Origin of the sequence: Spirillospora sp. NPDC049652 (assembly GCF_040675125.1) — a bacterium.
Taxonomy (GTDB): Bacteria; Actinomycetota; Actinomycetes; order Streptosporangiales; family Streptosporangiaceae; genus Spirillospora.
The window spans coordinates 1-46,627 of the sequence record NZ_JBFAOF010000002.1 but is presented as its reverse complement, the minus strand read 5'-3'; the positions used below and the strand labels follow the sequence as shown (position 1 = coordinate 46,627).

The 46,627-nt window shown below is 71.7% G+C and carries 54 protein-coding genes, 1 pseudogene and 2 CRISPR repeat arrays; of the genes and pseudogenes, 41 read left to right on the top strand and 14 right to left on the bottom strand.

Annotated elements, in window-relative coordinates; all coding sequences use genetic code 11:
* Window positions 1–745, top strand: a 745-nt coding sequence (locus tag AB0J52_RS00515) for a UPF0182 family protein (protein WP_500179400.1), incomplete at its 5' end; no start/stop codon positions are given.
* Window positions 746–906: 161 nt separating this feature from the next.
* Here AB0J52_RS00515 and AB0J52_RS00510 read toward each other — a convergent pair.
* On the bottom strand, window positions 907–1,314 hold the full coding sequence (locus AB0J52_RS00510; RefSeq protein WP_500179399.1) for a DUF6069 family protein: 408 nt from the start codon (window positions 1,312–1,314) through the stop codon (window positions 907–909).
* Window positions 1,315–1,445: 131 nt separating this feature from the next.
* Between AB0J52_RS00510 and AB0J52_RS00505 the strand changes: the two genes are divergently transcribed.
* Both AB0J52_RS00505 and AB0J52_RS00500 read left to right on the top strand, forming a co-directional pair.
* Window positions 1,446–2,987, top strand: a complete 1,542-nt coding sequence (locus AB0J52_RS00505) for a histidine kinase (protein ID WP_500179398.1) — start codon at window positions 1,446–1,448, stop codon at window positions 2,985–2,987.
* Window positions 2,975–3,628, top strand: a complete 654-nt coding sequence (locus tag AB0J52_RS00500) for a response regulator (RefSeq protein WP_500179397.1) — start codon at window positions 2,975–2,977, stop codon at window positions 3,626–3,628. The genes AB0J52_RS00505 and AB0J52_RS00500 overlap by 13 nt, the downstream gene beginning before the upstream one ends.
* Window positions 3,629–3,635: 7 nt before the next feature.
* On the opposite strand, the gene AB0J52_RS00495 is transcribed toward AB0J52_RS00500, so the two are convergent.
* A complete protein-coding gene (locus AB0J52_RS00495; RefSeq protein WP_500179396.1) occupies window positions 3,636–4,034 on the bottom strand; it encodes a nuclear transport factor 2 family protein in 399 nt (132 codons plus the stop codon).
* A gap of 214 nt (window positions 4,035–4,248) precedes the next feature.
* Entirely contained in the window at window positions 4,249–5,397 is a 1,149-nt protein-coding gene (locus AB0J52_RS00490) for a serine hydrolase domain-containing protein (RefSeq protein ID WP_500179395.1), read from the bottom strand.
* Between the two features lie 227 nt (window positions 5,398–5,624).
* On the opposite strand from AB0J52_RS00490, the gene AB0J52_RS00485 reads away from it, so the two are divergent.
* A complete protein-coding gene (locus AB0J52_RS00485; RefSeq protein WP_500179394.1) occupies window positions 5,625–6,200 on the top strand; it encodes a hypothetical protein in 576 nt (191 codons plus the stop codon).
* Between the two features lie 179 nt (window positions 6,201–6,379).
* On the opposite strand, the gene AB0J52_RS00480 is transcribed toward AB0J52_RS00485, so the two are convergent.
* Complete coding sequence (locus tag AB0J52_RS00480) at window positions 6,380–7,465, bottom strand: NAD-dependent epimerase/dehydratase family protein (RefSeq protein ID WP_500179393.1); 1,086 nt, start codon at window positions 7,463–7,465, stop codon at window positions 6,380–6,382.
* An 89-nt stretch (window positions 7,466–7,554) separates the two neighbouring features.
* On the opposite strand from AB0J52_RS00480, the gene AB0J52_RS00475 reads away from it, so the two are divergent.
* From AB0J52_RS00475 to AB0J52_RS00465, 3 genes are all read left to right on the top strand, one after another.
* Window positions 7,555–9,021 carry a zinc-dependent metalloprotease gene (locus AB0J52_RS00475; protein WP_500179392.1) on the top strand — a complete coding sequence of 489 codons (1,467 nt, stop codon included), beginning with the start codon at window positions 7,555–7,557 and terminating at the stop codon, window positions 9,019–9,021.
* A complete protein-coding gene (locus AB0J52_RS00470; RefSeq protein WP_500179391.1) occupies window positions 9,018–9,194 on the top strand; it encodes a hypothetical protein in 177 nt (58 codons plus the stop codon). The genes AB0J52_RS00475 and AB0J52_RS00470 overlap by 4 nt, the downstream gene beginning before the upstream one ends.
* A gap of 107 nt (window positions 9,195–9,301) precedes the next feature.
* Window positions 9,302–9,838: an NUDIX hydrolase gene (locus AB0J52_RS00465; RefSeq protein ID WP_500179401.1), complete on the top strand. Its 537-nt coding sequence runs from the start codon at window positions 9,302–9,304 to the stop codon at window positions 9,836–9,838.
* A 68-nt stretch (window positions 9,839–9,906) separates the two neighbouring features.
* Here AB0J52_RS00465 and AB0J52_RS00460 read toward each other — a convergent pair whose 3' ends face one another.
* Together AB0J52_RS00460 and AB0J52_RS00455 are read right to left on the bottom strand one after the other, a co-directional pair.
* Window positions 9,907–10,626 carry a DUF2064 domain-containing protein gene (locus AB0J52_RS00460; RefSeq protein ID WP_500179390.1) on the bottom strand — a complete coding sequence of 240 codons (720 nt, stop codon included), beginning with the start codon at window positions 10,624–10,626 and terminating at the stop codon, window positions 9,907–9,909.
* Entirely contained in the window at window positions 10,623–11,126 is a 504-nt protein-coding gene (locus tag AB0J52_RS00455; protein WP_500179389.1) for a M48 metallopeptidase family protein, read from the bottom strand. Before AB0J52_RS00455 ends, AB0J52_RS00460 begins: the two co-directional genes overlap by 4 nt.
* A gap of 377 nt (window positions 11,127–11,503) precedes the next feature.
* On the opposite strand from AB0J52_RS00455, the gene AB0J52_RS00450 reads away from it, so the two are divergent.
* On the top strand, window positions 11,504–12,295 hold the full coding sequence (locus AB0J52_RS00450) for an SDR family oxidoreductase (RefSeq protein ID WP_500179388.1): 792 nt from the start codon (window positions 11,504–11,506) through the stop codon (window positions 12,293–12,295).
* A 173-nt stretch (window positions 12,296–12,468) separates the two neighbouring features.
* On the opposite strand, the gene AB0J52_RS00445 is transcribed toward AB0J52_RS00450, so the two are convergent.
* Window positions 12,469–13,263, bottom strand: a complete 795-nt coding sequence (locus AB0J52_RS00445) for an enoyl-CoA hydratase/isomerase family protein (RefSeq protein WP_500179387.1) — start codon at window positions 13,261–13,263, stop codon at window positions 12,469–12,471.
* Between the two features lie 176 nt (window positions 13,264–13,439).
* Between AB0J52_RS00445 and AB0J52_RS00440 the strand changes: the two genes are divergently transcribed.
* Window positions 13,440–14,777 carry an ABC1 kinase family protein gene (locus tag AB0J52_RS00440; RefSeq protein ID WP_500179386.1) on the top strand — a complete coding sequence of 446 codons (1,338 nt, stop codon included), beginning with the start codon at window positions 13,440–13,442 and terminating at the stop codon, window positions 14,775–14,777.
* A gap of 230 nt (window positions 14,778–15,007) precedes the next feature.
* Here the strand turns inward: AB0J52_RS00440 and AB0J52_RS00435 are convergent, their stop codons facing one another.
* The 3 genes from AB0J52_RS00435 to AB0J52_RS00425 form a co-directional block, all read right to left on the bottom strand.
* The gene (locus AB0J52_RS00435) at window positions 15,008–15,364 is read right to left on the bottom strand and encodes a hypothetical protein (protein ID WP_500179385.1); all 357 of its coding nucleotides are present in this window, start codon (window positions 15,362–15,364) and stop codon (window positions 15,008–15,010) included.
* A gap of 16 nt (window positions 15,365–15,380) precedes the next feature.
* Window positions 15,381–15,641, bottom strand: coding sequence for a WhiB family transcriptional regulator (locus AB0J52_RS00430; protein ID WP_199486784.1), 261 nt, complete (start codon window positions 15,639–15,641; stop codon window positions 15,381–15,383).
* A gap of 143 nt (window positions 15,642–15,784) precedes the next feature.
* Window positions 15,785–16,174, bottom strand: a complete 390-nt coding sequence (locus AB0J52_RS00425) for a hypothetical protein (RefSeq protein WP_500179384.1) — start codon at window positions 16,172–16,174, stop codon at window positions 15,785–15,787.
* A 315-nt stretch (window positions 16,175–16,489) separates the two neighbouring features.
* On the opposite strand from AB0J52_RS00425, the gene AB0J52_RS00420 reads away from it, so the two are divergent.
* Together AB0J52_RS00420 and AB0J52_RS00415 are read left to right on the top strand one after the other, a co-directional pair.
* Entirely contained in the window at window positions 16,490–17,032 is a 543-nt protein-coding gene (locus AB0J52_RS00420; protein ID WP_500179383.1) for a hypothetical protein, read from the top strand.
* Window positions 17,033–17,183: 151 nt separating this feature from the next.
* Entirely contained in the window at window positions 17,184–17,789 is a 606-nt protein-coding gene (locus AB0J52_RS00415) for a response regulator transcription factor (RefSeq protein WP_500179382.1), read from the top strand.
* Here the strand turns inward: AB0J52_RS00415 and AB0J52_RS00410 are convergent.
* The gene (locus tag AB0J52_RS00410; RefSeq protein WP_500179381.1) at window positions 17,715–19,610 is read right to left on the bottom strand and encodes a sensor histidine kinase; all 1,896 of its coding nucleotides are present in this window, start codon (window positions 19,608–19,610) and stop codon (window positions 17,715–17,717) included. The genes AB0J52_RS00415 and AB0J52_RS00410 overlap by 75 nt on opposite strands.
* A gap of 172 nt (window positions 19,611–19,782) precedes the next feature.
* Here AB0J52_RS00410 and AB0J52_RS00405 point away from each other — a divergent pair, with 172 nt between their 5' ends.
* Window positions 19,783–20,187: a hypothetical protein gene (locus tag AB0J52_RS00405; RefSeq protein ID WP_500179380.1), complete on the top strand. Its 405-nt coding sequence runs from the start codon at window positions 19,783–19,785 to the stop codon at window positions 20,185–20,187.
* Window positions 20,188–20,315: 128 nt separating this feature from the next.
* A complete protein-coding gene (locus AB0J52_RS00400) occupies window positions 20,316–20,954 on the top strand; it encodes a DUF1579 family protein (RefSeq protein ID WP_500179379.1) in 639 nt (212 codons plus the stop codon).
* A gap of 296 nt (window positions 20,955–21,250) precedes the next feature.
* Here AB0J52_RS00400 and AB0J52_RS00395 read toward each other — a convergent pair.
* A pseudogene (locus tag AB0J52_RS00395) lies at window positions 21,251–21,427 on the bottom strand (acyl-CoA thioesterase); the annotation flags it as partial.
* Between the two features lie 149 nt (window positions 21,428–21,576).
* Window positions 21,577–22,215: direct repeats of the CRISPR family, unit length 29 nt; unit sequence CGGACCACCTCCGCTCGCGCGGAGAGAAC.
* A gap of 164 nt (window positions 22,216–22,379) precedes the next feature.
* Here AB0J52_RS00395 and cas3 point away from each other — a divergent pair.
* From cas3 to AB0J52_RS00350, 9 genes are all read left to right on the top strand, one after another.
* Window positions 22,380–25,217 carry a CRISPR-associated helicase Cas3' gene (cas3, locus tag AB0J52_RS00390; protein ID WP_500179378.1) on the top strand — a complete coding sequence of 946 codons (2,838 nt, stop codon included), beginning with the start codon at window positions 22,380–22,382 and terminating at the stop codon, window positions 25,215–25,217.
* Window positions 25,218–25,395: 178 nt separating this feature from the next.
* Window positions 25,396–26,922 carry a type I-E CRISPR-associated protein Cse1/CasA gene (gene casA / locus AB0J52_RS00385; protein ID WP_500179377.1) on the top strand — a complete coding sequence of 509 codons (1,527 nt, stop codon included), beginning with the start codon at window positions 25,396–25,398 and terminating at the stop codon, window positions 26,920–26,922.
* Window positions 26,923–26,953: 31 nt separating this feature from the next.
* Window positions 26,954–27,580 carry a type I-E CRISPR-associated protein Cse2/CasB gene (gene casB, locus AB0J52_RS00380; RefSeq protein WP_500179376.1) on the top strand — a complete coding sequence of 209 codons (627 nt, stop codon included), beginning with the start codon at window positions 26,954–26,956 and terminating at the stop codon, window positions 27,578–27,580.
* On the top strand, window positions 27,580–28,770 hold the full coding sequence (gene cas7e / locus AB0J52_RS00375; protein WP_500179375.1) for a type I-E CRISPR-associated protein Cas7/Cse4/CasC: 1,191 nt from the start codon (window positions 27,580–27,582) through the stop codon (window positions 28,768–28,770). The genes casB and cas7e overlap by 1 nt, the downstream gene beginning before the upstream one ends.
* Window positions 28,767–29,582 (top strand): type I-E CRISPR-associated protein Cas5/CasD, encoded by an 816-nt coding sequence (gene cas5e / locus AB0J52_RS00370; RefSeq protein WP_500179374.1) that lies wholly within the window; start codon window positions 28,767–28,769, stop codon window positions 29,580–29,582. The genes cas7e and cas5e overlap by 4 nt, the downstream gene beginning before the upstream one ends.
* The gene (cas6e, locus tag AB0J52_RS00365) at window positions 29,579–30,223 is read left to right on the top strand and encodes a type I-E CRISPR-associated protein Cas6/Cse3/CasE (RefSeq protein ID WP_500179373.1); all 645 of its coding nucleotides are present in this window, start codon (window positions 29,579–29,581) and stop codon (window positions 30,221–30,223) included. Before cas5e ends, cas6e begins: the two co-directional genes overlap by 4 nt.
* Entirely contained in the window at window positions 30,220–31,191 is a 972-nt protein-coding gene (gene cas1e / locus AB0J52_RS00360; protein WP_500179372.1) for a type I-E CRISPR-associated endonuclease Cas1e, read from the top strand. The genes cas6e and cas1e overlap by 4 nt, the downstream gene beginning before the upstream one ends.
* A 10-nt stretch (window positions 31,192–31,201) precedes the next feature.
* Window positions 31,202–31,507 (top strand): type I-E CRISPR-associated endoribonuclease Cas2e, encoded by a 306-nt coding sequence (gene cas2e, locus AB0J52_RS00355; RefSeq protein ID WP_500179371.1) that lies wholly within the window; start codon window positions 31,202–31,204, stop codon window positions 31,505–31,507.
* Between the two features lie 21 nt (window positions 31,508–31,528).
* Window positions 31,529–32,476: direct repeats of the CRISPR family, unit length 28 nt; unit sequence GTTCTCTCCGCGCAGGCGGAGGTGGTCC.
* Window positions 32,477–32,550: 74 nt separating this feature from the next.
* Window positions 32,551–32,778, top strand: a complete 228-nt coding sequence (locus AB0J52_RS00350) for a hypothetical protein (RefSeq protein ID WP_500179370.1) — start codon at window positions 32,551–32,553, stop codon at window positions 32,776–32,778.
* A 12-nt stretch (window positions 32,779–32,790) separates the two neighbouring features.
* On the opposite strand, the gene AB0J52_RS00345 is transcribed toward AB0J52_RS00350, so the two are convergent.
* The gene (locus AB0J52_RS00345; RefSeq protein WP_500179369.1) at window positions 32,791–33,621 is read right to left on the bottom strand and encodes a protein phosphatase 2C domain-containing protein; all 831 of its coding nucleotides are present in this window, start codon (window positions 33,619–33,621) and stop codon (window positions 32,791–32,793) included.
* On the bottom strand, window positions 33,614–34,453 hold the full coding sequence (locus AB0J52_RS00340) for a sigma-70 family RNA polymerase sigma factor (protein WP_500179368.1): 840 nt from the start codon (window positions 34,451–34,453) through the stop codon (window positions 33,614–33,616). The genes AB0J52_RS00345 and AB0J52_RS00340 overlap by 8 nt, the downstream gene beginning before the upstream one ends.
* 331 nt (window positions 34,454–34,784) lie before the next feature.
* Between AB0J52_RS00340 and AB0J52_RS00335 the strand changes: the two genes are divergently transcribed.
* The 19 genes from AB0J52_RS00335 to AB0J52_RS00245 form a co-directional block, all read left to right on the top strand.
* On the top strand, window positions 34,785–35,315 hold the full coding sequence (locus tag AB0J52_RS00335; RefSeq protein ID WP_500179367.1) for a hypothetical protein: 531 nt from the start codon (window positions 34,785–34,787) through the stop codon (window positions 35,313–35,315).
* A 101-nt stretch (window positions 35,316–35,416) separates the two neighbouring features.
* On the top strand, window positions 35,417–36,196 hold the full coding sequence (locus AB0J52_RS00330; RefSeq protein WP_500179366.1) for a ParB/RepB/Spo0J family partition protein: 780 nt from the start codon (window positions 35,417–35,419) through the stop codon (window positions 36,194–36,196).
* Window positions 36,197–36,306: 110 nt separating this feature from the next.
* Entirely contained in the window at window positions 36,307–36,462 is a 156-nt protein-coding gene (locus tag AB0J52_RS00325) for a hypothetical protein (protein WP_500179365.1), read from the top strand.
* Window positions 36,463–36,650: 188 nt separating this feature from the next.
* Window positions 36,651–37,295 carry a hypothetical protein gene (locus AB0J52_RS00320; protein ID WP_500179364.1) on the top strand — a complete coding sequence of 215 codons (645 nt, stop codon included), beginning with the start codon at window positions 36,651–36,653 and terminating at the stop codon, window positions 37,293–37,295.
* Between the two features lie 11 nt (window positions 37,296–37,306).
* Complete coding sequence (locus tag AB0J52_RS00315; protein WP_500179363.1) at window positions 37,307–37,471, top strand: hypothetical protein; 165 nt, start codon at window positions 37,307–37,309, stop codon at window positions 37,469–37,471.
* A gap of 339 nt (window positions 37,472–37,810) precedes the next feature.
* Window positions 37,811–38,158 (top strand): hypothetical protein, encoded by a 348-nt coding sequence (locus AB0J52_RS00310; RefSeq protein ID WP_500179362.1) that lies wholly within the window; start codon window positions 37,811–37,813, stop codon window positions 38,156–38,158.
* 109 nt (window positions 38,159–38,267) lie between these two features.
* Window positions 38,268–38,630, top strand: coding sequence for a DUF6197 family protein (locus AB0J52_RS00305; protein ID WP_500179361.1), 363 nt, complete (start codon window positions 38,268–38,270; stop codon window positions 38,628–38,630).
* Complete coding sequence (locus AB0J52_RS00300; protein WP_500179360.1) at window positions 38,627–38,860, top strand: hypothetical protein; 234 nt, start codon at window positions 38,627–38,629, stop codon at window positions 38,858–38,860. Before AB0J52_RS00305 ends, AB0J52_RS00300 begins: the two co-directional genes overlap by 4 nt.
* A gap of 252 nt (window positions 38,861–39,112) precedes the next feature.
* The gene (locus AB0J52_RS00295) at window positions 39,113–39,691 is read left to right on the top strand and encodes a hypothetical protein (RefSeq protein ID WP_500179359.1); all 579 of its coding nucleotides are present in this window, start codon (window positions 39,113–39,115) and stop codon (window positions 39,689–39,691) included.
* Between the two features lie 90 nt (window positions 39,692–39,781).
* A complete protein-coding gene (locus tag AB0J52_RS00290; protein ID WP_500179358.1) occupies window positions 39,782–39,973 on the top strand; it encodes a hypothetical protein in 192 nt (63 codons plus the stop codon).
* On the top strand, window positions 39,970–41,166 hold the full coding sequence (gene dnaN / locus AB0J52_RS00285) for a DNA polymerase III subunit beta (RefSeq protein WP_500179357.1): 1,197 nt from the start codon (window positions 39,970–39,972) through the stop codon (window positions 41,164–41,166). The genes AB0J52_RS00290 and dnaN overlap by 4 nt, the downstream gene beginning before the upstream one ends.
* Before the next feature lie 82 nt (window positions 41,167–41,248).
* A complete protein-coding gene (locus AB0J52_RS00280) occupies window positions 41,249–42,820 on the top strand; it encodes a hypothetical protein (protein WP_500179356.1) in 1,572 nt (523 codons plus the stop codon).
* Window positions 42,821–42,942: 122 nt separating this feature from the next.
* Window positions 42,943–43,212 (top strand): hypothetical protein, encoded by a 270-nt coding sequence (locus AB0J52_RS00275; protein ID WP_500179355.1) that lies wholly within the window; start codon window positions 42,943–42,945, stop codon window positions 43,210–43,212.
* Between the two features lie 332 nt (window positions 43,213–43,544).
* A complete protein-coding gene (locus AB0J52_RS00270; RefSeq protein WP_500179354.1) occupies window positions 43,545–44,132 on the top strand; it encodes a hypothetical protein in 588 nt (195 codons plus the stop codon).
* 85 nt (window positions 44,133–44,217) lie between these two features.
* A complete protein-coding gene (locus AB0J52_RS00265) occupies window positions 44,218–44,400 on the top strand; it encodes a hypothetical protein (protein ID WP_500179353.1) in 183 nt (60 codons plus the stop codon).
* Complete coding sequence (locus AB0J52_RS00260; RefSeq protein ID WP_500179352.1) at window positions 44,388–44,702, top strand: hypothetical protein; 315 nt, start codon at window positions 44,388–44,390, stop codon at window positions 44,700–44,702. The genes AB0J52_RS00265 and AB0J52_RS00260 overlap by 13 nt, the downstream gene beginning before the upstream one ends.
* A complete protein-coding gene (locus AB0J52_RS00255) occupies window positions 44,699–45,787 on the top strand; it encodes a hypothetical protein (protein ID WP_500179351.1) in 1,089 nt (362 codons plus the stop codon). The genes AB0J52_RS00260 and AB0J52_RS00255 overlap by 4 nt, the downstream gene beginning before the upstream one ends.
* Window positions 45,788–45,809: 22 nt before the next feature.
* Window positions 45,810–46,160 (top strand): hypothetical protein, encoded by a 351-nt coding sequence (locus AB0J52_RS00250; RefSeq protein ID WP_500179350.1) that lies wholly within the window; start codon window positions 45,810–45,812, stop codon window positions 46,158–46,160.
* 77 nt (window positions 46,161–46,237) lie between these two features.
* Window positions 46,238–46,627: hypothetical protein (locus tag AB0J52_RS00245; protein WP_500179349.1), on the top strand; the 390-nt coding region annotated here is incomplete at its 3' end.

The following is a 46,627-nucleotide window of genomic DNA, read 5'->3' as shown; positions in this document are numbered from 1 at the left end:
GCCTGGGTCGCAGGGGGTCAGCGGGCAGGCGGGGGGTGCCCCAGGCGCCGGGGCCGACGAGTTCGGCCCGCCCCGCTTCTCGCTGACCTCGGTGTACACGCCGCGCGGCCAGCGCTACCTGTCGGCGTTCCTCACCGCGGACTCGACTCCCGGCGATCCCGGTTACGGCAGGCTGCGGCTGCTGGAGATGCCGACCGCCGACCAGCCGGGCCAGCCGCGTCCGCAGGGCCCGGGCCAGGTGCAGCAGGCGTTCGAGAACGACCAGAACATCCGCAACCTGCTGTTCCCGACCCGCAACAGCGGCACCGAGACCAAGCTCGGCAACCTGCTGGCCCTGCCCTTCGCGGGCGGCCTGCTCTACGTCGAGCCGCTGTACTCGCAGACGACGCAGAGCAACCAGTCGCCGTATCCGACCCTGCTGGCCGTCCTGGTCAAGTACGGCGACCGCGTCGACTTCGCCAGCCGTTCCGAGAAGCCCCAGACGGAGACGGACCTGTTCCAGTCGGCGATGAGCAAGCTGTTCGGGCCGGGTAGCGAGCAGTCCCCCGGGCCGGAGCCGGCCCATCCCGGCACCGGCAAACTCTCACCCGAGGCGCAGAAGGCGATCAACGACCTCTCCAAGGCCATCGACGACTACAAGAGCGCCCAGTCGAGGAACGACTACGCGGGCATGGGCGACGCCTGGAACCGCATCCTCCAGGCACGCAACGCCCTGACCACCGCCACCCAGAAGCCGGCCAAGTAACCCGCGCCCGGAGCACGCCCCTCGCCGTCGCCCCCCAGCCACGCGAGTCACTCAGCGCGGCCGCCCCGGTCCGTCCAAGAGGACGTTCAGGCGGTCGCCGGCTGGGAGGCGGCGTGGCGGGGGCACTCAGCGCGGCCGCCCCGGTCCGTCCCCGAGGACGTTCAGGCGGTTGCCGGCTGGGGGGCGGCGTGGCGGGGGCGGAGGCCGACGGTGATCACAATGCCGACGGTCAGGTGCAGAAGGGCGAGGACGAGGGCGGAGGAGGCCCCGACGGCGTTGCTGAACGGCCCGGTCAGGGACGCGGCGAGCACGCCGGGCGCGACGAACGGCCAGACGCGGTGGGCGCGGGGTGTGCGGCGGCGCAGGACGGCCAGGAGTATCCAGCCGGAGAGCCCGGCGAGGACGCTCGCCACGACGATCATCAAGGGGCCGACGGTGCGGGTGGCGTCGCCCGCCCGCACCGTCAGCTCGACTCCGGCCAGGGGCACCGCCACGGCCCAGACGGCGAGGGCGGACGCCGTCGCCGTGGCGATGGTGGGGACGGGCTGCTTGAGCGAGGTGGTGTTCATGGCGGTAAACGTGGCCCGCACGCCCCCGCCCGCACATCGGGCGGCCGGTCGCGCGGCGTCCGTCCTCGGGGCGGGGTGGGTCCGACTTTGGTAGGTGTCGGCCGTTCCGTCCTGGCCGTTAGCTTGGCCCGATGATCGACTCCCCCTCCCCGCGCCCGGCTGTGGCGGCGTCCGTGATCGTCGTGGTGGGCGCCTTGACGGGTGCGTCCGTGTGGTGGGGGTCCGCCGGGGTCCCCCTGTGGCTGGACGTCGGGGCCGCGGTGCTGGGCCTCGGCGCGACGATCGCGCAGCTGTGGTGGCCGGTCTCCGGCGCGCTCGCCGCCACCGTCCTCGCGGCGGTGTCGCCGGCCGCCACCCCGGCGGCCACGACCGGCCTGCTGCTGGCCGCCCAGCGGAACCGGTTCGCCGTCGCGGCCGGGGTGGCGGCGGCGGGATTCGGGGCGCATCTCGTCCGGGGACTGTGGCGACCCACCTCCGGTATCTCCCTCGGCTGGTGGCTGCTGCTGATCTCCGCCACCTACGGCGCGCTGCTCGGCTGGGGCGCGCTGGCCCGGTCCCGGCACGCTCTGCTCCTCTCGCTGCACGACCGGGCCGTCCGGGCGGAGGCCGAGCAGGGACGGCGGGTCGCCGAGGCCCGCATGGCCGAGCGGCGCACGCTCGCCCGCGAGATGCACGACGTCCTGGCCCACCGGTTGTCGCTGGTCGCGACGCATGCGGGCGCGCTGGAGTACCGTCCGGACGCGCCCCCGGAGAAGATCGCCAAAGCCGCCGGGGTCGTCCGCGCCGGGGTGCACCAGGCGCTGGAGGAACTGCGGGACGTGATCGGCCTCCTGCGCGAGGACGACGCCGACGCCGCACCCGGCCCGCAACCCACCCTCGCCGACCTTCCCCGGCTGATCGAGGAAGCGCGGGACGCGGGACAGACCGTGGAGTTCCGCGACGAGATGAGCACGGACGCGAACACCGATGCCGCCGCCCTCTCGGACGCCGCCTTCCCCCCGACCATCGGCCGAGCCGCCTACCGTGTCGTCCAGGAGGGCCTGACGAATGCACGCAAGCACGCCCCCGGCCGACCGGTGACGGTGCTGCTGCAGGGCACTCCAGGCACACGCCTGCTCATCGACATCAGCAACCCGCTACCCGCTGAAGCCGCTCCGACCGCCGAGCCCTCACTCCTCACGAGAGCACGGGCGTCCACTTCTCCGACCGCCCCCGCGCAAATCCCCCACGCCTTGCCCCCATCAAGTACAGCGACCCCCCAAACGTCGCCCCCGTCCCCCACGCCGGACACCTCGCGCCCCTCGGGAACGTCGGCCACCTCCCGCGCTCCCGGAACATTGGCCACGTCGGCCACGTCAGCCACGTCGGGCACCTTGGACGCTTCGGCGTCGGGCGACCCGCGCTCCTCGGACGTTTCCGCCGCATCACACACGCCGCACACGTCTAGGACGTCAGGCGCGTCTACCGTGCCGGACGTCTCGCGCGCGTCGGACACCTCGCGAACGCCGGACGGGCGCACGTCGAGGGCGGGCGGAGCGGAGGGCGGAGTGCCAGGGAGTGGGGTCGGGTTGGTGGGGCTCACTGAGCGGGTGCGGCTTGCGGGTGGGCAGTTGGATCATGTGGCGGGCGAGGGGCGGTTCGTCCTGCGTGCCTGGCTACCATGGCCCGCGTGATCCGGGTGCTGCTGGTCGACGACGATCCTCTGGTGCGGGCGGGGCTGTCCATGATGCTGGACGGGGCGGCGGGCATCACCGTGGTCGGGGAGGCCGCGGACGGCGGGGAGGCCGTCGCCGCGACCGACGCGCACGCGCCGGACGTCGTGCTGATGGACCTGCGCATGCCCGGCGTGGACGGCATCACCGCGACCCGCAGGCTGCGCGCCCGGCCCGTCCCGCCGGAGGTGATCGTCCTGACGACCTTCGACGCGGACGAGGACATCCTGCGCGCGCTGCGGGCCGGGGCCGGCGGTTTCCTGCTCAAGGACACCCCGCCGCCGCAACTGGTGGAGGCGGTGACGCGGGTCGCCGCCGGGGACCCGATCCTCTCGCCGCGCGTGACCCGGCGGCTGATGGAGCGCACCGTCACGCAGACCGGCGCCTACGAGCGCGCCCGCGGGACGCTCGCCGCCCTCACCCCGCGCGAGTCCGAGGTGGCCTTGGCCGTCGGGCGAGGCCGGACGAATGCCGACATCGCCACCGAACTCGCCATGAGCGTGACCACGGTCAAGGCCCACGTGTCGAGCATCCTGACGAAGCTCGACCTGGACAACCGCACCCAGATCGCCCTCCTCGCCCACGACGCGGGCCTGGTCTGAGCCGCCCTCAGCCCGCCTTGAGAAGGTCCCGGGTGGTCTGGTCGACGCGGTGGATCCGGCCGTCCGCCGCGAGGCGGCCGAACATGTAGACCTCCGCGCGGAAATCGCCGCCCTTGGCCATCGCGACGTCCAGCGTGTAGCGGGCGGCGAAGCGGTCTCCCGACAGCACCGCGTCGTGGACGTCCACGGACCCGATGTCGGAGGGCTTGAGACGTTTCCGGAGCCCGCGGACGTGTGCGAGCATCCGCTCTCGCTCGATGACGAGCCCGTCGTTGCAGTACTCGAAGTCGGGGACGAAGTAGCGGGCGAGGATCTCGGCCGGGTCCTGGTCCGGTTCGACCATGTCGCGCGTGTAGGCGACCAGGAACTCCGAGAGGTCCTGTTCCGTGTGGATGCCCGTCTGCATGTCTCCACCCCTGTAGGTGTACGGAATACGCTTACGGCTCATCCAACGTATCCCGCCACCAACCGGTTCCCAAGACTGCCCCGCGCGCGCCCGCGGGACCTGCCCGGGGCGGCGAGGCCGTAGGCGAGCGGGACCGGGCAGTTCGCGAAGCGATGCCGCGCTCACCCAGGCCGGGTCAGGCAGCAAGCCCGGGCGAGCGCAGTGAACACCCCTTCTACTTGCAGAGGGCGGTCTCCAGGGCGGTGCGCATGTCCTTGCTCTGGGCCTTCGTGCCGCCCGGGTCGAGGTTCGCCATGACCGTCGCGCGGTTTCCGCTGGTCGTGGCTCCGCCGGTGGTCTGGTAGCCGAAGATGTCGCCGGAGTGCCCCCAGTAGATGCCGCCGCAGGGCAGCGGACGGCTTTCCAGGCCGAGGCCGTAAGCCCGTCCGTCGTCGGAGCCCGTCGAACGCGTCTTCATCATCTGCCGCAGCTGCGCCGGGGGCAGGAGCCTGCCGCGGACCAGCGCGCCCAGGAAGCGGTTGACGTCGGCGGCGCTGGAGACCATCTCACCGCTGGCGTTCGCGATCGAGGGGTTGAGCTCCGTGAGGTCGGTCAGCGGCGCGGTCGGCCCGGGACGGACGTACCCGCGCGGGTGCGATTTGGTGATCGTCGTGGCGTCCCCCGGCACGACCGTGTCCCGCAGTCCCAGCGGGACGATGACGCGGCGGCGGATCTCGTCGCCGTAGGGATGGCCGGTCACCCGCTCGATGATCATGCCCGCCAGCAGGTAGCCGGTGTTGGAGTAGCGCCAGTCCGTGCCGGGCGCGAAGGTCCGCGGGTGGTCCAGGGCGAGCTTCACCAGGTCGCGGACGTCGTGGTGGGCGCCCGGGTCCCGCAGCACCTCCCCCCGGTCGAGGAAGGAGACGTAGTCCGGCAGGCCGCTGGTGTGCTGGAGCAGCTGCCGGACGGTGATCTGCCGCCCGTCGTTGTCGCTCCCCCGCACGACGCCCGGCAGGTACCGCTCGACCGGTGCGTCAAGGGCGATCCGGTGCTCGGCGACCAACTGCAGGACGACGGTCGCCACGAACGGCTTGGTCATACTGCCGATCCGGAAACCGTCGCCCGCCCGCATGGGCGCGCCGGTCGTCACATCCGCGACACCGCTCGCGAGGGACGTCTTGCCGCGGCGGCCGGTCCGGGCCTCCAGCAGCGCCCCGGGCGCGCCGTCCTCCGTCGTCAACCGCCGCATCACCTCCTGCAGCTCCTCCGGGGACGCGACCGCCGTGCGGGTCTTGGCCGGAGCCGCGAAGGCGGGCGCCTGCGGGACGGCCACCGCGAGGCTTCCCAGGACGGCCATGGCGAGTGCGCGTTCGAACCTGATCACTTCAGCTCCCTTTGTCGAGGAGGCCAACGCTAGAAAGATCACTTCCGGACGCGCTTCACCCTCAGGAGCCAACTTGTCGATCATCCCGGCGGTGGACCCGCCGCCGGGACCGCCACCACCTCCGGCGATGCCTTCTGAGAGGAGATCTCCGCAGATGTCCCATCACTTTCCGTGACGATCAAGAAGCCCTAGGTTGACGCCCGGAACCGGATCACCGAAGGGGCGAGATGAAGCGGATCACCAGGCTGGCCTTGGGCACGTTCTCCGGAACGGCCGTCGCGCTGGCCCCTGCCGGGCCGTCTCCCGCCGCGACCGCGGACACGGCCGCGGACACCCCCGCGGACACCACGGCGGGCACGACCGTGACCTTCAAGCCGGACGGCCGCTCCGCCAAGGCGGCGGGCGAGACCATCACCTGCGTGATCACGACGAGCGCGCCGCGCGTCCCGCGCCCCGCCGAGGCCGGTGCCGGTTCCGGCAAGAGCGCCAAGGCCGCCGCCAAGGCAGGCCGCACGGTCAAGGCCGTGGGACGGGTGAAGTGCGACCACCCCGTCACCGGGATCAGCATCCGGGCCGGGCTGTACAAGGACGGCCTGCGGTACGAGCAGAGCGCGGTGAAGGTGCTCACGCACACGTCGGGCATCGTCCAGAGCGCCGCGCGCCGGTGCGCCTCGCGGGCCACCTACACGAGCGCGGTCATCTCGGAGATCAAGGCCCCTTCGGGCTACAAGCCCCGCCGCGCCAGCGGCACGGCGATCAGCGACCCCGTCCGCATCACCGCCTGCGACCACCGCACCACCTGACCCGCCCCCGGACGCCGGGACGGCTGCACGATCTGGCTCCCGGACACCCGAAAACGACCGTCCGTCGAGCAGCCGAACACTCGTGACCAGGCCGTGCGACCGGCTGGGCCGTCGGGTCTGACCGGCCTGGGCGGTCGCACGCCGGGCCGTCGGGCGCCGGTGGCCTGCGGCCCGGGCGGTCAGACGCGACGGCGGCGGCGGGCGCGGCGGATCGCGGCGGCGGCGCCGATGGCGGCGACGGTGGCTCCGGCGGCGGTGGCCATGGTGGCCTCCTTGCCGCCCACGCGGCGTCCGACGACGGCGTGGCGTCCGGCGCTCTCCTCCATCAGGACGCGCAGGGCCGTCGCGTTGTCGTAGGCGGGCTTCCATCCGGCCGCGCGCAGCCGGGCGGCGTCCACGACCCAGGGGTAGGCGACGAAGTGCAGGTCCGTCGCGGGGGCCGGGGTCATGCCCAGGCGGTGCAGGCGCTGGGCCATGCCGAACGTCACGGCGGCGGGCAGCTCGAAGCCGCGCTTGCCGGTGATCTCGGCCACCTCCTCCATGCCGAGCCAGCCGTCGCAGCCGACCGCGACCGGCCCGGCCAGGTCCTCGACGACGACCGTCTCCAGCGCGGACGCCAGGTCCTCGATGTGGCAGAACTGCCAGGCGGGCTCGCTGCCCTTGACGGTGAGCAGCCGCGGGGCCTCGAAGTGGCGGGTGACGACCGTGTCCACGCCCGGGCCGACGAGCGCGGCCGGACGGACGACCGTGACCGTCAGGCCGGGATGGGACGCGGCGGCGGACCCGGCGAGCTCCTCGATCTCCAGGTAGTCGCCCGCGATGGAGGCGTTGGCCTCGGCGAGCAGCGGCGCGTCCTCGCGCAGCGGGACCTCGTTGTCGGCGAGCGCGCCGTAGACCATCGCGCTCGTGACCAGCACCACCCGCCGCACGCGGGCCGCCGCGGCGGCCGTCACGACGGTCTGCGCGCCCCGCACGTTGTGCGTGCGGCGCTCCCTGGAGTCCAGGTCGGGCGAGCGCTCGATGTCGAGGTTGACGATCACGTCGACGTCCGAGAGCCGGTGGGACAGCAGCGGGTCGCGGATGTCCACCACCCGCCAGGTGACCCCGGGCACGTCGCCGCGGTGGCCGTCCACGGCCACGACCTTGCGGATCTCCTCGCGCTCGGCGAGCCGGGCGGCCAGCAGCCGCCCCGCCCCGGACGCCGCGCCGGTGACGGCGACGACCGGGCTCTTGCTACGCCGAGGGCGAACCTTGCCCGTTGCCACGGGGGCGCCCCCTTCTCTGTGTACGCGACCTCGCCGGGACCGGCTAACGTTGCGGATATGAGCCCATCATGCATGCCGGGGGCAAACCGATGAATGACACTCCGTTCGGCTTCAACCGTCCAGGCGACGGTGACGACGACAAGCCCCGGGACCCGTTCGGCGGTATGGGCGGCGGCATGGGCGACATGCGGCAGTTCGCCGACATGCTGCACCGCTTCGCCGACATGATCGGCACCCAGGGCGCGCCGGGCGCCGGGTCCGACGGCCCGCTGAACTGGGACCTGGCCAAGAACATCGCCCGCCACACGGTGGTCGAGAACGGCGGCGACCCGTCGGTCCTGGACGCCGAGCGCACCAAGATCGTGGAGGCGCTGCGGCTGGCCGACCTGTGGCTGGACGAGGGCACGACGCTGCCCGCCGGGATCCGCACCCCGCAGGCGTGGAGCCGGTCGGAGTGGATCGAGAGCACCCTGCCCGTCTGGGAGAAGGTCTGCGACCCGATCGCGTCCCGGATGGTCGAGTCGATGGGCGGCGCGCTCGGTGGCGGCCTCGGCGAGGACGTCCCGGCCGAGATGCAGGCGATGGCCGGTCCGCTGATCGGGATGGTCCGGCAGATGGCCGGGGCCATGGTCGGCGGCCAGACCGGGCAGGCGCTCGGCGCGCTCGCCAAGGAGGTCACCTCCTCCACCGACGTGGGCCTGCCGCTCGCGCCCGCCGGCGTCGGCGCGCTGCTGCCCGCCGGGGTCACTGCGTTCGGCGAGGGCCTGGAGGTCTCCGCGGACGAGGTCCGGCTGTACCTGGCGCTGCGCGAGGCGGCCCACCAGCGGCTGTTCGCGCACGTCCCGTGGCTGCGCGCGCACCTGCTCGGCGCCGTCGAGGACTACGCGCGCGGCATCACCGTCGACCTGTCCGGCATCGAGCAGGCCGTCTCCGGGCTGGACATGTCCAACCCCGAGGCGCTGCAGGAGGCGCTCGGCGACGGGATCTCCCTGACGCCCGCCGAGACCCCGCAGCAGAAGGCCGCGCTCGCCCGCCTGGAGACCACGCTCGCGCTGGTCGAGGGCTGGGTCGACACGGTCGTCAACCGGGTCGCCGAGGGCCGGCTGCCCGAGGCGGTCAAGCTCGCCGAGGCCGTCCGGCGGCGGCGCGCGACCGGCGGTCCCGCCGAGCGCACCTTCGCCACCCTCGTCGGCCTGGAGCTGCGGCCGCGGCGGCTGCGCGAGGCCGGGGCGCTGTGGCGGACGCTCACCGACGTGCGCGGCGCGGACGGCCGGGACGCGATCTGGGAGCACCCCGACCTGCTGCCCACCGCCGACGACCTCACCGACCCGGACTCCTACGTCCACGGCGGCGCCGAGGGCCTGTCCGACGCCGACCTGACCGCCCTCACCGAGCAGCACTCGACCGAGATCGTCAAGCCGGAGCCGGACGACACCGGCAAGCCCGCGGGCGCCGGTGAGGCGGGCAGTGCCGAGAAGCCCGACGGCGGCGGTGGCGACGAGGACAAGGGCGAAGACGAGGGCAAGGGCAAGGGCGACACGGAGCCGGGCGCATGAGCGCGGCCCGTCCCTCCTCCCACGTCCACTGCTGCTCGCTGGCCCCGTCCCGCGCGGCGGTGATCCGCCGCCGGACGTCCCGCACGGCCCTGTGCTGGCAGCGTCCGAGCGACCAGGAGCGCCGCCGCCACCAGCGCACCGACTCCCGCTACCCGCGGGTGGGGCGCGTGTGACCACTCCCCCACCCCCTCCGGGCGGGCCGTCCGCCGACGGCGCGCCCGGAGCGGCCGGGACCGCCGTCGCGGCGAACGGCGCGGGCTCGCCTTCGCGGCCCGCTCCGCTGCATGCCGACGCCGTCCGCGTCCTCACGGCGTGGACGGCTCCGGACGCCGCGCAGGCGGGCGTCCGCGACGGGTTCCTCGACCACCTGGCCGCCCACCCGGACGGCACCTGGCGCGAATGCGCGCCGGGGCACATCACGGCGAGCACGCTGGTGCTGGACGCCGAGCACTCCCGCGTGCTGCTGACCTTGCACTCGAAGGTCAAGCGGTGGCTGCAGCTCGGCGGGCACTGCGAGCCGGGCGACGCCACGCTCGCGGCGGCCGCGCTGCGCGAGGCCACCGAGGAGTCCGGGATCGCGGACCTGGTCCTGCGGCCGGAGCCGCTGCGGCTCGACCGGCACCTGGTGCGCTGCCACCCCGAGGGGTCGTGGCACCTGGACGTCCAGTACCTGGCGGTCGCGCCGTCCGGCGCGCGGGCCCGGCGCAGCGACGAGTCGGACGACCTCCGCTGGTTCCCGATGGACGACCTGCCGGAGCCGACCGACGACGCCCTGCGCCACCTGGTGGACGCGGCCCGCGCCGCGTCCGCCCCCTGACCCGCCTCCGCCTCCGCAACACCGGCCACCGGCACGTCGGCGGACGGGCACGTCAGCGGACCGGCGCGTCAGTGGACGGGGCGGCCTTCCAGGAGGGCGCGGGTCGATTCCCAGCCCTCCAGGCCCGGATCGAGGAACGCGACGTCCGCGGCGGTGCGCAGCCGGTGCCAGCTCGGGCCCTGCGGGATCTGACCGTGCCGGGGTGCTGCGGCGCGCAGCCGGGCCAGGGCGTCGGGGACGTCCAGGTCCGTGCCGGTCAGGGCGTCCGCGAGCCAGGACGGCAGGGGCAGCCGGGCCGCCAGCGCGACGAGCCCGCCGCCGGCGGACTGGCACGCGGCGGCCGGGGCCTGCCCGAGGGCGCGGAACAGCTTGCCGAGCAGCAGCGGCGGAAGATCGGGGGCGTCCGGGGCGAGCAGCGCGGCCTCGGTCGCGCCGAGCGCGTGCAGCGCGGCGAACGCGCCGGGCAGCGTGGCCTCGCGGACGATCGGTGTCCCGGGCCAGGTCAGCGCCTCGGCGTCCGGCTGGTGGGGCGGATCGAGGACGAGCGCGGCGGTCACCAGTTCCAGGCCCGCGACGACCTCGTAGGTGTCTTCGAGCAGCGCGAGCCGGTACTCGTCGGCGTCCACGCCGGGCGGCGGCTGGGCTGCTCCGCCGGACGATCGGACCGACAGGACGGCGGCGTACCGCACGGACCGCCCGGCCTGCGCGTCCGCAGCGTCCGGAGAAGACGCGGGACCCTGCTGACCAGGGACTTCAGGGGTCGTCGGGGAGTCGGGGCGCTCGTTCAACCGGCCACTCCGTGGCGGAGGTCGTCCTCGTCGGCGGCGTCCGACTCCATGGGGAGGTGCGCCGCCGCGGCGACCCCCTCCAGGTACCCGCGGGCGCGCTCGGCCTTCGGATAGTTGCCGACCAGCTCCCAGAAGTCGGCGCCGTGCCCCGGGACCAGCAGGTGGGCGAGTTCGTGGACCAGGACGTAGTCGACGACCCAGGACGGCATCCCGCGGAGCCGGGTGGAGAGCCGGATGGTGCCGTCCTCGGGGGTGCAGGAGCCCCAGCGGGTGCGCTGGTTGTCCACCCAGCGGACGCTCACGGGGACGGCCCTGCCGCCGAGGTGGCGCCGGGACAGCTCGTGGGCCCGGGCCTCCAGGTCGGCGTCGCTCGGGCGCCGGCGGCGCTCCCGGTCTGCGAGCCGCTGGAGGATGGTCGCGATCCACTGCTCCTCTTCGGCCTTGCTGAGCCGGGACGGCAGCATCACCACGACCTTGTCCCCGTCCCGATATGCGGACACCGTCCGCCGACGTCTGCTGCTCCGGCGGACCTCAACGTTTGGGGGCACGCAAGAACCGTACCCAAAACTTTGCGCCCGCCACAGGGGGGGTTGGCCGTTTTCCCAGCTCAGGACCGATGTTTTCCCCGCGTGCGGGCCGTCCGCCGTCGCCTTCGCGACACCCCGGACGACACGCCGGAAGGAGCTTTCGCTAATACGGTCCGACCGAAACGGGTACCGAGGGTGACGGAAGTTCGCACCGGAGAACGGCCGTGTGACGTTCGCCACGGTCCGTTCCGCATGGTCCGGGACACGGACGCTGTCACATCCGCGGCGGGCGGTCCGTCATCCGGATAGAGGTGGCGCAGCGCCACCGTCCCCTCGGAACGGAGTGAGTGATGACGGCACCGATTCTGGTCACTGGAGGCACCGGGACGCTGGGCTCCCTGCTGGTCCCGCTGCTGCGGGAGGCGGGGCACCCGGTCCGGGTCCTCTCCCGGCACACCCGTCCGGCCGCGGACGGCGTCGAGTTCGTGGCCTGCGACCTGCTCAAGGGCGAGGGCGTCGACGAGGCCGTCGCCGGCGCGGAGACGGTCGTCCACCTGGCGGGCGGCCCGAAGGGCGACGACGTCGCGACCCGCAACCTCGCGGACGCCGCGAAGCGCACGGGCGCGCGGCACCTGGTGTACGTCTCGGTCACCGGGGTCGACGAGGTCCCGGTGGCGTGGCTGCGCACGAAGCTCGCGTCCGAGCGGGCCGTCGCCGATTCGGGCGTGCCGTGGACGACGCTCCGTCCCGCCCAGTTCCACAAGCTGGTCCTCGGCATCGCGGAGAAGATGGCGAAGATGCCGGTCGTCCCGGCCCCGGGCGCCCTCACCTTCCAGCCCGTGGACGAGCGGGACGTCGCCGCCCGGCTGGCCGAGCTCACCCTCGGCGAGCCCGCCGGGCTCGTCCCCGACCTCGCCGGACCGGCCGACCGCCCCCTCCCCGAGCTGCTCGCCGGCTATCTCGCGGCGGCGGGCAAGCGCCGTCCGATGCTGCCCGTCCCGATGCCGGGCAAGATCGGCCGCGCCTACCGCCAGAGACTCAACCTCGCCCGCGAGGGCGCGATCCGGGGCACCCGGACCTGGGAGGACTACCTCGCCGAGCACGTCTCCGCGCGCCCCGAGACCGAGCGGGCCACCCGCTGACCACCCACCCGCCGCCCAGACGCCTGCCGACCACCCACCCGGCGACCGCCGACCCGACGACCGTCCACGCGGTGACCGCTCGCCTGCCGTACATCCGACCACTGACCGCCCGGTTGCGGACCGGCCGGACGGACGGACGTGCGGCGGGACGGCCGGGGCCGCCCGGCGGCCGGTCAGCGGCCGGTGAACTTCGGGGGGCGCTTCTCGCGCTGGGCGGTGAGGCCCTCCAGCATGTCGGCGGTGGTCATCGTGACGGGCTGGGCGAGGGCCTCCCAGCGGAGCGCGGTCGCCATGTCGGGGTGGCCGCCGTTGGCGAGGGCGGTCTTGGTGAGACGGGTGGCGACGGGGGCCTGCGCGGCGACGCGGCCGGCGGCGGCGAGCGCCTCTGCCATGACGTCCTCGCGCGGGACGGCCCGGTTGACCAGGCCGTTCGCCGCGGCCTCGGCGCCGGTGAGGACGCGTCCGGTGAGCAGCATCTCGCGGGCGAGCGGCAGGCCCGCTACCTCGGGCAGCAGCCAGGTCGCGGCCATGCCGGGGTGCAGGCCGAGGGCGGTGAAGGGGGCGAGGAGCTTGGCGTCGGCGGCGGCGTAGCGCAGGTCGCAGGCGAGCGCGAGGCAGAGCCCGGCCCCGACGGCGTGACCGTTGACGGCCGCGATCGTCGGGACCTCCAGGTCCCTGATCATCAGCCAGGTCCGGTAGTAGTCGGTCATCCGGGTGCGCAGCTCGGGCAGCTCGGCCGCGTTGGTGTCGGCCAGCCAGGACAGCACGCCGCCCGAGGTGAACGCGGTTCCCGCGCCGGTCACGACGACGCAGCGCAGGCCGGTGTCGGCGCGCAGCGCGGTGAGCGCGTCCTTCCAGGCCGCGGTCATCTCGTCCGACATCGCGTTGCGCCGGGCCGGGTCGTTCAGGGTGAGGACGGCGACGCCGTCCGGGCGGCGGTCCACCAGCAGGACGTGATCTTCAGCCATGGCCGAAACCGTACCGCCGGGGCTCCGGCGGGCCCCGGCGACCGCGTGCCCGAGGGGTGAGAAAGCGCACACTTACCACGTTCTGGCTGGTAGTCAAGGTGCGGCTGGTTCCGGCCGGCTGCTTTATCACAGATCGTTGTGGCGTGAACGACCCACCGTCCCCGACAATGGACGCCGTGAGCGATCTTCCCCGCCGCGCGGTGACGCGGTCCGCAAAGCTGGCGTCCCTCCCGCTCGGATTCGCCGGGCGCACCGCTCTGGGCGTCGGGAAACGCACGTTCGGCAGGTCCGCCGAGGCGGTGGCCGTGGAGATCCAGCAGCGCACCGCCGAGCAGCTGTTCAAGGTGCTCGGCGAGCTCAAGGGCGGCGCGATGAAGCTCGGCCAGATGCTGTCGATCTTCGAGGCGGCGCTCCCGCCGGAGATCGCCGGCCCCTACCGGGCCACCCTGACCAAGCTGCAGGAGGCCGCTCCGCCGCTGCCCGCCTCGGCCGTCCACAAGGTGCTGGCCGAGGCGCTCGGCGCGGACTGGCGCGACCGGTTCCAGGAGTTCGACGACCGGCCGGCCGCCGCCGCGTCCATCGGGCAGGTGCACCGGGCCGTCTGGGAGGACGGCCGGGACGTCGCCGTCAAGGTCCAGTACCCGGGCGCGGGCAAGGCTCTGATCAGCGACTTCAACCAGCTCGCCCGGCTCGGCCGGCTGTTCGGCGCGCTCATGCCCGGCCTGGACGTCAAGTCGATGCTCGCCGAGCTCAAGGAGCGGGTGGTCGAGGAGCTCGACTACACCATCGAGGCCGAGTCCCAGACGATCATGCGCGAGGGGTTCCCCGCGGACGACCCGGACTTCTACATCCCCGAGGTCGTCGCGCAGGCGGGCGACGTCCTGGTCACCGAGTGGATCGACGGCACCCCGCTGTCGAAGATCATCAGCGAGGGCGACCAGGAGACCCGGGACCACGCGGCGCTGCTGTACTGCCGGTTCCTGCTGTCCGGGCCGAAGCGCTGCGGGCTGCTGCACGGCGACCCGCACCCCGGGAACTTCCGGCTGCTCCCGGACGGCCGCCTCGGCGTCCTCGACTTCGGCGCGGTGGACCGCATCCCCGAGGAGTTCCAGTACCGGATGGGACGGCTGCTCCGGATCGGCACGCTGGACGACATCGACGAGATCGAGGCCGCGCTCCGCGACGAGGACTTCATCCGCGAGGGCGTCGAGATCGACATCGAGGGGCTGGAGGCGTTCCTCGCCCCCATCACCGAGCCGTTCGTCACCGAGACCTTCAAGTTCAACCGCGAGTGGCTGCGCGACATGGCCGCCCGCGTCACCGACCTGCGTCCGACCAACGTCGTCCGGCAGCTGAACCTGCCGCCGGAGTACGTGATCGTCCACCGCGTCCTGTCCGCGGGGACGGGCGTCCTCTGCCAGCTCGAATGCGAGATCCCCGCCCGCGCCGAGTCCCTCCGCTGGGTCTCCGGCTTCGCCGACGAGCAGGAGGACGCGGCCGACCCCGTCGGCTGACGCCGTCCGAGACAGGCGAACGGGGCCGCGCACCGATGAAGTGCGCGGCCCCGTTCTTCGCGTCCGGCCAACGAGAGGGAGAGCCGGACGCGCGGCGGCCGCATCGGGAGGCACGCTGATTCGTCAAACCATCCAAGAAAGAACGAACCGGGCCTGCTACCGAGTCGGCGTGGCTGGTGGGGGCCGCCGTCCCGCGCGGGCGGTCGCGGGCGCGGCGGCCGCTCGTCCGGTCAGTCGAGCGGACGGCGCGGGGACGGGGCGAGCAGCGCCCGGCTCACGCGCGCCGCGCGGAACTGCGCCTCACGCCGAGCCCGGCGCAGCGCCCGCACCCGGGCCGCGCGCAGTTCCACGACATCGGCCGCACGCGGGTCCACGGCATCGACCGCGGCGAGTTCCGCGGCGTCGGCCGCGCGGAGTCCGGCGGCGTCGGCCGCGCGGAGTCCGGCGGCGTCCGCCGCGTCCGCCCCTACCGGTATTCGCGCCCGCGAAAGGTCCTGGCTGAGCAAGTTCATCTGGGTCTCCTGGGGGACGGGGCGGCGCGACGCGACGGTCGCGCCGCCCTGTGCCTCGATGTGAAGGGTCGGCATCGGGGTCATCGCCGGATCACGCGGTCACCTGGTCCGGAAGCGGGTGCTTGCGGGGACGGCCGCGCGGCCGCTTGCGCGGGACGACGACGCCGCGAACGAACAGCTCGCCTCCCCACACGCCCCAGGGCTCCTTGCGCTCGAGCGCTCCGGCGAGGCACTCGCGGCGGAGCGGGCACTCCAGGCAGAGCGCCTTGGCGAGCTCGACGTCGGCGGGTGCCTCGGCGAAGAAGAGCTCCGGGTCGGTCCGGCAGGGCAGAGTCAGGTCCTCGTCGCTCATCGCGAGAGCCCCCTGCATCACGGTCACCCTTGTTCCTCTCGTTGGATCTCAACGGGTTCGTGTCGTCGGGTCTGTCTGGACAAAGAGAAAGGCCGCGGATTCCGGTGTCGGAATCCGCGGCCCGGGGGCTCGCCGGTCTGGTTCTAGACCGGTCGTGGCCTCCGGGGGTACGGACCCGACTCGTCGCCCTCCGGGGAGGTGACGTTCACGTGGGTCGTGGCCGGGGCGGTGCGCTTTGCGCCTTCCGCGAGTTCCGCCATGGCGGCTGCGAAGACACTGCGCCCCTGCTCATCACGGGACACCTGCTGCATCAGACCGCGCAGTCGCACGCCGTCCCCGAACAGGCCGAAGCCGTCGAGGTCGGTCAGGAACCGCTCGGTCTTCCGCTGGACGCCGCCGCCGTATTTCGCCGCGTCACCGAGAATCCCGGTGCGGGCGGACATGGCGGAGGGGCCGGCATAGGCGGCCGAGAACGCCGGGCAGGCGGCAATCCCGCTCTGCCACGCGTTCTGCATCGAGATCGTGTTGCTCACCGGACCGCACACCACCTTCCTGGCTCTCGTGCCGACCGCCGGACCAAGATCCAGTCGTTCGACTTCTGAATGTTCGTCACGAGCGTACGGCGCTCCGCGGGAAATCAGCAAGATATTTTTGACCTGCGGTTTTGTGGCCCGTCTCACCGGAACCCGCACCGCTTCCCGCGCGTCGGAGCGATCGCCCGCCGCTGTGCACAGCCTACTCCCGGACCCCGCCCGGTGATCATGGAACCGCCGCATCCGGCCAGGCCGTGACCGGCCGCCTTCCCGGAGGACGCCCGACTGTCGGCGGCGCCCGGCAGGATGTGCGCCATGGCTGACAACGAGGCCCTGCTCCGGCGGATCGAGGGCGACCAGGACATCGCCGACCTGCTCACCTATCCCTGTGACTTCGACGTCCGGCGCCGCGATCCGGTGGAAGCGGTCTACCTCGAATCCGGCATGTCCCTGACACCGGTCGCCGGTGACGGCGCGGGCGGCACCTACTTCCTCTGCGGGGGGATGGACGGCCCCGTCCTCTACGCCGACTCCGAGGGCGGGGCGTCCCTCATCGCCGCCGACCTCACCGAGGCCGTCACGCTCCTCGCCGCCCTGCCGTACTGGCGGGACCTCGACTACGGCGGCTCGGCCGAGGAGGCGGAGGAGTCGTGGACCGACGACGACCCGGAGTTCCCCGCCTACCGCACCGAACTCCTCACCCTGCTCGGCATCACCCCGCCGCCGGACGACCTGCTCATCGAACGCCTCCGCGCCGCCATCAAGCGCACGGCCCCCGACTACCGGCCCAAGGTCCGCCACGACGACGCCCACGGCGTCTACGAAGCGACCTACGACCTTCTGTTCGAGAACCTCTGACACGTCCACCGAGAACACGAACCGCCCCGGCGTGGACCGGCGGCGAGGTCAGCCGCCACCCCGCTCCCGCGCCTCCGGGCGGTGCGCGCGGCTATCCTGCGTGACGCGTACCGGCCGCGCCCGGCGGACGGGGTGGCTGCTCGGAGACGGCGTGATCAGAGTTCTCATCGCGGAGGATATGACCCTTCTCCGCGAGGCGCTCGCCGGGTTGCTGTCGCTGGAGAGCGACCTCGAGGTGGTGGCCGAGGTGGCGGCGGGCGAGGACATCGTGCCCGCCGCGCTGGAGCACCGGGTGGACGTGGCCGTGATCGACGTCGGGCTGCCCGGGCAGGACGGCATCTCGGCGGCGGCCGAACTGCGGGCGCGGGCGCCCGGGTGCCGCGTGGTCATCCTGACGGCGATCACCAAGCCGGGCACGCTGCGCAAGGCGCTCGGCGCGCACGTGGACGCGTTCGTCGCCAAGGACATCCGCCAGACGGACCTCGTCGCCGCGATCCGGACGGTCGCCGCCGGCGGCCGCGTGGTGGACCAGGCGCTGGCCCTCGCCGCGCTCCAGGCGCCCGAGAGCCCGCTGACCCAGCGGGAGACCGAGGTGCTGCGCATGTCGGCGACCGGCGCCCATCCGGCGCAGATCGCCGAGCGGCTCTTCCTCACCTACGGCACCGTCCGGAACTACCTGAGCTCAGCGGTCGCCAAGCTGGGCGCTCGGAACCGGGTCGACGCCATCCGGATCGCGACGGAGTCCGACTGGATCTGAGCGGAACTCGGCGACCACCTCGAACCGGTCGCCGGGACGGTGCCCGGCCGTGAGCCGTCCACCGGTGCGCTGTGCCAGGTTGGCGAGTCCGGAGCCCGGTCCCGCGGCGGCCGTCGGCATGTTCCGCGCGCCGCCCGTCCGCCCCGGGGTGACCGCGCCGTCGTTGCGGACGCGGAGCCGGACGGCGCCCTCGCTCTCCGAGATGGTGATCTCGCAGGTTCCGGCCTGGCTGTGGCGGAGCACGTTGGTGACGCTCTCGCGGAGGACGACGGCCAGAGCGGTGTCGATCCGGGCGGACGGCGGCCGGGATCCCACGTCCACGATCGTCTCGACACCGGCGAACTCCAGCATCCGGCGGACCGCGTCGATCTCGGCCGTCAGGGTGAGCTCCACACGGTCGACGACGATGGCGTCCAGTTCGGCGATCGCCCGTTCGGCCATCGGCCCGAGCGAGGCGAGCTCGGCCCCGGCCCGCTCCGGCGCGGTGTCGAGGAGGCGTTCGGCGAGCTCGCCCTTGAGCGCGACGGCCGAGAGGCTGTAGCCGAGGACGTCGTGCAGGTCGCGGGCGATCCGGGTGCGTTCCCGCCGGACCGCCGTCTCGGCGAGGTCGTGGCGGGCCCGTTCGAGCACGGCCGCCAGCGCGTCGAGGCGGCCGAGCGCGTACACCAGCCACATGAGCGTCACATGGCCGCCGATGGCCGCGAGGTTGTTGGGCAGGGACTCCGCCTCCTCGTGGCGGAGCAGCGCCAGATGGGCGGCCAGCACGACGCCGACGAGCGCCCACGAGTACGGACGGCGCACCCGGAGCAGGATCGAGCCGGTGAGGAAGCTCAGCAGCCGGTCCCACGTGAGGTGGACGGCGAAGATCGGCAGCACGAGCAGCAGTGCCTGCGCCAGGAAGACGGCGCGGGACTGCGGCAGCAACTGCAGGATGACGACCGCGACCAGGCCGACCACCGCGAGGGTGAGCTTCAGCGGTCCGATACGGCTGAGTCCGAGGTCCTCGTAGACGAGGATGTTCGTCAGGACGAGGACGCACTGGATGATCAGCACGGCGAGCAGCACGCGCCGGGCCAGGCGCGGTGACCCGACCGGCGTCGGGTTCCCGGGAAGGGGTCCGGCGCGGTAGGCGGCGGCCCTGGCCCGGAGGTCGGCCAGCGTGCGGCGGGCGAGCTCCGTCGCCTCGCGAATGTCCTGCCGGGCCGGCGGGGCGTCCTCCCGGACCGCCCTGCGCATCCGGAACGCGATCGCCTGGAGCCTGCCGCCCAGCACGTCCCGCAGCTCGCCGTCCAGCCGCAGGCGCTCGCGCGCCAGCGCGAGCCGGGCCAGTTCCTCCCGGGCGGCGGACAGCCGCACGACGGTTCCTACCAGCGCGGCCACACCGAACACGACGAGCCCGTCGTCCGCCACGACGATCATGCGGAAGGCGGCCTCCGCGGCCCCGCCGCCGAGCAGCGCGCGCAGCCCGGTCGCGGCCACGACCAGCGTGAACGTGGGCCAGGCCCAGCGCGTCGGGAGCCCGCAGAGGACGCCGGCGGCGACCGTCCACGGCGCCCATTCCCACTGCCATCCGAGCACCGGGAACGGCACGAGGTAGAGCAGCACCAGGCAGGCCAGCAGCGCGTAGCGGACGGCGGGGCCGCGACGCAGCGCCAGGAGCGCGATCAGCGGCGGATACGAGGTGGTGGCGAGAAGCACGCCGGGCGGTCCCCAGCCGTTGTCGAACCCTGCCGCGGCGCGCGTGGCGAACAGGATGCCGAGGGACGCCCACAGCATTCCGCAGACCGGCCACGGCGACGGGGCGTCGGAAGACCGTTCCACGAGCGTCCCCCGAGACCGTGACAAATGCATATCCAGCCGGTGACAGCGGACACTATCGGGTCCATCGGGCCCGCTGCGAGCATCCCTTCTCGCGGTCGCCGCCGCGACCGGACACTCGCTGAAGGGATGCGCAAATGGGAACGGACACACCACCCGTGGCGGGCGGCGCCTGATGGAGCCCGTCGAGGTACTGCCGGTCGTGTCGCTCCTGGCCGTCGTCACGGTGGAGTTCGGTGGCCACGCGCTGCTGAAGTTCGTCACCACGGACCGCGACAGGCTGGGTGAGCTGCGCGAACGCTTCTTCCGCGCCGGGCACGCGCACGCCGGCGTCCTGCTGGTGCTGACGCTGGCCTACTTCCTCTACCTGCCGCGCGCCCGGTACTCCGACGGCCTGGAATGGACGTTCGGCACGGTTCTGCTCGGCGGCGTGGTGGCCCAGTCCGGCGGGTTCTTCCTGCACCTCGGGATCGGCCGGGCGGGCGAGCGCTCCGCCGGGACGGCGCTGACCCGCACCGGCGCGCTCGCGATCGCTGCCGCCCTCGTCGCACTGGCGGCCGGCCTCGCCGCAGAACTCTAGGGGCCGTTCCCCGATGTGGCGCGCCGCCCTCGCGGAGTCGTTCCGCTGACCCGCCCCTCGACCGTGATCCCGGGGACGTGCCGTTCCCCGTGGTCGTCCTTCGAACAACCCGTTATGGAGTACAGATAATGATCAAGAAACTGTCCGTTCCGGTCGCCGCGACCGTCCTCGTCGCCGCGCTGGCCGGTGCGGCGGGCGCGTCCGTCCAGGCATCGCCCACCTCGCCCCGGCCGGACGCCGCCGCGGCCCCGACCGGCATCCTCGACCCCGGCCCCCACCACCGTCGCCTCGATCCGCTGGTCGGGACCTGGAAGGCGGTCAAGACCAACTACCTCCTGGGCGGCGGGAAGCCGGTCGTCTCCCGCGACATCACCGTCAAGGTGCGCTGGATCGAGAAGACCGGCGGACGCTTCCTGGAGGAGAGGACCGAAGGGACACTCGCCGGAAACCACTACTACCGGCTCGGCGTCCTCGGCTTCTCCAACATCGACCGCCGCTACGAATGGACGACGTTCGACAGCGTCACCCCTGTCGCGATGACCTACAGAGGCGCCCCGGTCGCCGGAAAGCCGTCCGTGCTCTCCATTCCCGGCGAGTTCACCGATCCCGGCCTGCTCGGCCCCCGCTACTTCGGCAAGACGATCCCCATGCGCACCGTCATCACCCTCGCGCGGAACGGCCATCCCACCTTCGACCTCTACTTCACCCCGCCCGGGCAAAAGGAACGGCTCGCCGACCGCGTCGTCTACACACGGAAGATCAGGTAGGAGACCCGGAAGGGCATCGGCCGGACTCAGCACCCCGCTGCCCGAAAGAGCACGCAACGTGCCGGTGGAGCGAGTGGGGCACCGATACGACCAGGTGTGGAAGGCGCAAGCTCCAAGAAACGAGAGCAGCGGTAACTCCGGGCCGGGGTCGAAGTCGCGGATGAAGCACGGTATTGCGCGATGACGGCTGCCGTCGGACGACTGCGGATGCGCACGCGCTGAGTCCGGCGGCCGGCCATCGGATGGCGGCTTCGGCCGACGCGCCGAACTCAGCCCTCGGAACGAGTTGTTGCGGGTCAGGAGTCGGTTACGCGGACGAGGCCCTCTTGCATGACGGAGGCTACGAGGTCGCCGTCTCGGGTGAAGATCTGGCCTCGGGCCAGGCCTCTGGCGCCGCCGGCGAAGGGGGTCTCCTGGTAGTAGAGGAGCCAGTCGTCGGTTCTGAAGGGCTTGTGGAACCACATGGCGTGATCACCTACTTGATCACCAATATCCACGATGACCTGCACATATGTGCCGCTCTGCCTGCAACGTGCCACGATCGGCACACCATACGCACAAACCAAGGCCGGTCACCCGCTCGTCGGGGGACCGGCCTTGTCGCGTTTCAGGCCCAAAGCCCCGCCCTGCCTCCGCTCGCGCGGAGAGAACCACCAGGTCCTCACGGGCGGGCCGCCCCTGGGCGGACCACCTCCGCTCGCGCGGAGAGAACGCGCCGCCCTTGATGAGGGACTCGATCGCCCGCGGACCACCTCCGCTCGCGCGGAGAAAACTGAAGGTCGCCGCGCAGGCACAGGGCGATGGTCGGACCACCTCCGCTCGCGCGGAGAGAACACCGGGTTCGGGATGCATGCGTCTGATCCTCACGGACCACCTCCGCTCGCGCGGAGAGAACGGCGGCGCCCGGTCCAAGCTCGCCTCGGAGCACGGACCACCTCCGCTCGCGCGGAGAGAACAGACGCATGGCGGGCTGTTTACCGTCCGTGCGCGGACCACCTCCGCTCGCGCGGAGAGAACAGCCGAGTGACATTCTCGGGAAGGGTCGGAGACGGACCACCTCCGCTCGCGCGGAGAGAACGCCGTCCAGACCGAGGTGACCTGATGGCGATCCGGACCACCTCCGCTCGCGCGGAGAGAACGCGCCCTGGTGCGCCCTCTTCATCGCCTGGTGCGGACCACCTCCGCTCGCGCGGAGAGAACAAGACCAGAAAGAGGAGCGGGTTCAATTCCGTCGGACCACCTCCGCTCGCGCGGAGAGAACACTTCGCGACCTGCGGCGATTAGGGCTCGTTACCGTTCTGCAACATACTCTTCCTCGGCTTGCCGTGATCGGTCACCCAGGCAGCCTACGGGTCGCCGCAGCGGAATTGTCGGTGGTGCGTGATGTGGTGGTCGCTCCCAGTCGTGTGAGGCTCGGAGGAGCTCATGCCTGAGCAAGATCCCGCGTGGACAGCGGGGGTTGACGGTCGCCTATGGGGCAAGCGGGCGGGGCTTCCAGGGCCGTATCCGGTCGTTTGTCATCTCATCGACACGGCGGCGATCGCTGGGGCGTTATGGGACGCCTGGCTGCCTGGAACGCCTGCGCTGAAAACTGCAGACTTCGGCAGCGGCTCCCACAAGGACGCGAGGAGGCTTGTCGGCTTCTGGGCTGGCCTGCACGACATCGGGAAGATCTCTCCTTCCTTCCAGGTTCTCGTGGACGACCTCTACAAGGACCTGGTCAGTGAGTCTCCGGAGTTTGGGCGTGATGCGCCCGCGAAGGGGCTGGCACACAACGAGATCAGCCACTGGGTCCTGGTGACGGCACTTCGTGAGCTGGGCTATCCAGCGGCTGAGTCTGCTCGGCGGGATGTTGCTCATCAGATCGCTCAGATGCTCGGTGGACACCATGGCCGGTACTGCCCGGCCTTGAAGCGTCAGGAGCTGCGTGATCCGCGTGGGGCACGTGAAGGCATCGGTGCGGGCACTTGGGAGGAGCAGTGTCGGGCCCACGTGGCCGCTCTGCAGCGCCTGACCGGAGCTACGGACCCCTTGGCCACGCGCCTTTCACCGCCGGTCGCTGTCTTGGTCACTGGACTGGTGATCGTTGCCGACTGGTTGGCCAGCCAGGAGTCGTTCATCCGGGCGCGGATGCCGGGTCCGGGGTGGGCGGCTTCAGATGCGGAGCTGGACGCGCACTGGGCGCGGGCCGTGGCGGACGCCCCTCGGGTCGTGCGTGAGGCTGGCCTCGGACAGGCTGTTTTCCGGGACCTGCCGTTCGCCGAGCTCTTCGGGTTCGCGCCGAACACCCTTCAGGACTCAATCGTGCGTGAGCTGCCCCAGCTCGTCCGCGGGCCTGGGCTGCTGCTGGTGACGGCTCCCCCCGGGGATGGGAAGACCGAGGTGGCGCTGTACGCAGCGGGCGTGTTGGCTCGCGCGTGGGGGGTTGGCGGGATGGGGTTCTCCTTGCCGACGATGGCGACCACCGATGCGATTCATCGCCGGGTGGAGCAGTTCGGCAAGCGTGCTCTGGAGCAGGACGCGGCGCTGACCCGCGTCCATAGCATGGCGTGGTTGACCTCGGAGACTGCCAAGGATGCCGCCGCTTCAGCGGCCGGCGGAGACGACGTCGTCACCGAGCCCACCACTTTGGTTGAGGCAGCCCAGTGGTTGCGCGGCAACCGGCGTGGGCTGCTCGCGCCGCTCAGTACGTTCACCATCGATCAGAGCCTCACGGGCGTACTTCCGGTGAGGTACGGCGTCCTCCGCCTGCTGGCGCTGGCGAGCAAGGTCATCGTCGTCGACGAGGCGCATTCCTATGACGCGTGGATGCACGCGTTGCTGGTTCGCCTGTTGGAGTGGCTCGGGGCACTGCAGGCACCGGTTGTTCTGCTGTCGGCCACGCTCACGGGAGAATCTGCGCGCTCGTTGGTCGACGCCTACATGAGGGGAGCGGGGCATCCCGCACCGGCGGACGCTCTTCAGCCCTGCTACCCCGGGTGGGTCTTCGCGGACGCGACAACGGGGATTGTGCATGAACCGCGCTCGGTGCGCAGTGAGCGCGAGCGAAAGCTGCGGTTCGATGTCCGTCCGGTGCTCCGGGGACCCGATTCCAACCGGGCTGGCCACCGGATCAGCGTCGTCAAGGAGCTACTTGGCCCTTTGGTGGCCGACGACCGCGGATGCGTGCTGGTGTGCTGCACCACGGTCGCCGAGGCGCAGGACACTTATCTGGCCTTGGCCGAGTGGTTCAGCACGTTGCGGCGCGAGGGCCGTGAGCCGCCGGAGCTGAAGCTGCTGCATTCTCGTTTCCGAACGGCCGACCGTGCTGCTGTCATCAGCGGCTGTGAGGCGGATTTCGGGAAGGACGGCCCACGCCCGAGGACCGTCCTGGTGTCCACGCAGATCGTCGAGCAGTCCCTCGATCTCGACTTCGACCTTCTGATCACCGACCTCGCTCCGATGGCGCTGCTGCTGCAACGCGCCGGCCGGTGTCAGCGACATCGTGATCGCGACCATGATCTCCATCGTGACCGGCGGCCGGCCTGGGCAGGAGTTGAGCCGCGTGTCGTGGTGCTGGATCCGGTGAAAGCTGACGGAAGCTTCTCGGTTCCGGCCGAGTGGGGGACGGTGTACAGCGAGTCCCTGTTGCGCCGCACGCATCTGCTACTTCGGGAACTCGGCACGGATCCGGTCGATGTCCCCGGTGACGTGCAGCGGCTCGTGGACGCCGTCTATGCCGAGGACTTCGCCCAGGCTGTCGCGATGAGTGCGGCGTCCACGTCCGCCGTCAGTCGCGCGGACTCTGAACGGCTTGCCGAGCAGGCAGCCCATCAACAGATGGTTGACCTGGTAGGCATCATCCCGCCGTTCGAGCGGGGCCTTCATGACTTGCGGCGGCTCAGCGAGACCAAGGTCCCAGTGGACGAAGCGCTGGTCGCGACGCGGCTTGGTGCGAATTCCGCTCGCCTGGTGTGCGTCTACGACCAGGGCGGCGGGCACTGGACGCTCGATGAGCAGGGATGCGTCCCAGTGCCTGGGTGGGGTGGGGAAGCCAAGGTGACGAGAACTCAGGCGCAGTTGATAGCCGAACACATGATCCCCGTCCGCGACAGCTGGCTTGGCGAGGGCACTGACCTGCTGGAATCACCGCCTGCGTGGGTCGATAACCCCGTGCTGCGGGACTGGGCGTTGCTGCCGATGCGCCGTTCCGCTGACGGACAGTGGTGTGGCCGCATACGGACAGAGACCGCTCAATACTCAGAAAGCTTCGGCCTTACCTAACACCAGTTGCATACATTCGGCATCGAGGAACTCACGCTGAGTTCCCTCCCCCGCCTTCGCAGGGATAACAGCAACGGCCGTTGTTCTCTGACCTAGCACCACGGCACACCCTCGCTGAGGCGAGGAACACGAAGAGCCTACAGAACCGCGTTTTCACCTTGATGAAGGGCGCTCTGTCATGCACCGTCCAGCCAGTTTCGACCTGGCTCTCCGTCCCTGGGCGCCTGTGCGTTGGAAGACTCCCGGCGCCGACCGACCAACCCAGGTGGGCCTCAGGGATCTACTGATCCACGCGCACGAGATCGAAGCGCTCACCGTGACCCCGCCGGCGGCGTTGTCGGCGCTGTACCGGCTGCTGTACGCGCTGACCGCTCGCATTACCGGCCTGGACGAGGACCTCGACGGAACCGATTGGGACGAACGCCGCGAGGACCTCTTCGGCGAGCCCCTGGACTCCGACGCGGTAGATCGCTACTTCGACTCGCTGCCCGGCCGCTTCGACCTCTTCGATGCGGAGCGGCCGTTCCTGCAGGATCCCCGTTTGGCCGACCCTGCCGTCTCCCCGAAGAGCGCAGGCGTCAACAAGCTCGCGATCGGCCGTCCCGCCGGCAACAACAGCGTCTGGTTCACCCATCATTGGGACGCGACCCCTGAGCCGCTACCGAGCGCCGAAGCCGCGGCCGCCATGCTGATCTGGCTCTACTACGGGCCGTCCGGACGATGCGCGTCCCGCACCCACCTGGACACCAAGGCGGCCGACGTTTCCGCTGGCCCCTTGCGCGGCAGCCTCTCCTACCACCCCGAGGGATCCGCCCTCCTGGAGACCTTGCTGGCGGGGCTGACGCCGCCCCCGCGAGGTCTCCGCCGAGAGGACGATCCGTGCCCGTGGGAGGTGTCGGATCTAACCGACCCGTTGGCCCCGCCGAGGCAGCCTCTCCCCTATCCCGGTCCCTGCTCCCGCCTGACAGGCGGCTGGCAGCACGCTCTCCTCCTCGTTCCTGATGACACCGGCGACCATGTGGTCGACGCGTACATCACCTGGGGCAAGCGCGCCAAGCAGCCCGGCACCGGCGACGCATACGTCATTCACCAGCTGAGCCAACAGGGGAACCTGTACGCCCGGCCAGCGTCCTCCGGCCGTGCCCTGTGGCGTGACCTGGACGGTCTCCTCCAACTCGACAACACTGCGAGCTCGCAGCCCCGCCGTCCCGAGGTGTTCAACGACCTGGACGACCTCGGCGCGTTCGCCGTCCGGGCGTTGGGGTTCGAGCAGGACGGCAAGACCAAGGACATCCAGTTCGTCTCGGCCGTCACTCCTCCGCTGCTGTTCCGCGTCAGCGAGTACGCGCCCCGCATCGCGCGGCGCATCGGTGACCTGCGCACATCCGGGGAGATCTACGGGCAGCGGCTGGAGTACGCCGCCAAACGCGCGTGGGCGTCGGTGACCGACGGCAAACTCGGTCCCTGCGCCTGGGCCGAGCACGCGGCCGCCGCGTACTGGCCGGCTGCCGAAGAGCTGTTCTGGAGCCGCCTGCAGCGCCAGGACTTCGCCGAGGATGCCTGGCGCGACTTCCTGCGCGCCGCGACCGCGGCCTACGACCAAGTCACTCAGGACTACGCACGCAACACCCGCACCGCTCGCGCCATCGAACGTGCCCGGCTGGAGCTCTACGGCGGAGACCGCAAGACCAAGCGCACCGCCTGATCGTCCCTCCTCCCCCTCTTGGCAGGACGTCATGACTGATGAAACGCCCTCGGCCGAGGCCCTCGCGCCGACTCCCTACCAAGCCCGCTACCTGAAAGCCGGCGCGTTCGTGGACACGGTCCACCAGCTGTGCAGTCAGCCCGGCAACCGAGCCGCCCTCCGCACCGGTCTGGGCCGTCCGCTCGACAAATGCAAACGGATGCATCAGGTCATCGCGGCCCGAGTCCCACGCGGCACCGACGATCAGGAACGCGCCTACTACGCGATCGCGGCCATGATCGCCGCGCTCCCGCCCCACGCTCGCGGTTCCGTCGCCCGGCCTGGGACTCGGGCCCGCAACCTGGGGGTCTGCCTGGCCGAGGGCGTCGGGCGCGGCGCCCTGCGCGAGACCTCCGCAGAGGCGCGTCTCAGCCTCCTCACCCGGCAGAGCATCGACGGCATTCACCGCCACCTGCCCTCCACCGCACGCGTCCTGGCCGATTCCCCAACGGCCGTCGACTGGGCCCAGCTCCTGCTCGATCTGCGGTCGTGGACCGACCACCGCGACCGCATCACCCGCAACTGGCTGCAGTCCTTCTACCGCACCCGGTTCCAGGCCGAAGAACTCGCCGCCCGAACCGCCTCTCCGACCGAACAGTCCCCCTCTGAGGAGTCCTGATGCCCGACATCAACGGCCGTTTCGTCGAACTCCACGTCGTCCAGGCGATCCCCTTCGCCAACCTCAACCGCGACGACACCAACTCGATCAAAACCGTCACCTGGGGAGGCGCCGAGAGGACCCGGGTCAGCAGCCAGTGCTGGAAACGCGCCATGCGCCTGCACCTCCAGCAGAGCATCGGCCAGGACGCCCTGAGAACCCGCCGCCTGGCCGAGCGCCTCACCCACCACCTGCGCGACCAGCACGGCTGGCCGGACGACCTGGCCGAGCGGGCCGGCCGCCACGTCGCCGTCGCCAGCAGCGTCGGCGCCGAGGCCCCCAAGAAGAAGAAGGACGCCGACGACGACGGACCGGCCGACGCCTGGCTCAACGCCGCGATGGTCTACATCCCCGACACGGCGATCGCCGAGCTCGCCGACCTTGCCGAACTGCACCGCGAGGCCCTGGAGAACGCCAAGGACCCCGCCAAGTTCGACCGCAAGCACTCCGTCATCCCCGGCACGGACGTCGACGCTGTCCTGCGCAGCCGCAACGGCGTCATCAACCTGTTCGGCCGCATGCTCGCCCAGGTCGACGGCGCGCACGTCGACGGGGCCGTCCAGGTCGCGCACTCCTTCACCACGCACCGCACCGACGTGGAGATTGACTACTTCTCCGCTGTCGACGACGTCACCGCCGCCTGGCAGGACACCACGGGCAGCGCCCACATGGGGCAGGCCGAGCACAGCGCCGGCGTCCTGTACCGCTACGTCGTCCTGGACCTGCACGACCTGCACCGCAACCTCGGCGGCGCCCTGACCGAGACCCACGAGCTGGCGGACGCGCTTCTCCGGGCCGCGCTGCTGTCGCTGCCGCACGCCAAGAAGAACTCCACCGCCCCCCACACCATCCCGCACCTGGCCCACGTGACCGTCCGCAACGACCGGCCCGTCTCCTACGCCGGAGCCTTCGAGAAGCCGGTCCGCGCCGACCAGTTCGGCGGCCACAGCGAGCCCTCCGTCGCCGCCCTCGACTCCTACGCCGCCGCCGTCCAGCGCCTCCTCGGAACCAACGGACTGACCTACGGCGGCCACGCCACCCTCTCCGACCTCGCCCCCCAGGGCCTCGGCAACCGCGCCGAATCCTTCGACGCCCTCATCGAGAGCGCCTTGGCCGCGGCCCTGCCCAGCGCCGTCAAGGAGCCGGCATGACCCGACCCCCGACGGGACTGCTGCTCCACCTCAGCGGCCCGCTGCAGTCCTGGGGTGAACGCTCGCGGTTCAACCAACGCGACACCTCCCGCGCCCCGACCAGGTCCGGACTCATCGGGCTGATCGCCTCCGCTCTCGGCCGCGACCGCGACACCCCGATCGGAGAACTGGCCGCCCTGCGCTTCACCACCCGCATCGACCGGCCGGGCACCCTGCTCCGCGACTTCCACACGGTCGGCGGCGGCATGCCGCGCGACCTCACGGTGATCACGGCCGAAGGGGCGCGGCGCGGCGCCGGAAAGCGGACCGTCATCTCCGAGCGCTACTACCTCCAGGACGCGGCGTTCACGGTCCTGGTCACCGCTCCCGAGCCGGAACTCCTGCACGCCTGCGGCGAAGCGCTGGTCAGGCCTCACTGGCCGCCCTACCTGGGACGGCGCGCCTGCCCTCCCAACGCGCCCCTGCTCGTTGCCATCCCTGACAGCGACCCCACCGCAGCGCTGATCGACCTGCCGCTGGCGCGCACCGGCCCCAGCACCCCGACCGTCCGCGTGGAGTTTCAGAGCGACGCCCCGCTCACCGGGCCCGTCTGGGCCGCCGCACCGGACGACGAGCAGGGGACCTCAACCGAAGCCCAGGACGACCCGGTCTCGTTCGCCTCCAACCGCAGCGAGTACCGCAGTCGCCCTGTCTACCGACGCCACCTGGACCTGCCCACCTCCCAGTGTGGCGGGCTCGGCGTCCACTACCTCACCCGCCTGAGCGAGTACCTGACCGACCTCCGCACCGAAGGCTCACCGGCATCGCCATGACATCAGAGCTGTGGATCACCCAGATCGTCCCGAACCTCCGCGAACGCGTCGTCCTCAGTGAACTCAACGACGCGGTCAAGCTGCACCGGCGCGTCATGGCCCTGTTCCCTGAGGAACTGGGCCCGGCCCCCCGCCAGCGGGCAGCCGTGCTCTTCCGGCTTGAGGAAACACCTGAGGGCTCCGTCGTCCTGGCCCAGAGCGCCCTCAAGCCGGACATCACCCAGCTCCCGGCGGACTACGGAACCGCACTCGCCAAGCCCCTCACCCCGCTGCTCAACCGCCTCAGCAGCGGAGTCAACGTCCACTACCGGATCATCGCCAACGCCACCCGCAAGCTCGGGAAGAACACGACCGCCGGACGGCCCAAGGAGGTCGTCCCGCTCTACGGTGCCGAGGCCGATCAGTGGTGGGCGCGCCAAGCCGAGAACATCGGCCTGGCGCTGCACACCGTCCACAGCAGCCAACTCAGCAACGCCACCGGACGCCACCGCCACGGCCGGCTCACCCATGCCCGGACCCGTTTCGACGGCACCGCCACCGTCACCGACCCGGCCGCCCTGACCCATCACATCCAGATTGGGATCGGCCGCGCCAAAGCCTTCGGCTGCGGGCTGCTCACCATCGCTCCCGTCCGCCGGTGAGCCGTCCCCCTCGCAACGCCCGGCAGCGGCTGGCCGCACCCACTGCGGCGATGCTTCCCCGTATCGGTGACTCGTTGTCGTTCCTGTACATCGACGTCGCGCGCATCGTCCAGGACGACACAGGGGTCAAAGCGCTGATCGAGGTCGGCGACGAGCAGCGCAGGATCGCGCTTCCCACCGCCGCCCTCGGCTGCCTGCTTCTGGGGCCCGGCGTGTCCATCACGAGCCGGGCCCTGGCCACCTTCGCCCGCCACGGCACCACCGTGATCTGCACCGGCGCGGCCGGCGTCCGCTGCTACGCCGCCAACGTCGCCGACTCCCTGCCCACCCGCTGGCTGGAGGCCCAAGTCCGCGCCTGGGCCGACGAATCCGAACGCACCGCCGTCGCCCGCCGCATGTACAACCACCGGTTCGGGGGCACGGCCCCCAAAGACGCCACCATCAGCCAACTGCGCGGCCACGAGGGCCAACGCATGAAGGCGTACTACCGGGCTCTCGCCGAACAGAACGGCATCCCGCCGTTCAAGCGCTCCTACAGCCCCGACGACTGGGACTCGCAAGATCCAATCAATCGTGCGCTGTCCGCGGCCAACACCTGCCTGTACGGCATCACCCACGCAGCCATCAACGCCATCGGCTGCAGCCCGGGCCTCGGCTTCGTCCACACCGGCACCTCGCACTCCTTCGTGTACGACATCGCCGACCTCTACAAAGCCGAACTCACCCTGCCCCTCGCCTTCGCGCTCCACGACGTCCCAGATCCTGAAGGCGAGGCCCGTCGTTCCTTCCGCGACGGCCTCCGGCTGTTTCGGCTCCTGCCCCGGCTCGTCGCGGACATCCAGTCCCTGCTCGTCCCGGACGACGGCAGTCGCAGAGAGGATGCCGAGGAGGCCGCCGAGGAACTGGTCGATCTCTGGGACCCCGACCTGGGACGCCTCGCCGGCGGCACCAACTACGGGCAAGACTGACATGGCCTCCATGACGATCATCGCCACCACCGCCGTCCCCGACCACCTACGAGGGGCGCTGACCCGATGGATGATCGAACCGATGCCGGGCCTCTACGCAGGCACTCTGTCCGCCCGCGTGCGCGAGGAGCTGTGGTCGGCAGTCGCCGCCACGATCGGCGACGGCGCGGCTGTCCTCCTCCATCCCGACGACAACGAGCAGGGCTTCTCCCTGCACACCGCAGGCGAACGCCGCCGAGTCCCAGTCGACCTGGACGGCCTCACGCTCATCGCCCTCAACCCCATGGAGCCAGATAACGAAACGGCAAACCCCTGACATCGCCGCAGGTCGCGAAGTGTTCTCTCCGCGCAGGCGGAGGTGGTCCGGGGAACGCGTGCGGGCACGCGGTGGTGGGGCTGTTCTCTCCGCGCAGGCGGAGGTGGTCCGTGCGTAACAGCGCACGGCTATCTGGGGGCATAGTTCTCTCCGCGCAGGCGGAGGTGGTCCCCGGAGCCACGCCGTCCGCCGCCGTTTCCGCTGTTACCGTTCTCTCCGCGCAGGCGGAGGTGGTCCTTCCTTCGGGGAACCACTCGCCGCGCTGCCGTGGTTCTCTCCGCGCAGGCGGAGGTGGTCCGACCTCAACCTGAATGCAGCGGTCGCCCATCCGGTTCTCTCCGCGCAGGCGGAGGTGGTCCGGGAGAATGGCAAAGAATGGCCGATAGCCATTCGTTCTCTCCGCGCAGGCGGAGGTGGTCCGAGCTGGCCGAGGGCTGGCACCCGCTCGACGCCGTTCTCTCCGCGCAGGCGGAGGTGGTCCGCCGCATCCGTGGCAGTGATAGCCGAGACCATTGTTCTCTCCGCGCAGGCGGAGGTGGTCCAACTCACCTGCGCACTTGCTGAACCAGGCTGAGGTTCTCTCCGCGCAGGCGGAGGTGGTCCGCGTTGGCAGCCGTCAGAGCGGTCTACTTCCCCGTTCTCTCCGCGCAGGCGGAGGTGGTCCGCCGAAGGACAACGCACCCATTTCGCTGGTCCCGTTCTCTCCGCGCAGGCGGAGGTGGTCCGTACATCGAGGCCGCGGCCGGGTTCCCCGCCGGGTTCTCTCCGCGCAGGCGGAGGTGGTCCGTGGATGCCGATGGCCTGCTGGCAGTCCTCGTAGTTCTCTCCGCGCAGGCGGAGGTGGTCCGCGCCATTCGCGTCCGATCTTGCGGCCGGGCAGGTTCTCTCCGCGCAGGCGGAGGTGGTCCGCTCGCGGTGACCCACACGTATGGGTCCACCCCGTTCTCTCCGCGCAGGCGGAGAGGGGCGTGTCGGGATGCCTGCCCCTGGCCACTTCCGGTTGATCAAGCGTGCCGAGGCCCGCGCCTGGGGAAACCCGAAGCGTGAAGAGGGAACTCGTGGACGTTGAGCTGCTTTGGAAGGGCAACCGGATTCGTCGGTTCAGCAGTGAAGTCGCCCCTGACAACCGGGGCGATCTGTACGAGCTGTTCGTTGATGCGATCGGTCGCGACCCGTTGAGGCACGGGCGTGATCAGGAGGACTACGAGATACGGATCCGGATTCGCGGCAAGGCCCGAGTCCCGATCACCTACACGGGTCGGAGGGGCTGACGCCGATCGTCGTCATTCGACGTCTTCCAAGCTGATCAGGACTGCAGTGGCGTCGTCGTGGCGCTTGGAACGTGGCCAGCGGCTGCGATCTGGGTCGACGTTCTCGATTTCGCGGACGCGCTGGAGCCATGCCGCAGGGCCGCTCTGGGCCAGCTCGTGGAAGCACTCGTCCCAACTCGCCGCCCCGAAGGGCTCCACCGGACGGGCTCCGCCGTCGGAGAACAGGAGAGCGTGAGTCAGGTCTGCCAGTGGGACGCGGCCTGTCAGCGCGTGGTCTGCGGCCTCCGGTTCGCCGGCGGCGATCCAGTAACCATCGGGATGGTTGCGGAGTCTCCGCTCCTCCGTCACCAGGGCGTTCCACAACTTCGGGTCCTGGCCGTCAGCTCGCCGGAGCGCGGTTCGTTGCTTCACAGCCCTCTGTTTGAGGCGCTGATCAGTGATGACATCGTTCTGGGCGCTCCCCCGAAGTACGAGGAAAGAGTCCCCCAGCACCAGCCAGTCCAGGTCCTCACCGTTTCGGCGAACCGCCAGCACCGTGGAGGACGGTGATACCAGGTGGCTCGGATCGCAGGTGTCCGCATGTGCCATGGCCGTCTCTCCGATCGCCTGCTTCAACGCCCCTGCCAACGAGCTGCCTGGCTCACCCGCGGCGGCAACCATGCGGCTTCCCAGCGTGCGCACGAACCAGGACACCCCGTGTCGGCAGCCGGTCTCGGTGCCCGGTGGCACGCCCGATCCGTCAAACAGAACGACCAGGTCTGAGGTCGCGAGGACGTAGTCCTCGTTGGGCCGGCCAGGCTGCTTGGCTCGGCTGGCGAACGAGATCTCCACCTCTTCACGCACCTCCTGAGCGACGAAGGGGGCGGGTGAGCGCACGGGTGGAAAGGATCTCCTCGGCATCGGGGTCGTACTCGGAGGAGACCGCCATGGAGAAGGGCTCCGTTCCGACCTCGTCATAGAGCTCGGCCAGATGCTCCTTCAAGTAGTGAGACGCACCAAGGGATCCGATCGCGTGGACGCCAGCGATGTAGAGGAACGTCCCCTGCCCGTCCGGACGGGGGAGCCGCCCTAGGTACGCGATGTCCTCGGGTCTCGGGTCGTCGGGATCGTCCGAGGGCGAGACGTATGTCTCGTTGGTCTCTCGCTCAGTGATCGCCCATCGGCCGTCTCGGAGTTGATGGAAGTCGAGCCGCGGATCTTCCTGAAGCGCGGCAGCAGTGACGGGGGATGTCTTTGGGCCGCAGATCACTACGAGGTCTTCGCGATTGAGGTCGATCTCGCCGGACAGAGGGATGTACTCCAGGTCGCCGGCCAGTCCGAGTGACGTCGCCAAGCTCAGAACGGTCTGGCCGGTTGCGGCGTCGGCACGGGCAACGAGGCGGCGCCCTCCCGGCCGCTCCGGTACCGCCACGCTGAGGCGTCCGATTCCGAGGAAGGCTCGTTCTGGGGCAGGGCCAGCGTCCTTGAGTTGTGCGACACGGGCGCGGCTGACTCCCATCAGCTTCGCGACATCAGCCATCGAGCGGCCATGGTCGCGAAGCCACTGGATGCTCTCGCGCCGCACGCGAGCCGTCTCCTTCACGGCGTCCTGCAGCTCCGTCATCAACTTCGCCGCCTCACGCGCCCTGACCTCGTGGTCTTCGATCCGTGCCAGGCGCCGAACCTCCTCGATCACACATCTCCTTCCCTGCCACTCTCAGCCGCTCACCGCGGATCTCCTCACAGGGTAGTGATAAGGGGGGCTTGACAGTCCGAGGGGCACGGTGTCACTGTCTTGATAACCCCCCCTTAACACCAAGGGATGAGGGGAAACGTCCCTGAATGATCAGGGACGACAACTGAAGACGCGGCCCCGGTGGGATGACGAATCACGAGGTCCCCGCCCGTGGTCACCGCGATAGATCGTCTGAGAGTGCGGCGCTTGCGTCGTCTGGTCCGTATCCGGCCGCTGCCGGATACGGAGCGGTGGACACGAGACCGCTCGACCGCTCGGCTTGATCTCGGAGGTGCTCGTGAGGCACAACGGCCGTCCCCCGATCTCTGTCAGCGACCTCCCCCTCAACCACGTCAGACTGCGCCGTCCCGACGGCGAACGCCCCGACGGTGAGCGCACCGAGATCATGTGCGCCGACTGTGGGGCGTGGGTCTCCCTCAAGCGGCACATGGTGCTGCCGCACCGACTCAGCAGTCGCTACACCGACAAGGAGATCCGCGACTTCGCCTACGGGCGTCGTCCGGTCCCGGCGGCGCGGTGGCACCGGCAGCAGGAGCGGTGCGCGGGCAGCGGGCAGCGGGTCATCGTCAACCTGGCCTACGAGGCATGGCACGCGCGGTTGGCGGAGGCCAGCCGCGATGCCGCCACCCGGCGCGGCAGCCGGACCGTCGTCAAGCCCACGCCGGCGCTGCCCCCGTCGCTGGCTCAGATTGCGGCCGCCCGGCGAGAGCGGGAGATCGTCGCTCGTTCGAACCGCGCCCGCGCCCTGATGGCGGCCAACCCCTCCGGCTCCTCCCGGCGAGGAGAGCCCCAGACCGTCTAGGCCGCCTGGCCAGGCGCATCGTACTGACCTCTGAGTCCCGGTCATCTGCCCCGATGGGGCTGGCCGGGACTTTGTCGTTCCCGCCCCTCTGTGGAGTGCTCATGAGCAGCAACGCGTACCTCGACATCGAGCTGATCCATCCGCACCCGGCCAACGTCCGCGAGTCGCTCGGCGACCTGACCGAGCTGGTCGCGTCGATCCGCGCGCAAGGGCTGCTGCAGCCGCTGGTGGTGCGTCCGCACCCGAAGCGGCGCGGCCACTTCGAGCTGCTGGCAGGGCACCGCCGGTACGCCGCGGCCCGCCGGGCGGGCAAGCACGGTGAGCGTGTGCCGGTCGTCGTGCGGCATGGCGTGTCGGACGCCCAGGCGATCGAGCTGATGCTGGTGGAGAACTGCCAGCGGGTCGAGCTCAACCCGATGGAGAAGGCCGAGGCGCTGGAGTCCCTCATGCACCGCGGTTATTCCCAGGCGGACATCTGCCGGGCGACCGGGTTCGCCTCCGGGACCGTCTCCGGCCTGGTGGCTCTGCTGGCCCTGGACGAGCGGTCCCGCGACCAGGTCCGGTCCGGGCAGCTCACGGCGACCGACGCGGTGGCCGCGGTGCGCAGGGCGCGTGCCAAGCAGCGCAGCCGGTCCGGGTCGACGGCGTCGTGGGAGTGGGAGCCGGACTATCTGGCCGGCGGCCATCCGCTGGCCAGGGCGGCCCGCAAGCTGTGCGACGCCCGCGCGCACACGACCCGCCGGCGGATCGGCAAGACGGCGTGCGGCCAGTGCTGGGAGACCGTCATCCGCCAGGACGAGCGCCTGGTCAACGACACCACCGGCGAGGCGCACAACGCCATCGCGCTGCCCTCCGCCAAGCGGACCGTCCCCGCTGCCTGAGCTCTTCACTCCTGCTCGGCGGGCGCCTCCAGCAGGCCGTTCTCAACGGCTGCTCGGAGGCGCTCGCTCTTTTGCGCTCGATTCCCCCTGTTCGTGATGGGAGTTCCCTGATGGACGACCGGATTGTTTCCACCCTGGTGGAGCGCAACTGCCGTCGGCAGCAGCTGCTGGACCGCATCGCCCGCCAGCTCGGCCCGCGCCCCACGGCGCCGGGACGGGGCAGCGACCAGGCCGTGCTGCCGGACGCGCCGCCCGAACCGCGATGACTCTGCTCCGCGGCTCCGCCGCCGGAGCCGGGTCGGGCCTGGTGGTCCTGTGTTTTGGATGCGCCGGAGCTCGGACCGACCCTGGCGGCGGTCTCTGTCGGAGGTGCTGCGGATCAGCGATCGACCCCAACCCCGACGGCCACCTGCCACCGCCCGATCCCGCCGGTGGGCGGGAGCAAAGGAACCACATGACCACCCTCAACATCAATGAGAGCCTCGCCCCGGAGGGCACCGGCGTCTTCTGGCTGGACGAGGACGACGACCGTGACCGGGCCAGCGACCGGGTCTCGCGCTACGGCGCCTACCTGCGGCAGAATCCCCACCTGTTCAACCCCTGGGGTGAAGGCCTGGACACCGACCCGGCGAGGTTCACCGCCGCCGCGTGGCAGGTCGCGACCAGCCCGATCATGGCCCCGCCCTACCTGCGGTGCCGCTGGGACCGGCTGATGTCCGCGACGATCCTGCGGGCCGAGAACGGCAGCGCACTCGCCCATCTGGAGCTGGTCACCGCGCTCCCCCGCCAGCTGGACATCCCCGCCGTCACCGGCGGGTGGAACACCTGGGCACACAACCGGAGCCTGGGCACCTACTTGGAGCCGTCGGAGGAGCAGATGGCCAAGCAGCCGACCCTGCTGCCCCGCACGAGCCTGGTGATACCGCTGCCGTCCGTCCGCCTCCACAAGCCGGACCCGGCGCTGGCCGAGCCGCGCAGCGAGCGGGCGAGCGATCTGCCGACCGAGGAGGCCAAGTGCGCGGTCGCGACGCTGGCGGCGCTCCTGAACCACCGCCTGGCACCGATCGTGAGCGCGCTTGAGTACGGGCGGGCGCTGTGAAGGCCCGGCTGGTGCGGGTCCGCCTGTCCGGCGATGACGCCGACCTGCAGCAGCTCATCGAATTGCTCCGCCCGCATGTGACGGTGCACGAGGAGTCCGGGGCCTACCCCAACCGCCGGGATCCGGGTGTCCGCCGCTACCTGCTGGTCGAGATCCCGCCCAGCGGAGGGGCGTGAACCTCAGTAACTCGCCCGAGTGATGCACGTCTGGGTGCTGGTTCTCGGGTTGAGCGCTGCCCTCGCGGGCCTTTCCAGGGCCGTGAGCGGCGACTTTCACCTGCGTGGGCCCGGCCGGTGCGCCTACACCGGCCGGGCCCCGCCGATCTTCTTCCAGACCGAACCTGGAGGGACCGACATGTCCATCTTCACCCGCCTGCGCGGTGCGCGCACCCGCCGGCGGTCCTGTCCCGCATGCGCGGACCGGCACCGGGTGTGGAATCCGCCGGTCGGCGCGATCCCCTGCCCGGTGTGCCGCCCCGGCGCCGCGCCCCCACCTTGGGTTGACGGAGGGATGCCGTGATCATCCCGCTGCGTGACGCCCACGGCCTGCCCGACCTGTCCCGGCTCGCGGAGTGGCCCGCGACCTGTGATACCTGCCCGGCGTCGACCACCGTCGCCCGCATCGCCCCGTGGTTCGTCGGACGCCGCGACGGCACCCTGTGCCCGTCGTGCTGGCACGCCGAATCCGACCGGCTCATCCACCAGGCCCTGCGTCCGGACGGCGTCCGGGGCGTCCTGAACGAACTGGGTTATCTGCCCGTCCGGGCCTCACACCTCGGCCGACGCCTGCTCACCCGCACCCGGCGCCGCATCGCCCGGCTCCTCGACGGCCTCATCCCCGGCCGCGCCCAGGCCGCTGCCTGAGCGGCCAGCCGGACCTCCTCCTGGTCCGCGGGTCGGCCGCCGCATGCCCATGTGGACGCGGCGGACCGGCCCGGCCCTGTTCCTTCTCGTCTTGTCCGAAGGACATCCGATGCCTACTCTCACCCGTCCTCTCCGTCCGCCGCAGGTGTTGCGGCGGGCCGCCGAACTGATCGAGCTGAACGGCCTGAACAAGGGCGAGTTCGGCGGCGACACCGGTCGCGCCCTGTGCACCGCGGCGGCGATCCGGACCGCCAGCGGCTCCGTCACTCACCTGCCGTGCCCGCTGTCCAGGCAGACCGAGGCGCTGTTCGTCGCGCACCTGGTGCTGCACGAACTCGCCGAGGAGCTGGAGACCACGCTCGGCACCATCGCCGAATGGAACGACGCCCCGCGCCGTACCGCCGGCCAGGTCGTGTCGGTTCTGCGCCAGGCGGCCGGTGACCTCGAACCGGCGAAGGCGGCGCTGCGATGAAGAAGGTCGTGACGCTGCCGCTGGGGGTGCTGACCGGGCTGGTGGCCTGGCTGCTGAACGCGGCGCCGAGCCTGGTGATGCGTCTCTGCCTGCTCGGCTGGATCACGCTCGCCGTCTCGGCGCTGGTCGGCGACGGCCTGGCCGCTCTGCCCGTCGTCCTGGTGGCGTTCGGCGGGGCCGCCTTCACCCGGTTCCTGCTGGACGACCTCGACGATGGGGAGCTGTGGTGACCGGCCCGGCCCCGTCCATCTCATGCCGTCCGCCGCTGCCCATGTCGTCCTGCTGCCAGGCCCCGCTCAGCGGAGGCCCGACGGTCCTTTGGTGCGTCACCTGCGGACATCAGATCCACGCCTCCCAGATCAACCGGGAGCTTCCCGCGCCGTCGGCTTCGACCGGACACGGCGCTTCGCGGTCACGGCCGTGACCTGCCCGGGCCCAGCCGGGTCCGGTTTCGATGCCCCGCCTCACCTTCTGGAGGTCTGATGACCAACCCCATGCACAAGACCATCGCCGCTTCCGGTCCGGGCGGCGTCCCCGCGGCGTCGCCGACGGCCGGTGGGCAACTGGTGCCGATGACGGCCACCTGGAGCGAGGCCCTGGACGTGGCCGAGCTCCAGGCGGACGAGCTGCGGAGGCGCCGGGTCCGCCAGGGCATCGGCGCGGCGTTCTTCGCCGTCGGCGCGGCGATCACCGCCAGCGCCCTGGTCGCCCCGCACCCGGCCCTGCACCTTCCGAGCGTGACCGTGCCCGCCGTCCCCGCGGCGCTCGTCGCGATCGCGGCGGTCGCGAGCCTGGCCCGCCTGCTCCGGGACCTCGCCAGCCGCTTCACCGCCTTCTACCAGGTCACCCGGAGCGGCCGGCGGTGGCAGGTGGAGAGGCGTTGGTACGCGCCCGGCTCCTACGCCCGTCTGCGCCATGAGCCGCGCGAGTTCGTGGCCGTCCTGGGCTGGGCGCACGACCCGGCCTGCGCCGAGCCGTGGGTGCTGATCCAGCAGGACGGACGGGGCGCCCGCTTCGTCCCGCTGCACCACATCCAGCCGCTCTCGGCGCCCGGACGCTGATCCCGACCCGTCCCGCATGCCCGTCCGACGGCCCGCCGCCTCGCCACCAGGTCGAGGAGGCGGGCCGTCCCTCTGCAGACAGGAATCACCATGAAGACGACCCCCCGACGCGCGCTGCCGATGGCGGCCCGCGAGTTCGAGGCGTTGGCCGCCGAGGTCAGGGACGTGCTGGAGCGGCGCGGCGTCCCGGTCCACCTCGACCACGACCGGGAGCGGCTGGAGGAGGTCCTGTGGGACTTCATCCACCCCGACCTGGCTGGCGGAGACGAGGTGGCCGGATGAGACTCACCGTCGACACCAAGGCGTTCGCCGACACCGTCAACTGGATCGCCCGGTCGCTGCCGTCCAACCCGCCGGTGCCGGTGCTGGCCGGCATCAAGCTCACCGCCACTGGTGACACGGTCGAGGCCGTCGGGTTCGACTACGAGCTCGTCTCCCATGCCGTTCTGGACGCGGACGTCGCCGGTGACGGGACGGTGCTGTTGCCGGGGCGGCTGCTGGCCGACATCACCCGGCGGTTGCCCAACGGTCCGCTGCAGCTGGTGCTGGAGGACGCCACCTGCGTTCTGACCAGCTCTCGTTCCACCTTCACGCTGCAGACGCTGCCGCTGGACGACTATCCCGACCTCCCTGATCCGCCGGACGAGGTCGGCAGCATGACCGCCGAGGCGTTCGCCACGGCCGTGACCCAGACCGCGGTCGCCGCCGGGCATGACAGCACGGTGCCGATGTTGACCGGCCTGCGCATGGAGCTGACGCCGAGCCAGATCGCGTTCGCCGCGACCGATCGGTTTCGGCTGGCCGCCGCGGCAAGGGAGTGGCAGCCGACGTCCGAGGACACCAAGGCTGACCTGGTGGTGCCTGCGGCGGCCCTGACGGCCCTGGTGAAGAGCATCGGCCGCGACGTCGAGCACATCACGCTCGGCCTCAACCGCAGCGGCACTGACGAGGACAGCGTCGCAACCAATCTGTCGATCACGGCGGGTTCACGGACGCTGCGCATCCGGCTGTTCGACGACTGCTTCATCAAGTGGCGCGCCGTCCTGCCCGCCGAGTTCGCCGCCTCCGTCCTGGCCGACGCCGGCGAGCTGGCCGCCGCCGTCCGGCGCGTCGCCACGGTCGCCGAACGTCTCACCCCCGTCCGACTCACCTGCACCCCTGGCTCCGAACCGGATGGCGGTGAGATCGAGCTGCAGGCATGGGACGGGGACACCGCCACCGGCCGCGAGACCCTCCCGGCGGAGCTGGTCACCGGGACCGAACCGTTCACCATCGCCCTCAGCCCCGGCTATCTGCTCGACGCCCTGGCGACGCTGTCCACCGACCGGGCGTGTCTGCGCACCACCGGCCCGCACAAGCCCGTGGTGATCCTGGCCGCCTCACCGGAGGCGCACGCCGAGGATCTGCCCGGCGGAGGCGAACCCGCACCCGGTGACCACCGGTACCTGCTGATGCCGATCCGCACATCCTCCTGACCCGCCGGACGACGCCGTCGGTGTCAACGAGCTCGCCTCCGCACCCCATGGACACATCCGTCCATCCACCTAGGAAGCGACCATGAACCTTCCTCGCTACCTCTCCGACCACCCTGACCAGCTCGTCCCGGCCGCGGTCGCCGCCGTCGTCATCGGCGGGATCGCCTTGTGGCGGCTGGCCCGCACCGCCCGCAAGCTGTTGGCCGGCCATCAGGCCGAGGACGTGTTGACGGTGGTCGCCGCGACGTTGGCGACCAGCCTGGCGGCCTCCGGCATGTGGGCGTTCTTCCGCGACGTCCTGCACCTGCCTGGGTGGGCGCGGGTCCTGCTGTTCTCCTTCGCCGAGGTCGCCACCATCGCCTCCGCGCTGAGGGCCCGTCGCGCGGTCCGCGACAGCGAGGACCACTCGGCCGGGGTGGACGGCGCGGCGATGTGGGGCTTCACGGCCCTGTCTGCGGTGCTGTCCACCCTGGACGCCGACTCGTTCCGGGCCGGGATCTTCCGCATGGTGGTGCCGCTCGCTGCGGCGTGGCTGTGGGAGCGGGGCCTGGCGGCCGAGCGACGGCGGGCGACCGGCAGGTCCCGCAAGGTCCACTCGAAGCTGCACCTGGACCGGATCCTGATCCGGCTCGGTCTGGCGGAGCCGATGGACCGCACGGCCGCCGACGTCGACGCGCACCGACGCCTCACCCGCGTGGCGCGGGCAGCCAAGCATCTGCGGGCGCTCCGCTCGGCGGGTGACACGGCCAAGCCTCGTCACCTGGTCCGTGCTCAGAAGCGGCTGGACCGGGCGATGGAAGGTGCGGTCGAACACGCCCGGCTGTCCACCGATCCCGACCGGCAGAAGGCGTTGCTGGCGCATCTGGCCGCGCTGTATCACTCGGCCTCGCTCGCCGAGCTCGCGCCCACCGCTCCCTGGGAACTTCCTCAGGAGGAGGGGCGGGAGCCGCGGGCACTGCCCACGCCGCCGAGCGCGCCGTTCAGCAACGGTGAGCTGGTGGCGCTGGGCTACGACGCGGCGCGCGTGCAGGACTTCCTTGCGGAGCGCGGCGTCCAACTCGATCCCGGCGACATCACTCGCCACCTTCCGGGGACGCCTCGCCTGGCGGCCACCCGTGGATCCACGTCCGCGCCGGAACAGGTCCCGATGTCGCTGACGCGGCGTGCTGGGACCGGGTCCCGTCCTGACGTGGAAACAGGTCCCGGACCTGTCGCGGTGGATGCCGTGGATGCGGCGCCGGACCCGGTTCCCGGACCTAGTGCGCAGCCCGGTGGCCGATCGGCCACCAGGCCTGGCACGGACCGGTCCGACGCGACGGTCCCCGCCTCCAGCGAGCGCCCTTCGTCCGGTCCTGACGCAAGTTCGGCGGACTCGGTAGAGGAGCTGACCGAGTTGCGTCCGCGAGCGCGCCGACGGCGTCGCCGGACCTCTTCGACGAGGGCCGAGGCGCGGCAGAAGGCCGAGCCGAGCGACGAGGAACTGCTGGAGCAGGCACGCGCCGCTGATCAGGCGTACCGGGACGAGCACGGTCGGCACATTCCCGCCGAGAAGCTCGCCCGCGTCCTGCAGATCCGCAAGGCCCGGGCGACCCTCCTGACCCAGCAGATCCGCCGTCCCGCGCTGCACTCGGTCGCCGAGCCGCCCGCCGGATGACCTGCCCGCCCTTACCCACGTGAGGAGTTCTTCCGATGTCCCGTAATCCGTTTCGCGCCGCCACCTCGGCGCCTGTCGCTCGCGAGACCGCCTCGGGCTCAGCGGGCCGGCTGGGGCGCGTCATGGCGCAGCTCGGCCTGCCCGAGGCGCTGATGCTGGCGGGTGCCGCCGGAGGCGGCCTGTGGCTGCTTGCCTCGCACCTGCTGCGGATGAGCACCGGACCGGCCATCGTGCTGTCGCTCGCCGTTGGAGTCGGCGTGTTCAGCCGCCTGCTCGCGCGGATCGACATCCACCGGTCCCGCACGCACTCCGACCAGCACCAGCAGGGCAGGTCCGAGGACGCTGAGGCGCAGGCCCCGGGAGGGCGGGCGCAGCAGGTCCGGGATGCCTAGTCCGACCGGCCGCCGCGAGCAGGTCCGTCTGATGCGCGGGACCGCTGCCGGGCTGGCGGCATGTGTCGCCGTCGCCCTGTGCGGTCCCCTGTTTCTCTCTCTGCGTCCTGTCCGAGCGCCCGGTGCCGTCGGGACTGTGTCGATAAGCCAGGCCGTCCGGCCGGACTGCCGTCCTCCCGGACCTGCCCGCTGCGCGCGACCCGCTTGGTTCTGGCTGGAGGTCACACGACGCGACGGAACCGCATTCACGGTCCGGGTCTCCCGGACCACCTTCACCAGGTGCCCGCCGCACCGGCCCTACCCGGCGTGCGCCCACAACGAGAGGTAGCCGCATGTCCCCCACCGTCACGACCGCCTCCCGCCCGGCCGCGACCGCCGCGACGGAATCTGAGGCGGACACCGGGCCCTACGGCCCGGCTCTGAAGAGTCAGCAGGCGCAGGCCGCCGCCGACCGGTACGTCGAGGCGGGCCTGATCGCCGAGTCCCTCATCGGGCGGTTCCACGGAAGGCTTCCCGCCGCCCAGCGAGCCCGGCTCCTGTTCGACCTGGCGGTGCAGCGCGCTGTCCAGGCCGAGACCACCACCCTCGCCTACGGCTTCGAGCGGACCACCGACGTGATCCCGCGGCCGTTGGCGGCAGCACTGCGCGACGAAGCGGTCCTGATCTCGGCGCTGGCCGCCACCGAGCACGCTCTCGCGACAGGTCGCCCGCGCGTCCCGGCCGCCGACCCGGCGCTGGAGGAGCCGATCACGGCGGTGCTGGACGAGCTCACGACCGCCGCCGCGCCCGCGGACCGGTTCGACCTGGTCGCCGAGCTGTACGAGCCGCTGGAGCCGCTGGTCGGCGACCAGACCGCCCGCCAGATCTGCGACCTCGGCGACCGCTACGCCCTCACCTCCGCGCACGGGCGCATGGCCTGAACCGCGCCCCTCCCCGTCTCCCCTTCACAAGTTCCGGCCCGGCCGCCTGATGCGGCCGAGCCGCTCGTCTTCCTTGGAGTCTCCGATGACGCTGTTTCTGGTGCTGTGTGGCGTCCTGGTCGTGTTGTTCTGGTTCCAGGCCACCTCCCGCATCGTCATGATCACGCTGGTGGCGTGGGGGCTGCTGGCCGCCAGCACTTCCATCGGCCGCACGCTGCTGGGGCCGCTGCACTCGCTGTCCGGCGCGATGGACGGGTGGCTGAAGTGACCGCCGGCATCAACGACACCGCCGACGTGAGCGCGCCCGGCCCCGGCGTGGTCCGGCGGGCCGGTTGGTCCGCCTGGCGGAACCGCCCCACCTGGGGAGCCGCGATGTTCCTGCTGGCGGCGCCGGGCGGCGCTCAGCTCGGCCTCGACGTGCCCTGGTGGGGCGTCGCCGCCGTCCAGTGGCCGTTGTACGCCGTCCTTTGGGCGGCCGTCGTGACCGTCGACCTGCGTCAGCGCTCCGGCCGAGGACATCGCGTCCCGGCGGTCCTGTCCGATCCGAACCGGCACGGAGGTGCGTCGTGATCGAGCTGTTGCTGCTGGGGGCGGGTGGGTTCGCGGGTGGTGTCCACGCTGTCCGGAAGCACCAGGCCCAGTACGGGCCACGGAGCCCCCGCCGGCGGTCTCCGCGGACCGATTCGCTGCTGGTCAAGGCGTGGAACGCCTCGGGCGCTCCCACCACCGACGAGACGATGCTCGCCGACGCGCTCGCCGAGTTGGGCGGGCGGGTCGTCGGCAGCGGCGCGCGCGGTGCGTGGAAGAAGGGCAAGGCCGCCAAGCCGTGGGCCGAGGCGCGCTGGCAGCAGCGCGAGGCCAACGGTGGCACCGCGACGTTCTTCCGCCGCCGCCAGCCCACCCGGTCGGGGGCTGCCGGTCCCACGTTGCAGGGGCGGGTGGTCCCGCCCAGCGGGGCAGGAGTCCAGCCGCCCGGATCCGCGGGGCCGTCCGGCACGCGGACGCCGGGGCCTTCGGTTAAGCCGCCGGGCGGGCCGAACGGAAGCCCGGCCGGGAGCACACCCGCGTCGCCGAGCGCGAGCGGGGCCGGATCCGCGGCTGGCCGAGGCGGTGCGGAGAATCCTGCGACCGGTTCGAACAGGGTCCGTCCCGTCCCGGCCGTGCCCGGGTGCAGCCCCGCCACAGGGCCGACCGGGGCCCCGCCTGTGGTGCCCGGCCAGCCGGGTGGCCCCAGCGGAGGTGGTGGAACGGCGGCCAGCCGTCCGGCCACCCGGCACGAGGCCGAGCGGCTGGTTCCGACCGGAAGGCGCCGCACCGGTCGCGCCCGGCGGCCCCAGCGGGCGCAGACCCGGATGCGGGTGCTCGGGCCGCTGCTGCTGGACGTCCCCGACACCGACGCCGAGTTCCTCGACACCGCCGCCGAGCTGATGCAGATCCTGCGCGGCATCGCCGTCGCCGTGGAGGACTGGACGGACCAGGTCGCGATCCGCAATCTCCCGCCGATCGTCGTCCGGCCGCTGTACCTGGCGGCCGAGGGCCTGGTGGACGCCTCGGCCTGCGCCGCGATGGCGACCGTCGCGTTCGAGGTCTGGTTCGCCGAGGCCCGGGAGGTCGCCGACGCCGGGATCGAGTTCACCGGCGACGACCCCGCCTGACCCCCCACTGGAAGGAGTACTGATGCCTCCGCGCCGTCACCGGGGCTACCTGGTGGAATTCGATGATCCCGACACCGATGGCGAGTTCCTCGCGACATGCCTGGGGATCGGCGACCTGCTGGCCGTCGCGTCCGACCTGGTGGAGGAATGGAGCGAAGGGCTCGCCGGACGCGGCCTGCCCGCGCCGGTCCTGGCCCGCGTGGAGCAGGCGGCGCTGGAGCTGGAGCAGTCCGCCGCCTTCGCCCGCCAGGCGGCGGTCAACTTCGCCGACTACTTCGAGGACGCCCGCACGGTGGCCGCCCGCGGCATGCGCATCGTCGGCTCGTCCGGACGTCCCGGACGCGGTCTGCGGCGCCTGCCCCGTCGCCCCTGACACCGCTGAACACGGCACCGCCCCGGAAGGCCCGGGGCGGTGCCGTTCTTTCCGCCCTCTCGGGAAGGAGATCCCGCATGCATGGTCGTCCGGCCCGACGTGGCCGTTCGTCACACCAGTTCGCCCAGCTCGCCCGCGTCGGTCAGCTCGGCCGGTTCGCCGCCCGCCGCGGCCGTCGCGATGCCCGCCGGTCCCGGTACGACGACTTCCCGGGCCCCGAGGCACTGGGGCCGATGTGGGCGCCCCAGTACGGACCGCGCAGACACCCCAGCCGGTCGGGGCTGGTCGCGCGCACCGCGATGCGCGGCTACATCCGCTGGGTCGCCCAGTCCCCCGACACCCGCGGCCTGGGTACCGGCCTCGCCGCCCTCTACCCGGCCGGGCAGCTCAGCCACACCTACCTGCCCCACGACACGCTCACGCTCGCCGCGTTCGCGCCGCCCGCCGCGCTGGCCGCGTGGGTCGCG

Excerpts from the sequence above, each read along its gene's own strand:
- AB0J52_RS00325 (WP_500179365.1), top strand. The coding sequence starts at position 36,307 with ATGGACGACCGGATTGTTTCCACCCTGGTGGAGCGCAACTGCCGTCGG.
- AB0J52_RS00450 (WP_500179388.1), top strand. The coding sequence starts at position 11,504 with ATGACGGCACCGATTCTGGTCACTGGAGGCACCGGGACGCTGGGCTCC.
- cas7e (WP_500179375.1), top strand. The coding sequence starts at position 27,580 with ATGCCCGACATCAACGGCCGTTTCGTCGAACTCCACGTCGTCCAGGCG.
- AB0J52_RS00420 (WP_500179383.1), top strand. The coding sequence starts at position 16,490 with ATGGCTGACAACGAGGCCCTGCTCCGGCGGATCGAGGGCGACCAGGAC.
- AB0J52_RS00330 (WP_500179366.1), top strand. The coding sequence starts at position 35,417 with ATGAGCAGCAACGCGTACCTCGACATCGAGCTGATCCATCCGCACCCG.
- AB0J52_RS00305 (WP_500179361.1), top strand. The coding sequence starts at position 38,268 with ATGCCTACTCTCACCCGTCCTCTCCGTCCGCCGCAGGTGTTGCGGCGG.
- AB0J52_RS00405 (WP_500179380.1), top strand. The coding sequence starts at position 19,783 with ATGGAGCCCGTCGAGGTACTGCCGGTCGTGTCGCTCCTGGCCGTCGTC.
- AB0J52_RS00430 (WP_199486784.1), bottom strand. The coding sequence starts at position 15,641 with ATGAGCGACGAGGACCTGACTCTGCCCTGCCGGACCGACCCGGAGCTC.
- dnaN (WP_500179357.1), top strand. The coding sequence starts at position 39,970 with ATGAGACTCACCGTCGACACCAAGGCGTTCGCCGACACCGTCAACTGG.
- AB0J52_RS00505 (WP_500179398.1), top strand. The coding sequence starts at position 1,446 with ATGATCGACTCCCCCTCCCCGCGCCCGGCTGTGGCGGCGTCCGTGATC.
- AB0J52_RS00295 (WP_500179359.1), top strand. The coding sequence starts at position 39,113 with ATGACCAACCCCATGCACAAGACCATCGCCGCTTCCGGTCCGGGCGGC.
- AB0J52_RS00300 (WP_500179360.1), top strand. The coding sequence starts at position 38,627 with ATGAAGAAGGTCGTGACGCTGCCGCTGGGGGTGCTGACCGGGCTGGTG.
- AB0J52_RS00495 (WP_500179396.1), bottom strand. The coding sequence starts at position 4,034 with ATGCAGACGGGCATCCACACGGAACAGGACCTCTCGGAGTTCCTGGTC.
- AB0J52_RS00445 (WP_500179387.1), bottom strand. The coding sequence starts at position 13,263 with ATGGCTGAAGATCACGTCCTGCTGGTGGACCGCCGCCCGGACGGCGTC.
- AB0J52_RS00500 (WP_500179397.1), top strand. The coding sequence starts at position 2,975 with ATGGCCCGCGTGATCCGGGTGCTGCTGGTCGACGACGATCCTCTGGTG.
- AB0J52_RS00485 (WP_500179394.1), top strand. The coding sequence starts at position 5,625 with ATGAAGCGGATCACCAGGCTGGCCTTGGGCACGTTCTCCGGAACGGCC.
- cas5e (WP_500179374.1), top strand. The coding sequence starts at position 28,767 with ATGACCCGACCCCCGACGGGACTGCTGCTCCACCTCAGCGGCCCGCTG.
- AB0J52_RS00510 (WP_500179399.1), bottom strand. The coding sequence starts at position 1,314 with ATGAACACCACCTCGCTCAAGCAGCCCGTCCCCACCATCGCCACGGCG.
- cas6e (WP_500179373.1), top strand. The coding sequence starts at position 29,579 with ATGACATCAGAGCTGTGGATCACCCAGATCGTCCCGAACCTCCGCGAA.
- AB0J52_RS00470 (WP_500179391.1), top strand. The coding sequence starts at position 9,018 with ATGAGCGCGGCCCGTCCCTCCTCCCACGTCCACTGCTGCTCGCTGGCC.
- AB0J52_RS00400 (WP_500179379.1), top strand. The coding sequence starts at position 20,316 with ATGATCAAGAAACTGTCCGTTCCGGTCGCCGCGACCGTCCTCGTCGCC.
- AB0J52_RS00475 (WP_500179392.1), top strand. The coding sequence starts at position 7,555 with ATGAATGACACTCCGTTCGGCTTCAACCGTCCAGGCGACGGTGACGAC.
- cas2e (WP_500179371.1), top strand. The coding sequence starts at position 31,202 with ATGACGATCATCGCCACCACCGCCGTCCCCGACCACCTACGAGGGGCG.
- casA (WP_500179377.1), top strand. The coding sequence starts at position 25,396 with ATGCACCGTCCAGCCAGTTTCGACCTGGCTCTCCGTCCCTGGGCGCCT.
- AB0J52_RS00270 (WP_500179354.1), top strand. The coding sequence starts at position 43,545 with ATGTCCCCCACCGTCACGACCGCCTCCCGCCCGGCCGCGACCGCCGCG.
- AB0J52_RS00265 (WP_500179353.1), top strand. The coding sequence starts at position 44,218 with ATGACGCTGTTTCTGGTGCTGTGTGGCGTCCTGGTCGTGTTGTTCTGG.
- AB0J52_RS00250 (WP_500179350.1), top strand. The coding sequence starts at position 45,810 with ATGCCTCCGCGCCGTCACCGGGGCTACCTGGTGGAATTCGATGATCCC.
- AB0J52_RS00275 (WP_500179355.1), top strand. The coding sequence starts at position 42,943 with ATGGCGCAGCTCGGCCTGCCCGAGGCGCTGATGCTGGCGGGTGCCGCC.
- casB (WP_500179376.1), top strand. The coding sequence starts at position 26,954 with ATGACTGATGAAACGCCCTCGGCCGAGGCCCTCGCGCCGACTCCCTAC.
- AB0J52_RS00280 (WP_500179356.1), top strand. The coding sequence starts at position 41,249 with ATGAACCTTCCTCGCTACCTCTCCGACCACCCTGACCAGCTCGTCCCG.
- cas3 (WP_500179378.1), top strand. The coding sequence starts at position 22,380 with ATGCCTGAGCAAGATCCCGCGTGGACAGCGGGGGTTGACGGTCGCCTA.
- AB0J52_RS00435 (WP_500179385.1), bottom strand. The coding sequence starts at position 15,364 with ATGCCGACCCTTCACATCGAGGCACAGGGCGGCGCGACCGTCGCGTCG.
- AB0J52_RS00290 (WP_500179358.1), top strand. The coding sequence starts at position 39,782 with ATGAAGACGACCCCCCGACGCGCGCTGCCGATGGCGGCCCGCGAGTTC.
- AB0J52_RS00320 (WP_500179364.1), top strand. The coding sequence starts at position 36,651 with ATGACCACCCTCAACATCAATGAGAGCCTCGCCCCGGAGGGCACCGGC.